Source organism: Streptomyces sp. NPDC050703 (assembly GCF_040654435.1).
Lineage (GTDB): Bacteria > Actinomycetota > Actinomycetes > Streptomycetales > Streptomycetaceae > Streptomyces.
The window spans coordinates 1-56,483 of sequence record NZ_JBFAHX010000007.1 but is presented as its reverse complement, the minus strand read 5'-3'; the positions used below and the strand labels follow the sequence as shown (position 1 = coordinate 56,483).

The 56,483-nt window shown below is 70.6% G+C and carries 50 protein-coding genes, 3 tRNA genes and 2 pseudogenes (1 of these 55 running past the window's edge); 35 read left to right on the top strand and 20 right to left on the bottom strand.

Features of this window, described 5'->3' with window-relative positions; all coding sequences use genetic code 11:
* The 7 genes from recF to AB0I16_RS09040 form a co-directional block, all read left to right on the top strand.
* Positions 1-1,062 carry the 3' portion of a DNA replication/repair protein RecF gene (gene recF, locus AB0I16_RS09070; protein WP_363248648.1) on the top strand. 60 nt of this gene lie to the left of the window's left edge, so the window shows 1,062 of its 1,122 coding nt (coding positions 61-1,122); its start codon lies beyond the left edge, outside the window; its stop codon occupies positions 1,060-1,062.
* Positions 1,059-1,616 carry a DciA family protein gene (locus tag AB0I16_RS09065; protein ID WP_363248647.1) on the top strand — a complete coding sequence of 186 codons (558 nt, stop codon included), beginning with the start codon at positions 1,059-1,061 and terminating at the stop codon, positions 1,614-1,616. The genes recF and AB0I16_RS09065 overlap by 4 nt, the downstream gene beginning before the upstream one ends.
* A gap of 265 nt (positions 1,617-1,881) precedes the next feature.
* Positions 1,882-3,951, top strand: a complete 2,070-nt coding sequence (gyrB, locus tag AB0I16_RS09060; RefSeq protein WP_363248646.1) for a DNA topoisomerase (ATP-hydrolyzing) subunit B — start codon at positions 1,882-1,884, stop codon at positions 3,949-3,951.
* Between the two features lie 43 nt (positions 3,952-3,994).
* Positions 3,995-6,598: a DNA gyrase subunit A gene (gene gyrA / locus AB0I16_RS09055; RefSeq protein WP_363248645.1), complete on the top strand. Its 2,604-nt coding sequence runs from the start codon at positions 3,995-3,997 to the stop codon at positions 6,596-6,598.
* 18 nt (positions 6,599-6,616) lie between these two features.
* The gene (locus AB0I16_RS09050; protein ID WP_363248644.1) at positions 6,617-7,279 is read left to right on the top strand and encodes a DUF3566 domain-containing protein; all 663 of its coding nucleotides are present in this window, start codon (positions 6,617-6,619) and stop codon (positions 7,277-7,279) included.
* A gap of 177 nt (positions 7,280-7,456) precedes the next feature.
* Positions 7,457-7,533 (top strand) — tRNA-Ile (locus tag AB0I16_RS09045).
* Positions 7,534-7,648: 115 nt separating this feature from the next.
* The gene (locus AB0I16_RS09040) at positions 7,649-8,278 is read left to right on the top strand and encodes a hypothetical protein (RefSeq protein ID WP_363248643.1); all 630 of its coding nucleotides are present in this window, start codon (positions 7,649-7,651) and stop codon (positions 8,276-8,278) included.
* A gap of 83 nt (positions 8,279-8,361) precedes the next feature.
* Here AB0I16_RS09040 and AB0I16_RS09035 read toward each other — a convergent pair whose 3' ends face one another.
* Positions 8,362-8,694: a DUF6344 domain-containing protein gene (locus tag AB0I16_RS09035; RefSeq protein WP_363248642.1), complete on the bottom strand. Its 333-nt coding sequence runs from the start codon at positions 8,692-8,694 to the stop codon at positions 8,362-8,364.
* Between the two features lie 314 nt (positions 8,695-9,008).
* Here AB0I16_RS09035 and AB0I16_RS09030 point away from each other — a divergent pair, with 314 nt between their 5' ends.
* Entirely contained in the window at positions 9,009-9,137 is a 129-nt protein-coding gene (locus tag AB0I16_RS09030; RefSeq protein ID WP_003999697.1) for a DLW-39 family protein, read from the top strand.
* A 332-nt stretch (positions 9,138-9,469) separates the two neighbouring features.
* Positions 9,470-10,909, top strand: coding sequence for a hypothetical protein (locus tag AB0I16_RS09025; RefSeq protein ID WP_363248641.1), 1,440 nt, complete (start codon positions 9,470-9,472; stop codon positions 10,907-10,909).
* Here the strand turns inward: AB0I16_RS09025 and AB0I16_RS09020 are convergent.
* Both AB0I16_RS09020 and AB0I16_RS09015 read right to left on the bottom strand, forming a co-directional pair.
* Positions 10,875-12,110 carry a serine/threonine-protein kinase gene (locus AB0I16_RS09020; RefSeq protein ID WP_363248640.1) on the bottom strand — a complete coding sequence of 412 codons (1,236 nt, stop codon included), beginning with the start codon at positions 12,108-12,110 and terminating at the stop codon, positions 10,875-10,877. The two genes, AB0I16_RS09025 and AB0I16_RS09020, sit on opposite strands and share 35 nt — an antisense overlap.
* Positions 12,111-12,159: 49 nt before the next feature.
* Positions 12,160-12,708 carry a DNA-binding protein gene (locus tag AB0I16_RS09015; RefSeq protein WP_363248639.1) on the bottom strand — a complete coding sequence of 183 codons (549 nt, stop codon included), beginning with the start codon at positions 12,706-12,708 and terminating at the stop codon, positions 12,160-12,162.
* Between the two features lie 181 nt (positions 12,709-12,889).
* On the opposite strand from AB0I16_RS09015, the gene AB0I16_RS09010 reads away from it, so the two are divergent.
* A tRNA-Ala gene (locus tag AB0I16_RS09010) sits at positions 12,890-12,962 on the top strand.
* 182 nt (positions 12,963-13,144) lie between these two features.
* On the opposite strand, the gene AB0I16_RS09005 is transcribed toward AB0I16_RS09010, so the two are convergent.
* Complete coding sequence (locus tag AB0I16_RS09005; protein WP_363248814.1) at positions 13,145-13,855, bottom strand: DUF5324 family protein; 711 nt, start codon at positions 13,853-13,855, stop codon at positions 13,145-13,147.
* A 301-nt stretch (positions 13,856-14,156) separates the two neighbouring features.
* Between AB0I16_RS09005 and AB0I16_RS09000 the strand changes: the two genes are divergently transcribed.
* The gene (locus AB0I16_RS09000) at positions 14,157-14,690 is read left to right on the top strand and encodes a peptidylprolyl isomerase (RefSeq protein WP_363248638.1); all 534 of its coding nucleotides are present in this window, start codon (positions 14,157-14,159) and stop codon (positions 14,688-14,690) included.
* A gap of 135 nt (positions 14,691-14,825) precedes the next feature.
* Entirely contained in the window at positions 14,826-15,722 is an 897-nt protein-coding gene (locus AB0I16_RS08995; RefSeq protein WP_363248637.1) for a rhomboid family intramembrane serine protease, read from the top strand.
* 296 nt (positions 15,723-16,018) lie between these two features.
* On the opposite strand, the gene crgA is transcribed toward AB0I16_RS08995, so the two are convergent.
* A complete protein-coding gene (crgA, locus tag AB0I16_RS08990) occupies positions 16,019-16,276 on the bottom strand; it encodes a cell division protein CrgA (RefSeq protein ID WP_363248636.1) in 258 nt (85 codons plus the stop codon).
* A 142-nt stretch (positions 16,277-16,418) separates the two neighbouring features.
* On the opposite strand from crgA, the gene AB0I16_RS08985 reads away from it, so the two are divergent.
* The 5 genes from AB0I16_RS08985 to AB0I16_RS08965 all read left to right on the top strand — a co-directional run bounded on the left by AB0I16_RS08985 (position 16,419) and on the right by AB0I16_RS08965 (position 20,932).
* Entirely contained in the window at positions 16,419-17,189 is a 771-nt protein-coding gene (locus AB0I16_RS08985) for a DUF881 domain-containing protein (RefSeq protein ID WP_363248635.1), read from the top strand.
* 34 nt (positions 17,190-17,223) lie between these two features.
* Positions 17,224-17,922, top strand: a complete 699-nt coding sequence (locus AB0I16_RS08980; protein ID WP_363248813.1) for a class E sortase — start codon at positions 17,224-17,226, stop codon at positions 17,920-17,922.
* Between the two features lie 212 nt (positions 17,923-18,134).
* Complete coding sequence (locus AB0I16_RS08975) at positions 18,135-18,791, top strand: aminodeoxychorismate/anthranilate synthase component II (protein WP_363248634.1); 657 nt, start codon at positions 18,135-18,137, stop codon at positions 18,789-18,791.
* Between the two features lie 149 nt (positions 18,792-18,940).
* Positions 18,941-20,092: a class E sortase gene (locus AB0I16_RS08970; protein WP_363248812.1), complete on the top strand. Its 1,152-nt coding sequence runs from the start codon at positions 18,941-18,943 to the stop codon at positions 20,090-20,092.
* A gap of 24 nt (positions 20,093-20,116) precedes the next feature.
* A complete protein-coding gene (locus AB0I16_RS08965) occupies positions 20,117-20,932 on the top strand; it encodes a class E sortase (RefSeq protein ID WP_363248633.1) in 816 nt (271 codons plus the stop codon).
* Positions 20,933-21,007: 75 nt separating this feature from the next.
* On the opposite strand, the gene pknB is transcribed toward AB0I16_RS08965, so the two are convergent.
* The 6 genes from pknB to AB0I16_RS08935 all read right to left on the bottom strand — a co-directional run bounded on the left by pknB (position 21,008) and on the right by AB0I16_RS08935 (position 29,217).
* A complete protein-coding gene (gene pknB / locus AB0I16_RS08960; protein ID WP_363248632.1) occupies positions 21,008-23,044 on the bottom strand; it encodes a Stk1 family PASTA domain-containing Ser/Thr kinase in 2,037 nt (678 codons plus the stop codon).
* Between the two features lie 168 nt (positions 23,045-23,212).
* On the bottom strand, positions 23,213-24,676 hold the full coding sequence (locus tag AB0I16_RS08955) for a penicillin-binding protein 2 (protein ID WP_363248631.1): 1,464 nt from the start codon (positions 24,674-24,676) through the stop codon (positions 23,213-23,215).
* Positions 24,673-26,091 (bottom strand): FtsW/RodA/SpoVE family cell cycle protein, encoded by a 1,419-nt coding sequence (locus AB0I16_RS08950; protein WP_363248630.1) that lies wholly within the window; start codon positions 26,089-26,091, stop codon positions 24,673-24,675. The genes AB0I16_RS08955 and AB0I16_RS08950 overlap by 4 nt, the downstream gene beginning before the upstream one ends.
* A gap of 26 nt (positions 26,092-26,117) precedes the next feature.
* A complete protein-coding gene (locus tag AB0I16_RS08945; RefSeq protein WP_363248629.1) occupies positions 26,118-27,665 on the bottom strand; it encodes a Stp1/IreP family PP2C-type Ser/Thr phosphatase in 1,548 nt (515 codons plus the stop codon).
* A gap of 123 nt (positions 27,666-27,788) precedes the next feature.
* Positions 27,789-28,307: an FHA domain-containing protein gene (locus AB0I16_RS08940; RefSeq protein ID WP_062774409.1), complete on the bottom strand. Its 519-nt coding sequence runs from the start codon at positions 28,305-28,307 to the stop codon at positions 27,789-27,791.
* A gap of 10 nt (positions 28,308-28,317) precedes the next feature.
* Positions 28,318-29,217, bottom strand: coding sequence for a DUF3662 and FHA domain-containing protein (locus AB0I16_RS08935; protein WP_363248628.1), 900 nt, complete (start codon positions 29,215-29,217; stop codon positions 28,318-28,320).
* Positions 29,218-29,900: 683 nt separating this feature from the next.
* On the opposite strand from AB0I16_RS08935, the gene AB0I16_RS08930 reads away from it, so the two are divergent.
* From AB0I16_RS08930 to AB0I16_RS08915, 4 genes are all read left to right on the top strand, one after another.
* Positions 29,901-29,987 (top strand) — tRNA-Leu (locus AB0I16_RS08930).
* A 341-nt stretch (positions 29,988-30,328) separates the two neighbouring features.
* Positions 30,329-31,828 carry a DUF2252 domain-containing protein gene (locus AB0I16_RS08925; RefSeq protein ID WP_363248627.1) on the top strand — a complete coding sequence of 500 codons (1,500 nt, stop codon included), beginning with the start codon at positions 30,329-30,331 and terminating at the stop codon, positions 31,826-31,828.
* A 41-nt stretch (positions 31,829-31,869) separates the two neighbouring features.
* The gene (locus tag AB0I16_RS08920) at positions 31,870-32,898 is read left to right on the top strand and encodes a hypothetical protein (RefSeq protein WP_363248626.1); all 1,029 of its coding nucleotides are present in this window, start codon (positions 31,870-31,872) and stop codon (positions 32,896-32,898) included.
* A gap of 104 nt (positions 32,899-33,002) precedes the next feature.
* Complete coding sequence (locus AB0I16_RS08915) at positions 33,003-33,350, top strand: rhodanese-like domain-containing protein (RefSeq protein ID WP_363248625.1); 348 nt, start codon at positions 33,003-33,005, stop codon at positions 33,348-33,350.
* A 41-nt stretch (positions 33,351-33,391) separates the two neighbouring features.
* Here the strand turns inward: AB0I16_RS08915 and AB0I16_RS08910 are convergent, their stop codons facing one another.
* The 6 genes from AB0I16_RS08910 to paaA form a co-directional block, all read right to left on the bottom strand.
* Positions 33,392-34,525, bottom strand: a complete 1,134-nt coding sequence (locus AB0I16_RS08910) for an acyl-CoA dehydrogenase family protein (protein ID WP_363248624.1) — start codon at positions 34,523-34,525, stop codon at positions 33,392-33,394.
* A gap of 120 nt (positions 34,526-34,645) precedes the next feature.
* Positions 34,646-35,722 (bottom strand): 2Fe-2S iron-sulfur cluster-binding protein, encoded by a 1,077-nt coding sequence (locus AB0I16_RS08905; RefSeq protein WP_363248623.1) that lies wholly within the window; start codon positions 35,720-35,722, stop codon positions 34,646-34,648.
* On the bottom strand, positions 35,722-36,222 hold the full coding sequence (gene paaD, locus AB0I16_RS08900; RefSeq protein ID WP_363248622.1) for a 1,2-phenylacetyl-CoA epoxidase subunit PaaD: 501 nt from the start codon (positions 36,220-36,222) through the stop codon (positions 35,722-35,724). Before paaD ends, AB0I16_RS08905 begins: the two co-directional genes overlap by 1 nt.
* Positions 36,216-36,950 carry a 1,2-phenylacetyl-CoA epoxidase subunit PaaC gene (paaC, locus tag AB0I16_RS08895; RefSeq protein ID WP_363248621.1) on the bottom strand — a complete coding sequence of 245 codons (735 nt, stop codon included), beginning with the start codon at positions 36,948-36,950 and terminating at the stop codon, positions 36,216-36,218. The genes paaD and paaC overlap by 7 nt, the downstream gene beginning before the upstream one ends.
* On the bottom strand, positions 36,947-37,237 hold the full coding sequence (paaB, locus tag AB0I16_RS08890) for a 1,2-phenylacetyl-CoA epoxidase subunit PaaB (protein WP_223775731.1): 291 nt from the start codon (positions 37,235-37,237) through the stop codon (positions 36,947-36,949). Before paaB ends, paaC begins: the two co-directional genes overlap by 4 nt.
* Positions 37,234-38,271, bottom strand: a complete 1,038-nt coding sequence (gene paaA / locus AB0I16_RS08885) for a 1,2-phenylacetyl-CoA epoxidase subunit PaaA (RefSeq protein WP_363248620.1) — start codon at positions 38,269-38,271, stop codon at positions 37,234-37,236. The genes paaB and paaA overlap by 4 nt, the downstream gene beginning before the upstream one ends.
* A gap of 178 nt (positions 38,272-38,449) precedes the next feature.
* On the opposite strand from paaA, the gene AB0I16_RS08880 reads away from it, so the two are divergent.
* From AB0I16_RS08880 to AB0I16_RS08870, 3 genes are read left to right on the top strand one after another with little or no spacing between them, the layout of a single operon-like run.
* The gene (locus AB0I16_RS08880) at positions 38,450-39,241 is read left to right on the top strand and encodes a DUF5819 family protein (RefSeq protein WP_363248619.1); all 792 of its coding nucleotides are present in this window, start codon (positions 38,450-38,452) and stop codon (positions 39,239-39,241) included.
* Entirely contained in the window at positions 39,238-40,518 is a 1,281-nt protein-coding gene (locus AB0I16_RS08875; RefSeq protein WP_363248618.1) for an HTTM domain-containing protein, read from the top strand. The genes AB0I16_RS08880 and AB0I16_RS08875 overlap by 4 nt, the downstream gene beginning before the upstream one ends.
* 32 nt (positions 40,519-40,550) lie before the next feature.
* Positions 40,551-41,294, top strand: a complete 744-nt coding sequence (locus tag AB0I16_RS08870; RefSeq protein WP_363248811.1) for a TrmH family RNA methyltransferase — start codon at positions 40,551-40,553, stop codon at positions 41,292-41,294.
* A gap of 166 nt (positions 41,295-41,460) precedes the next feature.
* Here the strand turns inward: AB0I16_RS08870 and paaN are convergent, their stop codons facing one another.
* Positions 41,461-43,152 (bottom strand): phenylacetic acid degradation protein PaaN, encoded by a 1,692-nt coding sequence (paaN, locus tag AB0I16_RS08865; RefSeq protein WP_363248617.1) that lies wholly within the window; start codon positions 43,150-43,152, stop codon positions 41,461-41,463.
* Positions 43,153-43,346: 194 nt separating this feature from the next.
* Between paaN and AB0I16_RS08860 the strand changes: the two genes are divergently transcribed.
* Positions 43,347-44,858: a 3-hydroxyacyl-CoA dehydrogenase gene (locus AB0I16_RS08860; protein ID WP_363248616.1), complete on the top strand. Its 1,512-nt coding sequence runs from the start codon at positions 43,347-43,349 to the stop codon at positions 44,856-44,858.
* The gene (locus AB0I16_RS08855; protein WP_363248615.1) at positions 44,855-45,448 is read left to right on the top strand and encodes a TetR/AcrR family transcriptional regulator; all 594 of its coding nucleotides are present in this window, start codon (positions 44,855-44,857) and stop codon (positions 45,446-45,448) included. The genes AB0I16_RS08860 and AB0I16_RS08855 overlap by 4 nt, the downstream gene beginning before the upstream one ends.
* A gap of 22 nt (positions 45,449-45,470) precedes the next feature.
* On the opposite strand, the gene AB0I16_RS08850 is transcribed toward AB0I16_RS08855, so the two are convergent.
* Positions 45,471-45,980: an Lrp/AsnC family transcriptional regulator gene (locus AB0I16_RS08850; protein WP_363248614.1), complete on the bottom strand. Its 510-nt coding sequence runs from the start codon at positions 45,978-45,980 to the stop codon at positions 45,471-45,473.
* A gap of 190 nt (positions 45,981-46,170) precedes the next feature.
* On the opposite strand from AB0I16_RS08850, the gene pdhA reads away from it, so the two are divergent.
* The 9 genes and pseudogenes from pdhA to AB0I16_RS08805 all read left to right on the top strand — a co-directional run bounded on the left by pdhA (position 46,171) and on the right by AB0I16_RS08805 (position 56,301).
* On the top strand, positions 46,171-47,316 hold the full coding sequence (pdhA, locus tag AB0I16_RS08845) for a pyruvate dehydrogenase (acetyl-transferring) E1 component subunit alpha (RefSeq protein WP_363248613.1): 1,146 nt from the start codon (positions 46,171-46,173) through the stop codon (positions 47,314-47,316).
* Entirely contained in the window at positions 47,313-48,329 is a 1,017-nt protein-coding gene (locus AB0I16_RS08840; RefSeq protein ID WP_363248612.1) for an alpha-ketoacid dehydrogenase subunit beta, read from the top strand. The genes pdhA and AB0I16_RS08840 overlap by 4 nt, the downstream gene beginning before the upstream one ends.
* Positions 48,329-49,930, top strand: a complete 1,602-nt coding sequence (locus AB0I16_RS08835; RefSeq protein ID WP_363248611.1) for a dihydrolipoamide acetyltransferase family protein — start codon at positions 48,329-48,331, stop codon at positions 49,928-49,930. Before AB0I16_RS08840 ends, AB0I16_RS08835 begins: the two co-directional genes overlap by 1 nt.
* An 83-nt stretch (positions 49,931-50,013) precedes the next feature.
* Positions 50,014-51,009 (top strand): annotated as a pseudogene (locus tag AB0I16_RS08830) (NTP transferase domain-containing protein); the annotation flags it as partial.
* 410 nt (positions 51,010-51,419) lie between these two features.
* The gene (locus AB0I16_RS08825) at positions 51,420-52,847 is read left to right on the top strand and encodes a molybdopterin molybdotransferase MoeA (protein WP_363248610.1); all 1,428 of its coding nucleotides are present in this window, start codon (positions 51,420-51,422) and stop codon (positions 52,845-52,847) included.
* Positions 52,835-53,941 (top strand): potassium channel family protein, encoded by a 1,107-nt coding sequence (locus tag AB0I16_RS08820; RefSeq protein WP_363248609.1) that lies wholly within the window; start codon positions 52,835-52,837, stop codon positions 53,939-53,941. The genes AB0I16_RS08825 and AB0I16_RS08820 overlap by 13 nt, the downstream gene beginning before the upstream one ends.
* A gap of 126 nt (positions 53,942-54,067) precedes the next feature.
* Entirely contained in the window at positions 54,068-55,045 is a 978-nt protein-coding gene (locus AB0I16_RS08815) for an NAD(P)H-quinone oxidoreductase (protein WP_363248608.1), read from the top strand.
* 177 nt (positions 55,046-55,222) lie between these two features.
* Positions 55,223-55,693, top strand: coding sequence for a hypothetical protein (locus tag AB0I16_RS08810; RefSeq protein ID WP_363248607.1), 471 nt, complete (start codon positions 55,223-55,225; stop codon positions 55,691-55,693).
* A gap of 65 nt (positions 55,694-55,758) precedes the next feature.
* Entirely contained in the window at positions 55,759-56,301 is a 543-nt protein-coding gene (locus AB0I16_RS08805; protein ID WP_363248606.1) for a bacterial proteasome activator family protein, read from the top strand.
* Positions 56,302-56,367: 66 nt separating this feature from the next.
* Here the strand turns inward: AB0I16_RS08805 and AB0I16_RS08800 are convergent.
* Positions 56,368-56,483, bottom strand: a pseudogene (locus AB0I16_RS08800) (IS481 family transposase); the annotation flags it as partial.

Below are 56,483 nucleotides of genomic sequence, written 5' to 3'. Positions count from 1 at the left end.
CTCGACCCGGGCGTCACCGCGTTCGTGGGGCCCAACGGCCAGGGCAAGACCAACCTCGTGGAGGCCGTCGGCTACCTCGCCACGCTCGGCAGCCACCGCGTCTCCTCGGACGCCCCCCTGGTCCGCATGGGCGCGGAGCGGGCCGTCATCAGGGCCAACGTCCGCCAGGGCGAGCGGCAGCAGCTAATCGAGCTCGAACTGAACCCCGGCAAGGCCAACCGCGCCCGCATCAACAGGTCCTCGCAGGTCAGACCGCGTGACGTGCTGGGCATCGTGCGGACGGTCCTGTTCGCGCCCGAGGACCTCGCGCTGATCAAGGGGGACCCCGGTGAGCGGCGGCGCTTCCTGGACGAGCTGATCACCGCCCGCTCCCCGCGCATGGCCGGCGTCCGCTCCGACTACGACCGGGTGCTCAAGCAGCGCAACACCCTCCTGAAGTCGGCCGCCCTCGCGCGGCGCCACGGCGGACGGTCCATGGACCTGTCCACGCTCGACGTGTGGGACCAGCACCTCGCACGCGCGGGTGCCGAGCTGCTCGCCCAGCGGCTCGACCTCATCTCCACGCTCCAGCCCCTCGCCGACAAGGCGTACGAGCAGCTCGCGCCCGGCGGCGGCCCCGTCTCCCTGGAGTACAAGCCGTCCGCGCCCGGCGACGGGGTCACCCGCGAGGCGCTGTACGAGCAGCTCATCGCCGCCTTCGAAGAGGTCCGCAAGCAGGAGATCGAACGCGGCGTGACCCTGGCGGGACCGCACCGCGACGACCTGCTGCTCAGACTGGGCCAGCTCCCCGCCAAGGGGTACGCGAGCCACGGCGAGTCCTGGTCGTACGCCCTGGCACTGCGCCTCGCCTCGTACGACCTGCTCAGGGCCGAGGGCAACGAACCGGTGCTCGTCCTCGACGACGTCTTCGCGGAGCTGGACTCCCGCCGCAGGGAGCGGCTCGCGGAGCTGGTGGCGCCGGGCGAGCAGGTCCTGGTCACCGCCGCGGTGGACGACGACGTCCCCGGCGTCCTCACCGGCACGCGGTACGCGGTGTCGGACGGCGCGGTGGACTGCGTATGAGCACCGCGGAACCGGCCAAGGGCGACCCCGCGAACCCGGGGGCGCCCAAGCCGCCCGAGCCCTCCGGCGTCGACCTCGCCCGGGTCGCCCTGCGCGCGGCGAAGGAACAGGCACGCGCGCGTGGGGACGCCGCCCAGCAGAAGAAGCAGGCGCGCCGCGGCGGTCTGCGCTCCGGGGCGCGCTCCGACGGACGTGACCCCCTGCCGCTCGGCTCCGCCATCAACCGGCTGATCACCGAGCGGGGCTGGGAGACCCCGGCCGCGGTCGGCGGGGTCATGGGCCGCTGGCCGCAGATCGTCGGCGACGACCTGGCCAAGCACTGCGTGCCCCAGAAGTACGACGAGGACGAGCGCGTCCTGACCGTGCAGTGCGACTCGACGGCCTGGGCGACGCAGCTCCGCCTCATGGCCCCGCAGCTCGTCGCGCGCCTGAACGAAGACCTGGGCCACGGCACCGTGCGCCTCATCAAGGTGCTCGGCCCCCAGGGCCCCACCACCCGCTTCGGACCCTTGCGCGCACCGGGAAGCACGGGCCCCGGGGACACCTACGGCTGAGGCCGCCGGGTGCGGTAGCGGGGGGTTGACGGCTCGAAGCGCTGAGTGCCGCTGTGAGCCCTTTGGAGCCCCGTTCCGCATATGGGGAGTCGGCCGAGTCCCGTTCAGGACGGCACATGCGGACTCAGGTACCGGCAAACCCCCATCACTGTCAGCGCTACCGGTAGACTGGGAGCTAATCCCGCCCCACTTGTGGGACGCACCGAGCAACGCTGACTATCGCTGAACGACGCAGCCGCTCCGGCCACCGCCGGGAGCTTGGCTTGTGCTGTGCCAGAAAGGGCGCTTCGTGGCCGATTCCGGCAACCCCAACGAGAACATCCCGTCCACCGCCGCAGGCGAGAACGTCGAGGCCCCACCCTCGTACGACGCCAGCGCGATCACCGTCCTCGAGGGTCTCGACGCGGTCCGCAAGCGACCCGGCATGTACATCGGCTCGACCGGTGAGCGCGGTCTGCACCACCTCGTGCAGGAAGTCGTCGACAACTCCGTGGACGAGGCGCTGGCCGGTCACGCGGACACGATCGACGTGACGATTCTCGCCGACGGCGGCGTCCGTGTGGTCGACAACGGCCGTGGCATCCCGGTGGGCATCCACCCCGTCGAGAAGAAGCCGGCCGTCGAGGTCGTGCTCACCGTGCTGCACGCGGGCGGCAAGTTCGGCGGCGGCGGGTACGCCGTCTCCGGTGGTCTGCACGGCGTCGGTGTCTCCGTCGTGAACGCGCTGTCCACCAAGCTCTCCGTGGACATCAGGACGGACGGCTACCGCTGGACGCAGGACTACAAGAGTGGCGCCCCGACCGCCCCGCTGGAGCGGCACGAGGCCACCGAGGAGACCGGTACCTCGGTCACCTTCTGGGCCGACGGCGACATCTTCGAGACCACGGTGTACTCCTTCGAGACGCTCGCGCGGCGCTTCCAGGAGATGGCCTTCCTCAACAAGGGCCTGACGATCAAGCTCACCGACGAGCGCGAGTCCGCCAAGGCCACGGCGGGCGCCGACTCGGCGGAGGCGACCGACGACGAGGCCGCCGAGGCCCGTACGGTGACGTACCACTACGAAGGCGGCATCGTCGACTTCGTGAAGTACCTCAACTCCCGCAAGGGCGAGGTCGTCCACCCCACCGTCATCGACGTCGAGGCCGAGGACAAGGAGCGCCTGCTCTCGGCCGAGATCGCCATGCAGTGGAACTCCCAGTACACCGAGGGCGTTTACTCCTTCGCGAACACCATCCACACGCATGAGGGCGGCACGCACGAGGAGGGCTTCAGGGCCGCGCTGACGGGCCTGGTCAACCGCTACGCGCGCGAGAAGAAGCTGCTCCGCGAGAAGGACGACAACCTCACGGGCGAGGACATCCGCGAGGGTCTGACGGCGATCATCTCGGTGAAGCTCGGCGAGCCCCAGTTCGAGGGCCAGACGAAGACCAAGCTGGGCAACACCGAGGCGAAGACCTTCGTCCAGAAGGTCGTCCACGAGCACCTCACGGACTGGTTCGACCGCAATCCGAACGAGGCCGCGGACATCATCCGCAAGGGCATCCAGGCCGCCACGGCCCGCGTCGCCGCCCGCAAGGCGCGCGACCTGACCCGCCGCAAGGGGCTCCTGGAGACAGCGTCCCTGCCGGGCAAGCTGAGCGACTGCCAGTCGAGCGACCCGACGAAGTGCGAGATCTTCATCGTCGAGGGTGACTCCGCCGGCGGTTCGGCGAAGTCCGGCCGCGACCCGATGTACCAGGCGATCCTGCCGATCCGAGGCAAGATCCTGAACGTCGAGAAGGCGCGCGTCGACAAGATCCTGCACAACCAGGAGGTCCAGGCGCTGATCTCGGCGTTCGGCACCGGTGTGCACGAGGACTTCGACATCGAGAAGCTCCGCTATCACAAGATCATCCTGATGGCGGACGCCGACGTCGACGGCCAGCACATCAACACGCTGCTCCTGACGTTCCTCTTCCGCTTCATGCGTCCCCTCGTCGAGGCCGGCCACGTCTACCTGTCGCGCCCGCCGCTCTACAAGATCAAGTGGTCGCGGGACGACTTCCAGTACGCGTACTCCGACCGCGAGCGCGACGCCCTGGTCGAGATCGGCCGCCAGGCGGGCAAGCGCATCAAGGACGACTCGGTCCAGCGGTTCAAGGGCCTCGGCGAGATGAACGCCGAGGAGCTCCGGGTCACGACGATGGACCAGGAACACCGCGTGCTCGGCCAGGTCACCCTGGACGACGCGGCACAGGCCGACGACCTCTTCTCGGTGCTGATGGGAGAGGACGTCGAGGCACGGCGCTCGTTCATCCAGCGCAATGCCAAGGACGTCCGCTTCCTCGACATCTGAGTCGGCCCGTACGAGCCGCACCTCGAAAGGACTTTGACCAGCAATGGCCGACGAGAACACCCCTGTGACGCCCGAAGAGGAACCCGCCGTGCCCGGTGTGGGCATGCGCGTCGAGCCCGTCGGGCTCGAAACGGAGATGCAGCGCTCCTACCTCGACTACGCGATGTCCGTCATCGTGTCGCGCGCGCTGCCCGACGTACGGGACGGCCTGAAGCCCGTGCACCGCCGCGTCCTGTACGCGATGTACGACGGCGGCTACCGCCCCGAGAAGGGCTTCTACAAGTGCGCCCGCGTCGTCGGCGACGTCATGGGCACCTACCACCCGCACGGCGACTCCTCCATCTACGACGCCCTGGTGCGCCTCGCCCAGCCGTGGTCGATGCGGATGCCGCTGGTGGACTCCAACGGCAACTTCGGCTCCCCGGGCAACGACCCGGCGGCGGCCATGCGGTACACCGAGTGCAAGATGGCGCCGCTCGCCATGGAGATGGTCCGTGACATCGACGAGGAGACCGTCGACTTCACGGACAACTACGACGGCCGCAACCAGGAGCCGACGGTCCTGCCGGCGCGCTTCCCGAACCTGCTGATCAACGGCTCCGCGGGCATCGCGGTCGGCATGGCGACCAACATCCCGCCGCACAACCTCCGCGAGGTCGCGGCGGGCGCGCAGTGGGCCCTGGAGCACCCCGAGGCCTCGCACGAGGAACTCCTCGACGCCCTGATCGAGCGCATCAAGGGCCCCGACTTCCCGACCGGCGCCCTGGTCGTGGGCCGCAAGGGCATCGAGGAGGCGTACCGCACGGGCCGCGGCTCCATCACGATGCGCGCGGTCGTCGCGGTCGAGGAGATCCAGAACCGCCAGTGCCTGGTCGTCACCGAGCTGCCGTACCAGACCAACCCGGACAACCTCGCGCAGAAGATCGCCGACCTGGTCAAGGACGGCAAGGTCGGCGGCATCGCCGACGTCCGCGACGAGTCGTCCTCGCGCACCGGCCAGCGCCTCGTCATCGTCCTGAAGCGTGACGCGGTCGCCAAGGTCGTCCTGAACAACCTCTACAAGCACACCGACCTCCAGTCGAACTTCAGCGCCAACATGCTGGCCCTGGTCGACGGCGTGCCGCGCACCCTGTCGCTGGACGCGTTCATCCGGCACTGGGTCACGCACCAGGTCGAGGTCATCGTCCGGCGCACGAAGTACCGGCTGCGCAAGGCCGAGGAGCGGGCGCACATCCTGCGCGGCCTCCTGAAGGCCCTGGACGCCATCGACGAGGTCATCGCGCTCATCCGCGGCAGCCAGACCGTCGACATCGCGCGCGAGGGCCTGATGGGCCTGCTCTCGATCGACGAGATCCAGGCCAACGCCATCCTTGAGATGCAGCTGCGCCGGCTCGCCGCCCTGGAGCGCCAGAAGATCGTCGCCGAGCACGACGAGCTCCAGGCGAAGATCAACGAGTACAACGCGATCCTGGCCTCGCCCGAGAAGCAGCGCCAGATCATCAGCGAGGAGCTCGCGGCGATCGTCGACAAGTTCGGCGAGGACCGCCGCTCGGCCCTGGTGCCCTTCGACGGCGACATGTCCATGGAGGACCTGATCGCCGAAGAGGACATCGTCGTCACCATCACGCGCGGCGGCTACATCAAGCGCACCAAGACCGAGGACTACCGCTCGCAGAAGCGCGGCGGCAAGGGCGTGCGCGGCACGAAGCTGAAGCAGGACGACATCGTCGACCACTTCTTCGTGTCGACGACGCACCACTGGCTGCTGTTCTTCACCAACAAGGGCCGCGTCTACCGCGCCAAGGCGTACGAACTGCCCGATGCCGGCCGTGACGCGCGCGGTCAGCACGTGGCCAACCTCCTCGCCTTCCAGCCGGACGAGCAGATCGCCGAGATCCTGGCGATCCGTGACTACGAAGCGGTGCCCTACCTGGTGCTCGCCACCAAGGGCGGCCTCGTGAAGAAGACGCCGCTCAAGGACTACGACTCGCCCCGCTCGGGCGGTGTCATCGCCATCAACCTCCGGGAGACGGCGGACGGTTCGGACGACGAGCTGATCGGCGCCGAGCTGGTCTCCTCCGAGGACGACATCCTGCTCATCAGCAAGAAGGCGCAGTCGATCCGGTTCACCGCGACGGACGAGGCGCTCCGCCCGATGGGCCGCGCGACTTCGGGCGTCAAGGGAATGAGTTTCCGCGACGGCGACGAACTGCTCTCGATGAATGTCGTTCGTCCAGGTACGTTCGTCTTCACCGCCACCGACGGTGGGTACGCGAAGCGGACCAACGTCGACGAGTACCGCGTCCAGGGTCGCGGTGGCCTCGGTATCAAGGCCGCCAAGATCGTGGAGGACCGCGGTGAGCTCGTGGGCGCCCTGGTGGTCGAGGAAACGGACGAGATCCTTGCCATCACGCTGGGCGGCGGTGTGATTCGTACGCGAGTCAACGAGGTCAGGGAGACGGGCCGTGACACCATGGGCGTCCAACTGATCAACCTGGGCAAGCGCGATGCCGTGGTCGGTATCGCTCGTAACGCCGAGGCCGGGCGCGAGGCCGAGGAAGTCGACGGGGACATCGTCGTCGACGACCCGGACGGCGTCGAGCCGGTCGCCGGTACGGACGAGGGCACGGATTCCTCGGCCGAGTAGCGCGAGGAGTGAGTCATCGTGAGTGGAGCCACGGGCGCCGGGGCGAAGAGAACCGGCAAAGCCGGCACAAAGGGTGCCCGTGGCTCCGCCACAGATGCACAAGACTCCCATGAGTCTCATGGATCCCAGGGGGGAACTGTGACGGACACCCGAGGCTCTGCCAAGGGCGTGAAGGGCGGCGGCGGAACGCTGCCCGGAGAACGGCAGCCGCAGCAGGCCTCCCAGCCGTACCACCCGCCGCAGGCGTACCAGCAGGACGCCAAGGCCGGTGCGGTGCGCAAGCCGCGTACGGGGGCGCGCACGGTGCCGCGTACCCGCAAGGCACGGCTGCGGGTGGCCAAGGCCGACCCGTGGTCGGTGATGAAGGTCAGCTTCCTGCTCTCCATCGCACTCGGCATCTGCACGATCGTCGCGGCCGCCGTCCTGTGGATGGTCATGGACGCGATGGGCGTCTTCTCGTCGGTGGGCGGCACGATCTCCGAGGCGACGGGCTCGAACGAGTCCAACGGCTTCGACCTGCAGTCCTTCCTGTCGCTGCCGCGCGTCCTGATGTTCACGTCGGTCATCGCCGTCATCGACGTCATCCTCGCGACGGCCCTGGCGACACTGGGCGCCTTCATCTACAACCTCTCCGCGGGCTTCGTGGGCGGCGTCGAGCTGACGCTGGCCGAGGACGAGTGACGAGGGGCGTCGGCCCCGGACAAGGCCGTGCGCGGCGGTTGTGACCGCTCCGCGCACGGCCTTTCCGTCTGTCCGGGCACCCGGCGGTGCGCCCGCGCGGGTATCGATTTTGGGACTGGCCCGGACGTGCGCTAATCTTCAGAGGTCAGCGCGCGGGACACACACCGCAAGCGCGGCGGGGCTATAGCTCAGTTGGTTAGAGCGCATCCCTGATAAGGATGAGGCCACAGGTTCAAATCCTGTTAGCCCCACCAGCACAAAGGCCCCCAACCAATCTTGGTTGGGGGCCTTTGACGTCTACGGCTGGCACCAGCCGACGAGCGGATCTCTCGGCATCTCGGCAAGCACCCCGTGATCTAGGTTGTGCCGATGCAGCCTTCCCCCTCGTCGTGCATACCGCCGAACGAACTGCGGCCCGGCCGTCACTGGTACGCGACGGCGGTCGCGATCACCGTCGTATCGGTCCTGCTGGGCACAGCCATCGGCATGCACCGGTTCAAGGACGCGATCGACGCGGTGGACGTGCGCAACCAGTTCGCCGACGGCGACACCGTCACTCTGCGGCTCGACCCGGAAGACGAGAAGGCGATCTGGCGGAAGGACGACGAGTTCGGTGCGTCGTCCGACGAGGCGTGCGGCATCACCGGGCCGGGCGACCCCCGTCTCACCGGCCCGGGAATCGACGTGTTCCTCACCCGCGACGAGACCTGGAACCCGATGTACGACATCGAGGTGTCGCGGGCAGGCGACTACAAGGTCACCTGCACCTCCCAGGGGCCGTCCCGGTACGCCATCGGGGACCGCGGAGGCCTCGTCGCGCTGGGAGGCCGGCTGATGGTGGCGATCCTCGTCCCGATGTTCGGGATCGGTATCGGCGTCGTCATCGCCCTGGTCACCGCCCTGCGCCGAAGAGGCCATCGCGGGCGGTCGCTCGCCGGGCGCCGCGGCTCCGATGCGCCGGGGACCGCGGGGGCTAGCCGTCCGGGCGCTCAGGGCTGACGGGGCGCCGCCGGTAACCGACGAAGGCCCCCAGCCAGTGGCTGGGGGCCTTCGCGAGTCTGTGGGGGCTGCTCGGCGCGGGATTACGGCTCCGAGGCCAGTCGTGGCTCGTGCGCGGTGGTGTCAGCCTCGGCTTCCGTGTCCGTCGCGGGCAGGTGCCGGCAGCTGGGGGAGGCTCCGTGGGCCTCGGCGCGGATTCGCTGCTTCATCGTCGGGGGCAGCGACCGTTCGTACGCCGCCTTCCAGATGGCGGCCATCGCCGGAGTGGGCGCACACACCGTGGCGTTGCGCTCGTTCGTGGTCTCCTGTACCGGCGTCGCAGCCGTGGCCGTCGTGCCGAGTCCCAGCGCGGCGAAGAGCGCGAGGAAGGCGGTGACGATCGTGGTCCACAGCTTCATGGCCTTGTTTCCGGTCATGGCCCCTCATTTCGGGTTGGGCGATTTGCGTACTTTCCTCATGATGTGTATGTGGGGTCGATAACGGTGGACCGACGCTCGTGGCGCGTGGATGTTCCGATGAACACCACCCGGATGGCCGCAAGGGGGCAGAAAAGGGGCCAACAGCGGCGAAAGTCATGAGATGTGCGGCCCGTGCGGAGCCCCGAGGTCCACTTGGATCGCTGCCGACGATGCGGAAGTTTGGGGCGGATCCAGGTCACCGATCGATATCGATCGGTGTGTATAGTCGGGCGCCAGAAGTCCCCTACGTCAAGGAAAGACGAGGTCGCGCGGTGAAGAAGCTTCTCCTGGTCGCACTGGCCGCCATCGGCGGGCTCCTCGTGTACCGCCAGATCCAGGCGGATCGCGCCGAGCAGGATCTGTGGACGGAGGCGACTGACTCCGTGCCCACGGGTTCTTGAGTCAGCAACAACCGTTACTTCACGAACCCCGGTCGCCACTGCGGCCGGGGTTTTGTGTTGCCCCGGGCCGTCTTGCGGGCCAGGTGCTTGTGCGGTAACCGGCTTGTTGTGCGGGTATTCGCCGACGCGAACCTTCCGGTTGCGTAAGCGAATATCCGGATGGCGCAGTCGCGGTCCGCGAGCCTGGGGTGGGTGGTGTTCGCGCCCGGCCGGAGGGGCAGGACGGACGGGACGGACGGGACGGCTGTTCTCGCGACGAGGGGTGACGCGTGATGGGGCGGGGCCGAGGGCCGGGCGGGGCACGGGGGGTGGCCGGGCGGCCCTGGAGGCGGGTGGCGTCAGCCATGGCCGCGGCCGCCCTGGTGGGTACGGGGGCGATGTGCCCGGCACAGGCCATGGCCGCGGGGGCCGATCTCCCGTGGCGGGTCGCGAACGCCGGGTGGGCCCCGGGAGCGCCCGGCCCGTACGCCTTCCCGGAGGGCGCGGAGACGGTCGACGGCGCGAGGAGCAACGTCGAGGGGCGCCGGCTGAGCCCGGGCAAGACGTATCGAAGCTCCCTCCCGCGCGCGGGACGGCTCTATTACCGCCTGGACCTCACGGCAGGGGAGAGCGCGTACGTCTCGGCGACCGCGGTGCCACGGCTCGGCACCCGCGTCTCGTACGCCGACGGCCTGGAAGTGTCCGTCCAGGACGCCGACGGCAACAACTGCAGCCCCATGGAGGCACAGGAGGCACGTTTCGGAGCCTCGGAGAGCCCGCGCCCCATCACGGCCACCGCGGCGCGCCGGACGGGACCCGACGAGCCGGGCTGCGCGGGCGCCGGCACGTACTACGTGCTCGTCGAGCGGACCAGCGCCCCGGAGTCGTCCCGGGACGAGTGGGTCCTGGAGCTGCGGGTCGCATCGGAACCCGCGGTACGGGTGGCGGGCGCGACGGAGCCGCCGCGGACCTGGGACTCCGCGACCCCCGTACCACCGACCGGCGAGCGGAAGCGGCGTGCGGGCGGCACGAGTTTCCACACGGCGCGTGCGCTCGGGAACGGCGTGTGGGGGGACAGCGTCACTCCCGGTGAGACCCTCTACTACCGCGTGCCGGTCGACTGGGGCCAGCAGCTCGCCGTCGGCGCGGAGCTCGGCACGTCGAGCGGCGGCCGACGCGGCACGGCGGGTCCCGCGACCACGCGCGGTACGGGCTATGTCTCACCGGGCCTGGTCATGACACTGGCCAACCCGGTGCGCGCCGAGGTAGAGGACGCGGACACGGCGTACGACGGGAAGCAGAAGTCGGCCGCCCTTGAGCCACTGCCGCCGGTGGCCTACGAGAACCGGTTCGCCACGGCGGACGCGGTGTCCGCGATGCGGTTCGCCGGCTGGTACTACGTATCGGTCCACCTCAGCCCGAAGGTGGCGGAGAAGTTCGGCGCGTCCCCGCTGGAGCTCACGCTGCGCGTGGACGTCGACGGTGACCCGCTGCCGGGTCCCTCCTACGCGGGTTCGCCGCGGCCCGCCGAGGAGTTCGGCGTCACGGAACGGGACGCGGAGGCCGCGCGGCGGGGGGAGTCGGCCGCGGAGAGCGAGGGAGATTCGGGTGACGACCCGGTGCTCGCGGCCGTCGCGGCCGGGGGGATCGGGACCGGCGTGGCGCTGCTCGGCATACTCGGCGTGTGGACGCTGACGGCCCGCCGAAGGGCCGCAGGGGCGTCGGCCGCCGCGTCGGCCCCCACCTCCGACGCGCCTGTCAGAGCCGCGTCAAAGCCCAGACACCGACGGTGAGGCACACCAGCGCCGCGAGCAGCATCGACACGGCGACCTTCACAGGCGGCCCCGGCCGGGGCTGGGGCCGGTGCGCGGCGGGCGCGTATGGCACGTACGTGTGTTCGGGCGAGGCCGAGGGTATCGGTGCGGGCGAGGGCACGGGTGCCGGCGCGGCTGCGGGGAGAGGCAAGGGCAGTGGAGAGGGCGGAGTGGCGGGCTGCGGCGGCGGCTGCGGCGACGGTGGCGGAGATTGGGGCGGGGGCAACCGAAAGCTGCCCGTCGTGGAGCCGACCGGGGATGGCATGGGCGGGGGCATGACGCCGGCGCGCGGAGGGGGAGCGAGCGGCCCGTCGGGTCCGAACCCCGTGGGCAGTGGCCCGAGCTGATCGAAGATCTCGACCAGCTCGTCGTCCGGGCCGGGCTCCGGCAGCATCTCGGTGGCCGAGGCGAGCGCCTTGCGGGCCCCGGTGGCGGTGCGGAAACGCGCCTGCGGGTCCGGCTGGAGCAGCGTGGCGAGAACCTGCCAGAGCGGCTCAGGAACGCCCCGTGGGGCACTCGGGGCGCCCTGCTCGGCAAAGCGTTCGATCAGCGCCTTGGCGTCCGGCTTGGCCCCCTCCAGGAGGTACAGGGCGACGAGGCCCACGGCGAAGAGGTCCGCCGTGAAGTCAGGCTCGGCGCCCAGCATCTGCTCGGGGGCGAAGTAACCGGGCGTCCCCACGACATGGTCGGTCTCGGTCAGCCGGGGCTCGCCCTTGCGCATCGATATGCCGAAGTCCGAGAGCCGCAGATGGGGGCGTCCGGTACCGGTGGCTTCGAGCAGGATGTTGGCCGGTTTGATGTCGCGGTGCACGACCCCCTCGGCGTGCACGGCCGCGAGCCCCGACAGGAGCTGGTCGAGCAGTGTGCAGGCGAAGCGGAGCGGCAGCGGGCCGTAGTCACCGATGACGTGTGCCAGCGAACCGCCGGCGACCAGATCCATGGTGAACAGGACCTGGTCGTCGTCGGCCGCCCAACTGGCGGGGGCCAGCACATGCGGATGGTCGATCCGCATGGCCTGCTCCCGGACGAACCGCAACAGGGAGTGCGCGTCGCTCTGCCGGAGCACCTTGGCGGCCACGTAGCGGTGGCGCCGGTGGTCCCAGGCGCGCCAGACCGCTCCGACTCCCCCGTGTCCGATCGGATCGACCAGTTCGTACCGGCCGGCGAAGACCTCACCCATGGTCGCGTTCCGCTCCCCTTCCGGGCCGTGCGGCGGCCCGGCCGACGGATCAGCTCTGGTGCGCCTCGTAGTGGGCCACCGCGTCCGCGGTGCGCCCGGCGCCGTACACCCTGAGGAACTCTGCCAGCTCCGGGTGGGTGGGGGCGAGGGAGTCGGCGGCATCGATGATGTCGCCGGCAGCCGACACCGAGCGCAACAGGGACTGGATCTCGCGCACCACGCGCTTGACCGTGGGCGCGCCCGAACTGGTCGTCGTCTGCGTGGTGTTGGTCAGCACGGAACCGCCCTGTGACTTCTTGATCTCGTCCATGCGGTCGGTGGCCTCGGCGGCGCTCACGCTGCCGTCCGCGACCTGGCCCGCCAGCTCCTGGAGCAGTTGCACGCGCTGGACGACCGCGGGATTGCCGATCTTCGCCCGCTGACCGCTCATCAGCTGGGACAACATGGGTGCGGAGAGGCCGAGCACTCCGGCGAGACGCGCCTGGTTCAGGCCCAGATCATCGATGAGGCGGCGGAAGAGCGCCCCCAGCGGCTCTCCGTACCAGTTCCGCTGGAGCTCCCGTGCTCTCGCGGTGGTGTCCTGCTGTGCGGCGTCCATTGCGTCTCCCCATCGCTTCCCCTAAGACCGTGCTTCGCTGCCGCGAACCACGTCGTGCATCTTACGGAGCGTGGTCGTTGACCGGGAGCCCCAATCCTTTTGCGGGATCAGGGGGGAGACCCGGTACTCTGGACCCCGGTGCTCGCCGGGAAGTGATTCTTCCGGCTGCCGCGCCGTCCGCGGGGCCTTAGCTCAGTTGGTAGAGCGCTGTCTTTGCATGGCAGATGTCAGGGGTTCGACTCCCCTAGGCTCCACAACGAAAAGCCCCTCTGAGCTGCGAAAACGCAGTTCAGAGGGGCTTTTTCCGTTCCATGCTCCGCTGCCTGGCGTACAGGCCGCGCCGCGATGTTTCACGTGAAACGGTGAACCGCGCGTCGGACCCTGCGTCGGACCCTGCGTCGGAACCCGTGTCGGTCTCGCGTCGAACCCCGCGCGGTCAGCCCCGCTTGTCGGGGTCCGCCGCCTCGGCCTCGGCTTCCGCCTGCTTCGCCTGGACCTCGGGGTCGAGGGAGCCCTGGGCGCTGCCGTCGACGGCGGTCAGCGGCGTGGTGGTGGCGGGGACCTCGGTGGCCTCCGGCGGCTCGACGAGCCAGTCGGGGTTCGCCTGCTTGTCCCACCACTTCCAGGCCGCGATGGCGCCGCCCGCGAGCAGGCCGAGCAGGACGACCTTCTTGGCGACGCGTCCGGTCCTGGCCCGGCGCTCGTGCTTGCGGATCAGGCGCTGGACCTCCTTGGGCGAGACCTGTCCGCGCAGCGCGGCAAGCGCCGCCGTGCTGCGGGCTGCGGCCTCTTCCCGTACGGGCTGCGCGACGGCCACCGCGTGCTCGATGCGGGGCTTGGAGTAGTCCGCGGCCTGGCGTGCGGCCCTGCGGGTGCGGGCGGCGGCCTCGTGGGCGGCTTGGTCGACCTTCGGCGGCACGTGCGTGCGCGCCTGCTCGACGCGGGGGGCGACGTGGGCGCCGTACTGGACACGGGCCTGCTCGGCCGCTTGTGACACCTTGGGTGCGAGCCGTACGCGTGCCTCATGGGCGTACTGCGTGGCTCGTTCCTTGGCCGTGTCGGCGTATGGCGCCACCGCGTCCGCGGCGTGCCGCACGCTGTCCTTGGCCGAGCCGGTCGCGGCGCGCACGCTCTCGATGCGGGTCACGTGATCCTCCTCCTCGGTGGCGTATACGTATGTCACCTTTCCACCCTTTCAAGGATCATGCCTTCTGGATTGCCATCGGGCATGAAGAGGGCGGGCATCCGGGTCATCACTGGACTCCGGCCAAACGGTGTTCCGGTGCAGTGGTGATCAATTCGCTCGATTGTTGCGTGATTCGGTGCAAGAAGAGCTCTTCGCCGACAATGCCACGGATCGCTTCGACGCGCGCCCACTCGGCGGCTACTCGTCCCAATCCGGTCCGTGGCAGGATCGGGGTGTCACAGAAGACAACGGAAGGCAGATCGTGGCTGAGCAGCTTTACGCCACCCTGAAGACCAACAACGGCGACATCGAGGTGCGGCTGCTGCCGAATCACGCGCCGAAGACGGTCAAGAACTTTGTGGAGCTCGCCCAGGGCGAGCGCGAGTGGACCCACCCGCAGACCGGTCAGAAGACCAAGGACCGTCTGTACGACGGCACCGTCTTCCACCGCGTCATCAGCGGCTTCATGATCCAGGGCGGTGACCCGCTGGGCAACGGCACGGGCGGCCCGGGCTACGAGTTCGAGGACGAGTTCCACCCGGACCTCGCCTTCGACAAGCCCTACCTCCTCGCCATGGCCAACGCCGGCCCGGGCACCAACGGCTCGCAGTTCTTCGTGACTGTGGCGCCGACCGCGTGGCTGACCCGCAAGCACACGATCTTCGGCGAGGTCACCAACGAGGCCAGCAAGAAGGTCGTGGACGCCATCGCGGCCGCCCAGACCAACCCGCGCACCGACCGTCCGGTCAACGACGTGGTCATCGAGTCCGTGGTCATCGAGACCCGCGACGCCTGACCGACGCGTTCACGCGCGTTCCGCGCGCAGGTCCGCGAGGGAACCAATCCGCCCCGCCCGTCCGTAAGGAAGGGCGGGGCGGTGCGTTGCCACGTGTGCCGTCACAGTGCCTTCGTACGGAGAATGAGGGAACCCATGGACCAGGCGCCAGGCAGCCCGCAGGAGCCGCAGGGGGCGTCGGGCCTGCCCGGCTGCTACCGGCATCCCGACCGCGAGACCGGCATAACCTGCACGCGCTGCGAGCGTCCCATCTGCCCCGAGTGCATGATCAGCGCCTCGGTCGGCTTCCAGTGCCCGGACTGCGTCCGCGGCGGCTCGGGCACGGGGCACGCGCCGCAGGCCAACCAGCCGCGTACGGTCGCGGGCGGCACGGTCGCCGCCGACCCGCGTCTGATCACCAAGATCCTGCTCGGCCTCAATGTCGCGCTCTTCCTGGCGCAATCGGCGGTCGGGGACCGCTTCACCGACCGGTACGACCTGATCGGGCTGGCCTACGTACCGGAGCTGGGCTCGATCGAAGGCGTGGCCGAGGGGCAGTGGTACCGCCTGGTCACCTCGATGTTCCTGCACAGCAGCGTCATGCACATCGTCTTCAACATGCTGAGCCTGTGGTGGATCGGCGGCCCGCTCGAAGCGGCGCTCGGCCGGGTGCGTTACGTCGCGCTGTACCTGGCGTCGGGTCTGGCGGGCAGCGCGCTGACCTATCTGCTCGCCGCGCAGAACCAGCCCTCGCTCGGGGCGTCCGGCGCCATCTTCGGTCTGTTCGGTGCCACCGCCATCCTGATGCGGCGGCTGAACTACGACATGCGGCCGGTGCTCGCCCTGCTGGCGATCAACCTGCTCATCACGGCGTTCTGGCCGAGCATCGCCTGGCAGGCACACGTGGGTGGACTCGTCGGCGGCCTGATCGTCGGCTACGCCATGGTGCACGCGCCGCGCGAGCGCCGGAACCTCGTCCAGTACGGCAGCTGTGCGCTGGTGCTGGTCGTGGCTGTGGTCATGGTCCTCGTCAGGACCGGGCAGCTCACCTGAAGTGACCCCGTTGTCCACAGCGGGTGGTGGATCTTGTGCATGCTGTGGGGAACAACAGTGCCCCTTGTCGCTGACCTGGGTTTCCCCAGCAAGGACAAGGGGCGTGCGACGGGAAGGCGATCCGGTGGGCCAGTCACACCGGCGTCAACCGGCCGAGAGTTATCCACAGATCTTCAGACCTTTTCCCCATGTGGATAGCACTGTGGATAACTAAGGCCATGCCTTGTGTGTGAGGCCCCTGACGTGCCTCACACGGCCCCGCCTACTTCCACTGCGTGGATCTCACGCGGTCCTGCCTACTTCCACTGCGTGGAGACGCCGAACCCCGCGGCGATGAAGCCGAAGCCGACCACGATGTTCCAGTTGCCGAGCGGGTCGATCGGCAGCTTGCCGTCCGTGACGTAGAAAACGACGATCCAGGCGAGGCCGATGAGGAACAGCGCCAGCATGACCGGGGCCACCCAGCTGCGGCTCGTCAGCTTGATGCTCGTCGCCTGCTTCGCCGGCGGCGGCGTGTAGTCGTCTGCCTTCTTGCGGATACGTGACTTCGGCACGAGGGTCTCTCCTGTCGATGCGCTGCGTGGCCGCGCAGGTAACTGTCATAGGGCGCCGGGCGGGGACTCCACGGGGAACTGAGGCTCCCCCAGGCGTCCGTTAGCGTAGTGCTTCCGCGGCGCTGAAGGAGATAAGGGTACGTTGAGCAATTCTGCCGACCCCCGTGACGGTGCCGGTCGTCGCCCTCGGTGGCGCCCGGTTCGGGTGCTTACGGGTGCTGTGTTCGCCCTCGCCGGGCTGATCTTCTTCACCAGTTTCAACACGGCGAAGGGCACCAATATCCGTACCGACGCCTCCCTGCTGAAACTCTCCGACCTCATTCAGGAGCGCAGCCACAAGAACGGCGCCCTCGACGAGTCCAACGCCTCCCTGCGCGACGACGTCGAGGCCCTGGCCCAGCGCGACAACGGCGGTACCAAGGCCGACGACGCCCGGCTCAAGGCCTTGGAGGAGAACGCGGGGACCAAGAAGCTCAGCGGCCGGGCCGTCACCGTCACCCTCGCCGACGCCCCGCCCGACGCTGGCCCCAAGCTGCCCGGCTACCCCGAGCCGCAGCCGAACGACCTGGTCATCCACCAGCAGGATCTGCAGGCCGTGGTCAACGCGCTCTGGCAGGGCGGTGCCAAGGGCATCAAGGTCATGGACCAGCGGCTGATCTCCACGAGCGCGGTGCGTTGCGTGGGCAACACGCTGATCCTCCAGGGCCGCGTCTACTCACCGCCGTACAAGGTGACCGCGGTCGGTGACCCCGACAAGCTCAAGAGGGCCCTCACCGCCTCCCCGGAGATCCAGAACTACATGCTGTACGTCAACGCCTACGGACTCGGCTGGAAAGTCGACGAAGCCGCGGCGGTGACTCTTCCCGGGTACTCGGGCACAGTGGATCTCCACTACGCGAAGCCCGTCGAGTAGCCGCGAGTAGCCGCCCCTGGGGGAGCCCGTGTCCGTGCGCGTGCTGGTCAGGACGTTCAGCGAACTGTGCATCACCGTCGGCGCCCTCATCGTGCTCTTCGTGGTGTACGTCCTGTTCTGGACCGGCGTGCAGGCCAACAGCGCCATGGACGACGAGATCGACGCGTTGCAGGACCGCTGGGCCCAGGACGCGGCCCCCGGGGACGACGACGGGGACGGTGCCGCGACGGCCGGGGGCCCGCCCGATGGGCCCCTCCCCTACAAGGACGGCAAGGCGTTCGCCGTCATGTACATCCCGCGGTTCGGTTTCACGTGGAACAAGCCCGTGCTCCAGGGCACCGGCATCGACGTGCTGAAGAAGGGCCTCGGCCACTACGCGTCCACCGCCCGGCTCGGACAGAAGGGCAACTTCGCCGTGGCCGGCCACCGCCGCACCTACGGCGACCCCTTCAAGGACGTCCCCGAACTGCGGCCGAACGACCCCGTCATCCTGACGGACGGCACGACGTGGTTCACCTACCGCGTCCACAGAGAGCCCTACCGGACGCTCCCCGGCGACGTCGGTGTCATCGATCCCGTGCCGCGCGGGTCCGGCTTCGACGGCCCCGGCCGCTACCTCACCCTCACGACCTGCGAACCGGAGTGGGGCCACAGCCACCGGCTGATCGTCTGGGCACATCTGGACGCCACCCAGCCCGTGGAGGCCGGGAAACCGGAGGCACTGCGCCGTTAGTCTGGTGCCGTACGGCAAGGGAGGACGGGTGCCGTACGCGACGGAAGGGACGGCATGTACGGCTGGATCTGGCGGCATCTGCCGGGAAACGCATGGGTGAGGGCAGTGATTTCGCTGGTGCTCGTCTTGGCCGTGGTCTATGTGCTGTTCCAGTACGTCTTCCCCTGGGCCGAGCCGCTGCTGCCCTTCAACGACGTCACCGTGGACGGCCAGTGAGCGCCCCGGGCGGCACCCGCAGCCGCGTCCTGGTCGTCGACAACTACGACAGCTTCGTCTTCAACCTCGTCCAGTACCTCTACCAGCTCGGCGCCGAGTGCGAGGTCCTGCGCAACGACGAGGTCGCCCTGGCGCACGCGCAGGACGGCTTCGACGGCGTCCTCCTCTCGCCCGGCCCCGGCACGCCGGAGCAGGCGGGCGTCTGCGTGGAGATGGTGCGGCACTGCGCCGCCACCGGGGTCCCCGTCTTCGGCGTCTGCCTCGGCATGCAGTCGATGGCCGTGGCGTACGGCGGCGTCGTCGACCGCGCCCCCGAGCTGCTGCACGGCAAGACCTCGCTCGTGCGCCACGAGGGCAAGGGCGTCTTCGCGGGCCTGCCGACGCCCTTCACCGCGACCCGCTACCACTCGCTCGCCGCGGAGCCCGCCACCGTCCCGGCCGAACTTGAGGTCACGGCCCGCACCGAGGACGGCATCATCATGGGCCTGCGCCACCGGGAACTCCCCGTCGAAGGCGTGCAGTTCCACCCGGAGTCGGTGCTGACCGAGCACGGCCACCTCATGCTCGCCAACTGGCTCGCGGAGTGCGGCGACACCGGTGCCGTCGGACGATCGAGCGGGCTCGCCCCGGTGGTGGGCAGGGCCACGGCGTGACCGCCCTGCGCCCCGGGCGCGACTCCTCCGGAGCCCCGTACGACGCGAACGACGCGTACGGGGACGCCGGGGGTGCGCGCGGGGGCGCCGCGGCCGACGCGCCGGGCGACGCGGACCTCGAAGCCGCCGGCGACGACCTCACCGACCCGGTGCCGGACCCGCTGCCGGGCCGGCACCCCTCACCGTGGTTCCGCAGCGGCCCGGCGGAGCCGCGGCAGAAGCCCCGGGAGCAGCGCCCTCGGACACCGCGGGAACCCCGCGAGCCGCAGGCCGCGCCCGAACCCACGTATGAGCAGCTCTACGGTGCCTACGCCCCGCAGCGGCCCCCCGCTGCCGCCGCCGCCCCACCCACGCAGCGGGCCGCGCGGAAGCCCCCGTACGAGCCGATACCCGCCGACGACGAGACGGTCGGCCTGCGTACTGCCGACACGCGCCGGGCGATGGCCGGACCGGAGAACCACGGCCACGCGGGGACTGCCCGCCCCGCGGAGACCGCCCGCCCCGCCGAAGGCCGGGCGGCGCGGCGCAAGGCGGCCAAGAAGGGCGGTAGGCGCCCCGTACAGGCGAGTCCGGCCTCGGGAGCCCCCCTTTCCCGTGTGGAGGCCCGCCGCGCCGAGCGGGCCCGCAGGCCGTCGGCGGGGACGGTGATCAGCAGAGGGCTCGGCGAGGTCTTCATCACCCTGGGCGTGCTGATGCTGCTCTTCGTCACGTACCAGCTCTGGTGGACGAACATCAGGGCCCAGCAGCAGGCCGACGGCGCGGCCCACGACCTGCAGAACGAGTGGGCCAAAGGGAAGGGCAAGCCCGGCACCTTCGAACCGGGCCAGGGCTTCGCCCTGCTGCACATCCCGAAGCTGGACGTCGTCGTGCCGGTCGCCGAGGGCATCGACAAGCACAAGGTCCTCGACCGCGGCATGGTCGGCCACTACAACGAGGGCGCCACGAAGACGGCGATGCCGGACGCAGACCCGGGCAACTTCGCGGTGGCCGGCCACCGCAACACCCACGGTGAACCGTTCCGCTACATCAACCGCCTCGAACCGGGCGACCCCATCGTCGTCGAGACGCAGGACACGTACTTCGTCTACAAGATGGCGAGCATCCTGCCGCAGACACACCCCAGCAACACGAGTGTGATCGGTCCGGTACCGCCCGGTTCGGGCTTCACGAAACCCGGCCGCTACATCACACTGACCACTTGCACCCCGGAGTTCACGAGTAAGTACCGGATGATCGTCTGGGGCAAGATGGCCGAGGAACGGCCGCGCAGCAAGGGCAAGCCGAGCGCGCTCGTCAACTAGAAGTGTGAGAACGGGGCAGAACCAGTGGCAGCCACGACCGACGACGACGAGAAGCAGGCCGAGGCGCCCGCACCGGACTCGACATCCTCATCGGATGCCTCGACGGGTTCCGCATCGGATTCCTCGACGGAGGCCGCCCCGGATTCCGCTCCGGCCCCCGCCCCGCGACGCCGGGGCCGCGGTCCCGTCGCCACGGCGGTCAGCGTCTTCGGCGAGCTCCTCATCACCGCGGGCCTCGTCCTCGGCCTCTTCGTCGTCTACTCCCTCTGGTGGACCAACGTCATCGCCGACCGCGAGGCGCACAAGCAGGGCGACCGCGTCCGCGACCGCTGGGCGGGCGGGCCGGGGAACATCGACACCAAGGACGGCATCGGCTTCCTCCACGTACCCGCGATGGGCGGCGGAGAGGTGCTGGTCAAGGAGGGCACCAGCCACAAGGTGCTCAACGACGGCGTCGCGGGCTACTACAAGGACCCGATCAAGTCGGCCCTCCCCGAGGACAAGGAGGGCAACTTCACGCTGGCCGCGCACCGCGACGGGCACGGCGCGAAGTTCCACAAGATCGACAAGATCAAGAAGGGCGACGCGATCATCTACGAATCGCGTGACAAGTGGTACGTGTACAAGGTGTACGCGACGCTGCCCGAGACCTCGAAGTACAACGTGAAGGTCCTCAAGCCCGTCCCGAAGGAGTCGGGCGCGAAGAAGCCCGGCCGCTACATCACGCTGACGACGTGCACGCCGGTCTACACCTCCAACTACCGCTACGTCGTCTGGGGCGAGCTGGAGCGGATCGAGAAGGTCGACAACAAGCGGACGCCGCCGGCGGAGCTGCGGTAACCGCTGCCGCGCACGAGAGAGCCCCGGTGACCGCTCAGCGGTCACCGGGGCTCCGTCGTGTTCACGGGGGACCGGTCAGTCGTCGCCCCAGCCGTGCCCGTCGCGGTCACGGTGCGACATGCCGCCGATGAAGCCGCCGCCTCCGTCGTCCCCGCCTCCGTCGTCGCCGCCGTTCCCGTTGCCGTTGCCGCCCGCGGTGGTCAGGTTGACCGCGGTGCCCGGCTCGACCTTCTCGCCGGCGTTGGGCTGCGGCAGGACCACGATGGCGTCGTCATCCTGCGGGCCGGTGATGTTGCCGACGGTCAGACCGGCTTCCTCGATGGCCTTCCGGGCGTCCTTGAGCTTCTGCCCGGCGAGGGACGGGACCGTGGTCTCCTCCGGCTCCTTCGCCACCTGGACGTTCACGGTGGAGTCGGGGTCGACGGACGTGCCGGCCGCGGGCGTGGTCTGGATGACCTTGCCCTCCTCGACGTCGCCGCTGGCCACGTCCTGGCGGCTGGCCACCAGTCCGTTGGCCTCGATCTGCTGCTTGGCCTCTTCCCAGGTCTTGCCGGTGACGTTGGGAACGACGGACTGCTGCTTCTTCTTGGCGATCTCCAGGGTGACCGTGCTGCCCTTCTGCACCTCGGAGCCGGACGTCGGGTCCTGGTCCAGGACCTGGTTCGGCGTGACGGTGGACTCCACGGGCTTGGGCTTGACGACGAGCTTGTACTTGTCCCCCTCAAGCTTCTTCGTCGCCTCCTCGATGTCGAGGCCGATCACGTTCGGCACCGCCACCTTGGGAGCACCGGTCGACACCGTCAGCGTGATGGTGTCGCCCTTCTCGACCTTCGTGTCCGCGCCCGGGTCCTGCTCGCAGACCTCGCCCTTCGGGTACTTCTCGCAGGGCTCGCGCTTGCCGACCTCGATCTTGAGGCCGACGTTGTTCGCCGACTCCCTGGCTTCCTTCACCGTCTCACCGACGAAGTTGGGGGCCTCGATCGTCCCGTCGCCCCCGCCGTTCCCCGTGAACGCCCACTTGCCGATCAGGATCGCGCCCACCAGGACGAGGATGCCCGCGATGATCAGCAGCCACGTCGACACGTTGGACTTCTTCTGACGGCGGCCATGGCCGTTCTCGTCGTACCCGCCGTCGTCCGCGTTGACCGGCGGCAGCATGGTCGTCGGGGCGCCGCCGCCCTGCGGGCGCAGCATCGCCGTCTGCTGGTCGGCCCCGTAGCCGTCGGCCCCGCCGTACCCGACCGCGCCCATCGCGGCGGTGGCCGCGACCGGCTGGCCGTCGAGGCAGGCCTCGATGTCGGCGCGCATCTCGTCGGCCGACTGGTAGCGGTAGTCGGGGTCCTTGGTGAGGGCCTTCAGGACGATGGCGTCCATCTCCGAAGTGATCTCTCCGTCGAAGACGCTGGGGGCCTGCGGCTCCTCACGCACATGCTGGTAGGCGACCGCGACCGGGGAGTCCCCGACGAACGGCGGCCGGACGGTGAGCAGCTCGTAGAGCAGGCAGCCCGTGGAGTACAGGTCGGAGCGTGCGTCGACCTGCTCGCCCTTGGCCTGCTCGGGCGAGAGGTACTGCGCCGTGCCGATGACCGCCGCCGTCTGCGTCATGGTCATGCCGGACTCGCCCATGGCGCGGGCGATGCCGAAGTCCATGACCTTGACCTGGCCGTTGCGCGTCAGCATGACGTTCGCCGGCTTGATGTCACGGTGGACGATGCCGCTGCGGTGGGAGTACTCCAGGGCCTGGAGGATGCCGATCGTCATCTCCATGGCCCGCTCGGGCAGCAGCTTGCGCCCGGAGTGCAGCAGCTCACGCAGGGTCGAGCCGTCGACGTACTCCATCACGATGTACGGGATGGAGACCCCGTCCACGTAGTCCTCGCCGGTGTCGTAGACCGCGACGATGGCCGGGTGGTTGAGTGAGGCGGCAGACTGGGCCTCACGGCGGAACCGGGCCTGGAACGACGGGTCGCGGGCGAGGTCCACTCGCAGCGTCTTCACCGCCACGGTGCGACCGAGGCGGGTGTCGTGCGCGAGGTAGACCTCCGCCATCCCACCACGGCCGAGCACCTGGCCCAGCTCGTACCGGCCGCCGAGGCGACGCGGCTCTTCCATAGCTAATCCAGCCCTCTCCGTCGGTCCCGACCGCACCGTTGTGTGGTCCGGCGGTGTGCTGTCCGGGCATACGGTACCCGGCTCCACTTACGTGACCCGGACACCACCGTCAGCCGATACCGGACCGGTACCGCAACGTGCACCGATGGGGAGTCGCCGTGACCGGGGTCACTTCTTGCTGTCGATGACTGCCTTCATCACGTCCCTGGCGATGGGCGCGGCGAGGCCACCACCGGAGATGTCGTCACGGCTGGCCTTGCTGTCCTCGACCACCACGGCGACGGCGACCGGCGAACCGGAATCCGTCTTGGCGTACGAGATGAACCAGGCGTACGGGTTCTTGCTGTTGGCGACGCCGTGCTGCGCCGTACCGGTCTTGCCGCCGACAGTGACGCCGGGGATCTTGGCGTTGGTTCCCGTGCCCTCTTCGACGACCGTCTCCATCATTTCCTGGACCTTCTGGGCGTTCTCCTTCGACAGCGGCTCGCTCATCTCCTTGGGCGAGTGCTTCTCGATGGTGTCCAGGTTCCTCGCCTGCAGCTCGTCAACCATGTACGGCTCCATGAGCGTGCCGTCGTTGGCGATCGCGGAGGCGACCATGGCCATCTGCAACGGCGTCGCGGCCGTCTCGAACTGGCCGATGGAGGACAGCGCGGTCTGCGGCTTGTCCATGTCCTCGGGGAAGTTCGACGCGTTGGAGCGGACCGGCACGAACTGCTCGGAGTTGAAGCCGAACTTCTTCGCCGTCTCCAGCATCTTGTCCTTGCCGAGATCGGAACCGATCTTGCCGAAGACGGTGTTGCAGGACACCCGCAGCGCCTCACGCAGCGTGGCGTTCTTGCAGGGGATGTTGCCCTCGTTCTTCAGCGGGGTCGTGGTGTTCGGCATCGTCCAGGGCAGCGGCGAGTCCGTCTTGCCGTCGATGTCGTCGTACAGGCCGTGCTCCAGGGCGGCCGCCGCCGTGACCACCTTGAAGGTGGAGCCGGGCGGGTAGGTCTCGCGCAGCGCGCGGTTGACCAGCGGCTTGTCCTTGTCCTTGTCGAGGTCCAGGAACTTCTGCGCTTCGTCGTTGGTGTTGCCGGCGAAGTCACCCGGGTCGTACGAGGGCGTGGAGGCCAGCGCCAGGATCGCGCCCGTGGACGGGTCGATCGCGGCGACGGCACCCTTGCCGCGGCCCTTCAGACCGTCGTATGCGGCCTTCTGCGCGGCGCCGTTGAGGGTGGTGACGACATTGCCGCCCTCCTTCTTCTCGCCGGTCAGCATGTCGAGCGTGCGGCGGAAGAAGAGCCGGTCGTCGTTGCCGGTGAGGATGCCGTCGTCGATGTACTCCAGCTGGTTGGCGCCGATGCGCTGCGAGGAGTACCCGGTGACGGGGGCCCACATGGGCCCGTTCTTCCAGGTGCGCTTGTACTTCAGGTCGCTGCCCGGGGTGGCCTTGGAGCCGGTGATGGGCTTGCCGTCGACGATGATGTCGCCGCGCGGCTGGGAGTAGCGCTCGATGGTGACGCGGCGGTTCTTCTCGTGCTTGGCCAGGGTGTCGGCCTGGACGTACTGGAGCCAGTTGTCCCGGGCGAGCAGGGCGAAGACGAGCAGCCCGCAGAAGATCGCGATCCGGCGCAGGGGCTTGTTCACGGTCGGACCACCTGGGTCATCTCAGCATCGGGGTTCGGGGCGGGGGACGGGGCGGGGCGGCGCGCGGTGTCGCTGATCCGGATCAGGATGCCGATCAGTGCCCAGTTGGCGATCACGGAGGAACCGCCGTACGCCAGGAAGGGCATGGTCATACCGGTCAGCGGGATCAGGCCCATGACGCCGCCGGAGACGACGAAGACCTGGATGGCGAAGGCCCCGGAGAGGCCGATCGCGAGGAGCTTGCCGAACGGGTCGCGGGCGGCGAGCGCCGTGCGGACACCGCGCTCGACGATCAGCCCGTAGATCAGCAGGATCGCCATGACGCCGGCCAGACCCATCTCCTCGCCGAAGGTGGCGAGGATGAAGTCGGAGTTGGCCGCGAAGCCGATGAGGTCGGAGTTGCCCTGCCCGAGTCCCGTACCGAGGACACCGCCGGAGCCGAAGGCCATGAGGGACTGGGCGATCTGGTCCGTCTGCTGAAGGGTCGCGTCCGAGAACGGATTGAGCCAGGCGTCCACACGCTGCTGCACGTGCGGCTCGAACGAGGCCACACCGACGGCGCCGACAGCGGACATCAGCAGACCGAAGACGATCCAGCTGGTGCGCTCCGTGGCGACGTACAGCATCACGACGAACATGCCGAAGAACAGCAGCGACGTACCGAGGTCGGTCTCGAACACCAGGATGAGGATCGAGATCGCCCAGACGACGATGATCGGGCCGAGGTCACGGCCACGCGGCAGGTACAGGCCCATGAAACGACGGCTGGCCAGGGCGAGCGCGTCGCGTTTCACCATCAGATAGCCGGCGAAGAAGATCGCGATGACGATCTTCGCGAACTCACCCGGCTGGATGGAGAAACCACCGACCCGGATCCAGATCTTCGCGCCGAACACGTCCATACCGAGGCCCGGCACGAGCGGCAGGAGCAGCAGGATCAGGGCACCGACCATGGAGATGTACGTGTAGCGCTGCAGGACGCGGTGGTCCTTGAGCAGCAGCAGCACGGCCACGAAGAGCGCGATGCCGATCGCCGAGTACATCAGCTGGTTCGGCGCGGACGGGCTGAAGGCGCCGAACTGTGCCTTCGCGCGGGCCTGCAGTTTGTCCGACTGGTCGAGCCGCCAGATCACGACGAGACCGAGGCCGTTGAGCACGGTGGCCAGCGGCACGAGCAGCGGGTCCGCGTACGCGGCGAATTTTCGTACGACGATGTGGCCGACGCCTGCGAGCAGGCCGAGCCCCATCCCGTAACCGAGCATGCCGGACGGCAGCTCACCATCAAGCGCGAGGCCTACGTTGATGTAGGCGAACAGCGGGATGACGACCGCGAACGCGAGCAGCGCGAGCTCGGTGTTGCGCCGGCTCGGCGCCCCGATCGCGCCGATCGTCGACGTGTGTGTAGTACTGCTCATGGCGTGCAGAGGCCCCCAACGGCTGCTTACTGCTTACCGCACAGCGGGACCAGCTTCTGCTCATCCTCGGAGAGGCTGGGGCCGGGTGTGGGAGTCGGTGCGGTCTTGGACTTGTTCTTGTCGGTCGTGCTGTTCTTGCCGTCCTCGGTGGTGCCGGACGGGTCGGTCGGGTCCGGGGTCGGCGCCGTGCGCAGCCCGGTCGAGCCGCCCGCCTCTCCCTCGCCGGTCTTGGCGTTGTTCTCGCGCTCGACCTTGCGGCGCTCGGCGTCCTTCTTGCACGCGGACGCCTGCAGGCCAAGCTCGTCGATCTTGCCCTGCGCCTCACCCAGGTCGCCCCCGGGAATGGTCGCCTCCACCTGCTTGCGCTGGTAGGGCGGCAGGTACTTGAGTTCGATCTCGGGGTGGTCCTTCTCGACCTTCGAGAGACTGACCCAGGCCAGGTCCTGGTCGATGCCCCGGTAGAGGGCGATGTGCTCGCCCTTCGTCCCCACGTAGTACTGCGTCTGCGTCCAGCGGTAGCCACCGTAGAGACCACCGCCGACGACGGCGAGGGCGAGCACCACGTAGAAGGATCTCTTGAGCCACTTGCGGCCGCCGCGGGGCTTCACGAAATCGTCGTCGTCGTACGCCCCGAAGCTGCCTTCGGGGGCATAGCCCACGGAGTCGCCGCTTCCGGGCGGTCCGAAGCCGCCCCCGCCGGACGGCTGCGGCGGCACCGGGCGGCCGAGCCCGGAAGCGCGGCCCGCGGGCGTCTGCATGGCGCCGTCGTCCTGCGACTGCAGCTGGTTCTCCGCGACCGCGCCGACGACCACGGGGGTGTCGGAGAGCTGGCCGGCCAGGGTGTCGCCGCTGTCGATGTCCAGGACGTCGGCGACGATCACGGTGATGTTGTCCGGGCCGCCACCGCGCAGCGCGAGCTGGATCAGCTCCTGCACGGTCTCCTGCGGGCCCTGGTAGGACGCGAGGGTTTCCTCCATGGTCTGGTGCGAGACGACCCCGGAGAGGCCGTCCGAACAGATCAAGTAACGGTCACCGGCGCGGACTTCACGGATCGACAGGTCGGGCTCGACATGGTCACCGCTGCCCAGCGCGCGCATCAGCAGGGAGCGCTGCGGATGCGTCGTGGCCTCTTCCTCGGTGATGCGGCCCTCGTCGACGAGCCGCTGCACCCAGGTGTGGTCCTGGGTGATCTGCGTGAGCACCCCGTCCCGCAGCAGATAGGCCCGCGAGTCACCGACGTGTACGAGGCCCAGCCGCTGTCCGGTCCACAGCAAGGCGGTCAGGGTCGTCCCCATGCCCTCTAGCTGGGGGTCCTCCTCGACCATCATCCGCAGCTGGTCGTTGGCCCGCTGCACGGCCGTACCGAGGGACGTCAGGATGTCCGAGCCGGGGACGTCGTCGTCGAGCGTGACGAGCGTCGAGATCACCTCGGAGCTCGCCACCTCACCCGCGGCCTGGCCCCCCATGCCGTCGGCGATGGCGAGGAGACGCGGGCCGGCGTAACCGGAGTCCTCGTTCCCCTCCCGGATCATGCCTTTGTGCGATCCGGCGGCGAAGCGCAAAGACAGACTCATGCGCACCTCGCCCGTCGGCTCCGGGTACATCCGCACGGTGCCCACCCTCCGGTCGGGAGCGCGCCGGCGTCCAGTGCCTGGACAGCCGCTTCGGCTCGCTCGCTCCGCTCGCTCATTGTCGTACTACTTCCGCAGCTCGATGACGGTCTTGCCGATGCGGATCGGCGCGCCCAGCGGAACGGGCGTCGGGGTGGTGAGTCGGGTCCGGTCCAGATACGTGCCGTTGGTGGACCCGAGATCCTCGACGATCCACTGGCCGTCACGGTCCGGGTAGATCCTGGCATGCCTGCTGGAGGCGTAGTCGTCGTCCAGCACGATCGTGGAATCGTGGGCACGGCCCAGCGTGATGGTCTGGCCCTGCAGCGCGACCGTCGTCCCGGCGAGGATGCCCTCGGACACGACGAGCTTGCTGGGGGCGCCGCGGCGCTGGCGTCCGCCACCGCCCTGCTGCTGGCGCTGTGGCGGTGGTGCCGCCTGCTGTTGTTGGCGGGCGGCCTGCTGTGGCCGCTCGCGGCGTGAACCGCGCTGCGTGACGCGCGTTCCGAACAGGTCGCTGCGGATGACCTGGACGGCCACGATCACGAACAGCCACAGAACGGCCAGGAAACCTAGCCGCATGACCGTCAGGGTCAGCTCTGACATTGCCCCCGCTTCACCCTTCGGCTTGCCGGTAAACGATGGTGGTTTGGCCCACGACGATCCGCGAGCCGTCGCGGAGCGTAGCGCGGGTGGTGTGCTGCCCGTCTACCACGATGCCGTTGGTAGACCCGAGATCCTGGATCGTCGAGGGCGTTCCGGTCCGGATCTCACAGTGCCGGCGCGATACGCCGGGGTCGTCGATCCGCACATCGGCGTCGGTGCTGCGTCCCAGCACCAGCGTCGGGCGGGAGATCTGATGGCGATTGCCGTTGATCTCGATCCAGCGCCGCACCTGGGCGCCCGGGAGAGGACCGGCTCCGGGGCCCGCGGGCCTGCTCGGAACCGGGGGCTGGCCGCCGGGGCGGCTCCCGCCGGGCGGCGGTGCCGCCGGCATCGGAGGAGCACCGGCGCCGGGAGCGCCGGGAGCACCAGGACCGGAGGCCGGCGGCGGATAGCCATAGCCGCCACCGGGACCACGGCCGGGGGCCGAGGGGCCGCCGGACGCGGGGCCCGCGGGGCTCTCGGGGCCCTGGGACGTGCTGGAGGCGAGCGTCCGGCTCCGCACGCGGTACAGACCCGTGTCGAGGTCGTCGGCCTTCTCCAGGTGGACCTTGATGGGGCCCATGAAGCTGTAGCGCTGCTGCTTGGCGTAGTCGCGCACCATGCCGGAGAGCTCGTCGCCGAGCTGCCCGGAGTAGGGGCTGAGACGCTCGAAGTCGGGCGCGCTGAGCTCCACGATGAAATCGTTGGGGACGACGGTCCGCTCGCGGTTCCAGATCGTGGCGTTGTTGTCGCACTCCCGCTGGAGGGCGCCGGCGATCTCGACAGGCTGGACCTCGGATTTGAACACCTTGGCGAAGGTGCCGTTGACCAGACCTTCAAGTCGCTGTTCGAACTTCTTCAGGACTCCCATGGGGCACCTCCTCCGTCGTAGTCATCCTGGTACTGCTTACTGATCGTATCCACGCGCCGGGAAATCGGCTGGTTCCCCCTGTCCGCACGGTCGGTGAGTGTCGCCTCTCACAAGAACTCCCCGCACCTGCCCCGAAGATCCTCCCAGGACCCTGAGGAAACCCTGATCTTCGGCCCCGGAACCCTTCCGGGCAGCTGCTCGGTATGCCTGCTTGAGCCTTCTCTTACCCGGGATCGTAGAGGGGGCTCAGAGTCAGTGTCCCGCACCCGGCCGGGGAGCCGGTCCCGCGCCCTTCCACAGGGCTCCGCTTGCGGCTTTGGGGAGGGGGTGCGGGGGCGGCGTGGGGCGGGAGTGGCGGGGGGCGGCGGGGGTGGAGCGAATGTGGGCGAGGGGAGGGGAGAAGGGGGTGTGGTGGCAGTGGCAGTGGCAGTGGCAGTGGCCTGTGGTCGGGCGGGTGGCTCTCCCGCGATCTTTCGGTGAGCGGGGCGTGCGGGGCGAGAGCGGTGTGCGTGGCGAGCGCCGTCGGGCGTGGTGCGCGTCGGATCTCCGCTGCGTCCCGGCCGGATCCTTGCCGCAGGTGCCCGCCCGGAACGGATGTGAATCCACCCGGATCAGCGTGCTAATCTTCTGGATGTCGGAAGGCGCTCGCAGCAAACGGCGAGAGACCCAAAGACAGCACCCATGCGCGGGTGGCGGAATAGGCAGACGCGCTGGATTCAGGTTCCAGTGCCCGAAAGGGCGTGGGGGTTCAACTCCCCCCTCGCGCACCATGAGGAAGCGGTCCTCCGCCGGATGAAGATCCGGAGGAGGACCGCTTCTTTTTGTGCCCGCGCGGCGGCAGTCGGTGGGCGCGATCGGGCTGGGGGTTCGGGGCCAGGGCCTGGCCTAGGGGCTGGGACGCGGGGCCAGGGCCTGGCCTTTGGGGTAGGAACGCGGGGCGAGGGTTCGGACGCGGGCGAGGGTTCGGGTGCGGGGCGCTCCGGCTGCTTTTCCCTTCGCGAGACGCCGCCGTGATGTATGTCACCCGAGTTATCCACAGGCTCTGACGGTCGCCGGAGCCCGGCGGTACCTTCGAAGCCAGGTCGACGGACGATCGACGGGGGCGGGTGGCATGGCGAAGCAGGGCGGGTCCGAAACCAGGACCGGGACGAGCAGGACCGAGGCGGGCGAGGCGATCCCCGGTCCGCGGGGCCAGCGAGCCGGACGGCTGCCGAGCGTGCCGGGGTTCGCGGAGTGGCCCGTGCGGTCGGCGCCCGGGGCCAGGTCGCCCAAGAGCGAGGGCAAGGCGGTACGAGCGCGGGTGCCCCGCGGCGCGCACGCGGAGTTCACCGTGCGCGACGGACGACCCGACCCGGTGGCCGCTGTGCGGAAGGCCAACCACGGCAGGCTCCCGGAGCTCACACCGATCAGGACCGGCAGGATGGCGGCCTCTCCCTTCGCCTTCCTGCGCGGCTCCGCCGGACTCATGGCGTACGACCTGGCGCCCACGCCGGTCACCGGCATAGGCGCTCAGATATGCGGAGACGCGCACGCCGGGAACTTCGGGCTCTACGGAGACGCGCGCGGCGGCCTCATCATCGACCTGAACGACTTCGACGAGACGGTGCACGGCCCTTGGGAATGGGACCTCAAGCGCCTCGCCGTCTCCCTGGTGCTGGCCGGCCGGGAGGCAGGGGCGAGCGATGACGTGTGCGCGGCAGCCGCGCGGGACGCGGTCGGCGCCTACCGCCGCACCATGCGCCTGCTCGCGAAGCTGCCGGCCCTGGACGCGTGGAACGCCATCGCCGATGAGGAGTTGGTCTCGCACACCGACGCCCGTGACCTCCTCGGCACCCTGGAGAAGGTCGCCGAGAAGGCCCGGCAGAACACGAGCGCGCGCTTCGCCGCCAAAGCCACCGAGCAGGTCGAAGGCGCCGACGGCTCCGAGGGGCGGCGTTTCGTCGACGCCCCGCCCGTGCTGCGGCGCATACCGGACGCGGAGGCCGCCGCCGTGGCGGGCTCACTCGGGGAGTATCTGCGCACGCTGACGGAGGACCGGCTTCCGCTGCTCGCGCGGTACGCGATACAGGACGTGGCGTTCCGTGTCGTGGGCACGGGCAGCGTCGGCCTGCGCTCCTATGTGGTGCTGCTGCTCGATCACCGGGGGGAACCGCTGGTGCTCCAGGTCAAGGAGGCGCGGTCCTCCGCGCTGGCGCCGCATCTGCCGGAGGCCGGCTTCAAGGTGCCGGACGTGGCTCACGAGGGGCACCGCGTGGTGCTCGGCCAGAAGCGGATGCAGGTCGTCAGCGACTTCTTGCTCGGCTGGACGACGGTGGACGGACTGCCGTACCAGGTGCGGCAGTTCAGGAACCGCAAGGGCAGCGTGGACCCGGTGGCCCTGTCCGCCGACCAGCTGGACGACTACGGCCGCATGACGGGAGCCCTGTTGGCCCGCGCGCACGCGCACAGCGCGGACCCACGGCTCATAGCCGGCTACTGCGGGAAGAATGACGAACTGGACGAGGCGATGACCCGCTTCGCGACGGCCTACGCGGACCGCACGGAGCAGGACCACGCACTGCTCGTGCGGGCGATCAAGGAGGGGCGGGTGGCGGCTGAGGAGGGGGTCTGAGGATGTGAGGAGGCGGGTGTCTCGTGGCCTAGGCTGGACGGGTGACGACGCCGGAAGCCGAGCCCACGCAGCCCGAGACGCCCGAGCCCCCGACCGAGGGAGCGCGGCAGCTGGGTGCCGATGGGCGGCTCAAGGACCAGCTCAAGGAACGGCTCAGGGCGCGCTCCCAGGAGCGCGGGGAGCAGATAACGGATTCTGGGGAGCAGTCCGCCGGTCCAGGTGAGCAGTCCGCCGGTCCAGGGGCGCGGGCCGCGGATTCAGGGGCGCAGGCCGCTGATCCTGCCGAGGAGCGCGTCGAGCGGCCCGAGGCGCGGCTTGAGCGGGCCGTGCGCGCCGCCGAGCAGGCGTTGATCGAGTACGAGATCGCGCTGGAGACCTTCCGGGTGGAGGTCGAGAACTTCTCCCGGTTGCACCACCAGAAGCTCGGCCCGATGTACACCCGTCTCGACGAGCTGGACGCACGGATCGCCGAGGCGACCGCCGAGCGCACCGGTGACCCCGAGGACGTGCGCAAGGCGGAGGAGGCCCGGGCGCGGGTCATGCCCATGCCGGGCGTCGAGGAGCTGTTCCACGGCTGGATGGACGGTGAGGGGCTCTACCCCGAGGCCGCCGCGATGCTCACCGACCAGTCGGTCCGGCCGCCGCAGCGGGTGCGGCCCGGCGAGGAGGCCCGCAAGCTCTACCGCGAGCTGGCCCGCAAGGCCCACCCCGACCTGGCGCAGGAGGAGAACGAGCGGCAGCGGCGCGAGGAGTTCATCACCCGGGTCAACGCCGCGTATGCCCGAGGTGACGAGGCGCTGCTGCGGGAGCTGTCCGAGGAGTGGGCCGCGGGGCCCGTTCCGGAGGAGCTGCGGCTCACGCGCAGCGAGGAGCTGTACGCGCGCCTCGAATGGCTCGCCCAGCGCAAGGAACTGCTCACGGTGCTCGCCAGGGAGCTGGAGGAGAGCGCGATCGGCGGGATGCTTCGGCTGGCCCCGGATGACCCGGACGCGCTGCTCGACGAGATCGCCGAGCAGCTTCTCGCCCAGGTCGCCGAGCGCGAGGCCGAGCTGGAGCGGCTGACCGCGTAGCGCACGGCGCCCGTGTGTGCCTCCGTGTGCCTGCGTGTGCCCTCGCATGCGCATTCGTGCGCAGCGCTGCCCGATGCCCGGTGTCGGTCGGGTAGCGTCGGGGCATGGCTTTCGGATCTCAAGTGCCCACGGTCGGTGTCGACGACCTCGCGAACGGCGATTTTCTGCTGGACGTCCGTGAGGACGACGAATGGCGGGCGGGGCACGCCGAGGGCGCGCTGCACATCCCGATGAGCGAGTTCGTCTCCCGTTACGGCGAGTTGACGGAGGCCGCGCCACAGGATGGCCGGGTCCACGTGATCTGCCGGTCCGGCGGACGTTCCGCCCAGGTCACGATGTACCTCGCGCAGCAGGGCATCGACGCCGCGAACGTCGCGGGCGGCATGGAGGCCTGGGCCGCCGCGGGCCGTCCGGTCGTCGACGCCAAGGGTGAGCCGGGCGCGGTCATCTGATTCGGCCGCCCTGGGCACGATCTACCTGGCTCGGTCGTCCTTCAGCTGAGCGCGTGGGCGGCGAGCAGGTCGCCCAGGGCCTCCTCGTGGGCGGCCGCGGGGCCGAGGGACAGCTCCAGCTGTTTGGCCCGGGCGTGGTAGCGGTGCAGGGGATAGTCGGTGTCGGCGCCGAAGCCTCCGTGCAGGTGCTGCGCCGTCTGTACGACCCTTCGTACGCCCTCCGAGGCCCAGATCTTGGCGACGGCCACGTCTCCGGCGGTGGGCAGGGCGCCATCCGCCGCGGTGCTGATGCGCCAGGCGGCCTGCCAGAGGGTGGCTTCCATGGCGCGTAGGTCGATGTAGCGGTCGGCGGCCTGTACCGCTACCGCCTGGAACGTGGCGATGGGGTGGCCGAACTGTTCGCGCTTGCTGGTGTAGGCGCTGGTCATGCCGAGCACGCCTTCGGCGAGGCCGAGGGCGAGCGCGCAGGTACCCGTGGCGAGGAGTTCGCGGAGCCGGTCCCAGGCGCCTTCTGCCTCGATGACATGGGACGGGTCGAGGTGTACGGCCTCCAGGCGCAGCTCGGCGAGGCGCTCGCCGCTGGTGGAGAACTGTTCACCGAGGGTGAGTCCACCGCTGTCGCGGGGGACGAGGGCGATGACGGTGTGGCCGTCGGGGGTGTGGGCGGGCACGAGGACGAGGTCGGCGTTGTGCGCCCAGGGCACGCCAGTCTGCACTCCGTCCAGGGTCCAGGTGGCGCCGTCGCGGTGAGCGGTGACGGCGAGTTCGGCCGGGTCGTGGCCGGTCCTGCCGTTGGCCGCGACGGTCAGGACGACTTCCCCGCGGGCCGCCCCCGGCAGGATGCGCTGTCGCAGTTCGGTGCCGCCGTGTGTCTGTACGGTCGCCGCGGCGGCGCTGCTCTCCAGGAGCGGAAGCCGTGCCAGTACCTTCGCCGACTCGCGCAGCAGCAGGCACAGGGCGATGGCGTCGAGGCCCGCGCCGCCGTGCTCCGGGCCGATGAGCAGGCCGAGGAGGTCGGCGTCGGCGAGTGTGGACCACAGGGCGCGGTCGAAGTCCTCGGCGATGGCGCCGGGGGTGAGTGCCGGGCTGGGCACTCCGTCCGGCGTGACGTCGGCGAAGATCGCCTTGGCCGCTTCGACCACGGCCTGCTGTTCCTCGGTGAAGGTGAAGTCCACAGCCTGTCCTCCGGTGCGCCGACCATTGCCCGACGGGTCGTCCGACGAGTCATCTGACGGGCCGTCAAGATAGAACAGGTTCTAGGAGAAGGGAACAGAAGGGCCCTCCGGGCCGTGCGTTCAGCGGTCAAAGTCCAGCTCCACGGTGTCCGTCGTCGGGCGGGACTGGCAGGCCAGTACATATCCGGCCTCCGTCTCCTCCGGTTCCAGGGCGTAGTTGTGGTCCATGCGGACCTCGCCCGACACCCGGAAGGCGCGACAGGTGCCGCAGACTCCTCCCTTGCAGGCGTAGGGCGCGTCGGCGCGGTTGCGCAGCACCGTTTCGAGCAGGGTCTCACCGCTCTGGACGGGCCAGGTGCCCGAGCGGCCGTCAAGGGTCACGGTCACGGTGCTGTGAGCGGGCGCGGGGGCCTGCGACGCGCCGACGGGCGTGGTGGCCACGGCCCCGTCCACGTGGAATATCTCCTCGTGGATGTGCCGTCGGGCCACGCCGAGGTCGCGCAGGGTGCGCTCCGCGCCCTGCACCAGGCCGAACGGGCCGCACAGGAACCAGCCTTCGACCTCCGCCACGGGCAGCAGCGCCGGGAGGAGCCGTGCAAGGCGCTGCTCGTCGAGCCGACCGGAGTCCAGGCCCGCCTGCTGCTCCTCCCGGGAGAGCACGGTCACCAGTTGGAACCGCCCCGGCCAGCGGTCCTTGAGGTCGGCCACCTCTTCCAGGAACATCGTCGACGCGGTGGTGCGGTCGCTGCGTATGAGACAGAACTGGGCCCGCGGCTCACGCTCCAGGAGCGTCGTGACGATGGAGAGGACCGGTGTGATGCCGCTGCCGCCCACTATCGCCGCGTACCGGCCGGGTGCCGGGTCGAGCGTGAAGCGGCCCGCGGGAGTCATCACCTCCAGCTCGTCGCCGACGCCTAGCTCCTTGAAGGCGTACGTGGAGAAGGCGCCGTCCTCGACGAGCCGGACCCCGACCTTGAGCGTCTCGGGGCCGGGAGCGTCGGGGTGGGGGGCGGGGGAGCAGATCGAATACGTACGCCGGATCTCGGTGCCTTCGGCGAAGCGGCGCAGGGCGAGGTGCTGGCCGGGGGTGAAGCGGAACTCCTCGCGCAGCGGCGGCGGTACGTCGAAGGTCAGCGTGACGGAGTCGTCGGTGAGCCGGTCGACGGCCGCTACCCGCAGCGGGTGGAAGCGGGCCATCACAGCTCCTTGAAGTGATCGAAGGGTTCGCGGCAGGACGCGCAGCGGCGCAGCGCCTTGCAGGCGGTGGAGGAGAAGCGGCTGAGCAGCTCGGTGTCGGTCGAGCCGCAGTGCGGGCAGCGGATCGACAGGCTGAGCGGCACGGGGCCGTCCGCCGCGTGAGCGCGAGGGGGCGCTATGCCGAACTCGGCGAGTTTGCGGCGGCCTTCGGCGCTGATGTCGTCCGTCGACCAGGCGGGGGAGAGGACGGTGCGCACCGAGACCTCGGCCACGCCGTGCTCGTGCAGCACCTGCTCGATGTCGGAGGTCATGGCCTCGATGGCCGGGCAGCCGGTGTACGTGGGGGTCAGCTCGACGTCGACCTTGCCGGGCGCCAGGACCCGTACCCCGCGGACCACGCCGAGGTCGGCGAGGGACAGCACGGGCAGTTCGGGGTCGGGCACCGATCCCGCGAGGGCCAGGAGCTCCGCCTCCAGTGCGGTGGGCGTGGTCGTCACCATGATGCCCCCGGGTGGCTGCGGTGCAGATGCTGCATCTCGGCGAGCATCCGCCCGAACGGTTCGGTGTGCAGGCCCTGGCGTCCGGCGCCGGCCGTCCATGCTCCGGTCTGCGGTCCGGAGGGCACGGTGAGCGTGGCGCGCTCGATGACCGCGGTCACCGAGGCCGTCCAGCTCTTCCGGAGCGCTGTGGAGTCGATGTCCAGGCCGGCCACGGGCTGGAACATCTCGCCCGTGAAGCGCCAGAGGGCGTCGAGACCGCGCTGCATCCGTGTGTGGCTCTCGGCGGTGCCGTCACCGAGGCGCAGGGTCCACTGCTCGGCGTGGTCCTGGTGGTAGGCGACCTCTTTGACGGCCTTCGCGGCCAGGGGCGCCAGCGGGCCGTCCGTGGACGCCAACCGGCCGTACAGCAGGGTCTGGTAGGTGGAGAAGTAGAGCTGGCGGGCGATGGTGTGGGCGAAGTCGCCGTTCGGCTGCTCGACGAGCTGGAGGTTGCGGAAGGCGCGCTCCTCGCGGAGGTAGGCCAACTCGTCCTCGTCGCCGACCGAGGAGAGCAGGATGCGGGCCTGTCCCAGGAGGTCCAGGGCGATGTTCGCCAGGGCGACCTCTTCTTCGAGGACGGGGGCGTGCCCCGCCCACTCCCCCAGGCGGTGGGAGAGCACCAGGGCATCGTCGCCGAGCGCGAGCGCGGCCTCGGTCCGGCTGTCCGTCGGAGTCGGTGTGGTGGTCACAGGTGCTTCACTCCCTCCGGGATCTCGTAGAACGTCGGGTGGCGGTAGGGCTTGTCGCCCGCGGGCTCGAAGAAGGAGTCCTTCTCGTCGGGCGAGGAGGCGGTGATCGCGGCGGACGGCACGACCCACAGGGAGACGCCTTCGCTCCTGCGCGTGTACAGATCGCGGGCGTTGCGGAGGGCCATCTCGGCGTCCGGTGCGTGCAGGCTGCCCGCGTGGGTGTGGGACAGCCCGCGGCGGGAGCGGACGAAGACCTCCCACAGCGGCCAGTCGGTCGAGCTGCTCATGCTGTCGCCTCTCCGTGGGTGGTGACCATGGCGTCCGCCCGCGCGGCGCCCGCTTGCTTCGTGGCGTACGCGGCCGCGGCCTCCCTGACCCAGGCGCCCTCTTCGTGGGCCCGCCTGCGCTGGGTGATGCGCTGGTCGTTGCAGGGGCCGTTGCCCTTGAGGACGTCCCAGAACTCGGTCCAGTCGATGGGGCCGAAGTCGTGGTGGCCCCGTGCTTCGTTCCACTTGAGGTCCGGGTCGGGCAGGGTCAGGCCGAGCGACTCGGCCTGGGGGACGCAGATGTCCACGAAGCGCTGGCGCAGCTCGTCGTTCGAGTGGCGCTTGATCTTCCACGTCATAGACTGCTCGGAGTGCGACGACTCGTCGTCGGGCGGGCCGAACATCATGAGCGAGGGCCACCACCAGCGGTTCACCGCGTCCTGCGCCATGTCGTGCTGGGCCTGGGTGCCCCGGCTGAGGGCGAGGAGCGATTCATATCCCTGGCGCTGGTGGAAGGACTCCTCCTTGCAGACGCGGATCATCGCGCGTGCGTAAGGACCGTACGAGCAGCGGCACAGGGGGACCTGGTTGGTGATCGCGGCGCCGTCCACGAGCCAGCCGATGGCGCCTACGTCCGCCCAGGTCAACGTCGGGTAGTTGAAGATCGAGGAGTACTTCTGGCGGCCCGAGTGCAGCTTGTCGAGCAGCTCGTCGCGGCCGGCGCCGAGGGTCTCGGCCGCGCTGTAGAGATACAGGCCGTGTCCGGCCTCGTCCTGCACCTTGGCCATGAGGATCGCCTTGCGCCGCAGGGAGGGGGCGCGCGTGATCCAGTTCGCCTCGGGCTGCATGCCGATGATCTCTGAGTGCGCGTGCTGCGCGATCTGCCTGATCAGGGACGCGCGGTAGGCGTCCGGCATCCAGTCGCGCGGCTCGATGCGCTCGTCGGCGGCGACCGCCTCGTCGAAGGCGGCCTGCTGCTCCGCCGTGCGCGCGGCCGTCGCCCCGGCCTCGGCCGGCTCCGTCTCCGCCGCCTTCTGTGCGGCTGCTGTGCCCATCTCGGTCCCCCTCGACCTGAGCGCCCGACCGATCGTTCGGTCCGCTGGATTCAATGGTGCGGCGCGTCGCCATAAGGTGTCAACCCTGTGGATAACTTCACGGACGCTGTGCGCGATGGGCGGGCCTGAGTACCGTTCCGGCGGCAGGGTGTGGAGCGGATTCGGGGAACGGGGCGGGATGAGCGGGTACGACGAGGATTCCGGCGGTGGGTCCGCCGGACCTGACGGGCCCGGACCGGCCGAGGAGCCGGGAGGTGACCCGCCCCGCCTCGGCATCGCCGGCCTCAGGCTCGGTCACCAGATCGCCGCGGCCTGCGCCCTCGCGGTGATCGCCGTGGCCGCGTGCGTCCACGTGGCGATGCTCTTCTTCCACGTGGCCCCCTCGAACACCGCGACCAAGCAGCACGGCGACGTGATCGACGAGTGGATCTATCCGGAGTTCGAGCAGAACTGGAAGCTGTTCGCCCCCAACCCGCTCCAGCAGAACATCGCCGTGCAGGCCAGGGCGGAGCTGGACACGGCGCGGGGGACGGTGCGGACCACCGACTGGTACGACCTCTCCGCGCAGGACGGCGCCCGCATCGACGGCAATCCGCTGCCGAGCCACACGCAGCAGAACGAGCTGCGCCGCGCCTGGGACTTCTACGTCGGCTCGCACGACAACCAGAACCGCCCCGTCGGCCTGCGCGGGCAGCTCTCGGAGACCTACGTCCGCCGTATCGCCTACATGCGGCTCGACCGGGAGAGCCCGGGCGGCGAGGGCGACGAGATCGTGCGCGTACAGGTGCGCTCCAAGACGACGAACGTGCGGCCGCCGAAGTGGAGCGAGGAGAAGGTCTCCACCAAGCCGGTCTACCGGCAGCTCCCGTGGTGGACGGTGACGCCGGACGACCTGCCGCTCACCGGAGGGGCCGACGGCAAGGACACCGCCGACGAAGGGCGCGCGGACGCGAAGGGAGCGGGCCGGTGACCCGCATCGAACGCCCTCTCACGCACGGACTGACCAAGGTCACCGGGTACGCCCTCGGCCCCTACCAGACGGCGATCGTCCGCATCGGCTTCGCCGCCACCTGGCTCCTCTTCCTGCTGCGCGAACTCCCCCACCGCCATGAGATGTACGGGCCCGACAGCCCCTGGAACTGGGACATGGCGCAGCAGCTCATCGCGGGCAACGGCGCCTTCACCGCGCTGATGTGGGCGGACGGGCGCGTCTGGTTCGAGATCGTCTACGCGCTCGCGGTGCTGAGCAGCGCACTGCTGATGCTCGGCTGGCACACGCGCGCCATGTCGGTGCTCTTCATGATCGGCGTGCTGTCGCTGCAGAACCGCAGCATCTTCATCGGCGACGGCGGCGACAACGTCATCCACCTCATGTCGACCTACCTGGTGCTGACCAGGTGCGGTCAGGTCTGGTCACTGGACGCTCGACGTCATGCACGCGCGCGTGGACGTGCCCAGGACGAGACGGGCGAGGAAGCCGGGGCGGCTCAGCCGGGTGCCGGAGCCGGAGTGCCGGTCGACCGGGTGGGGCCCGTCCTGTGGTGGGTGCTCGGCCTCGCACTGTCGGCGGTGACGTTCATGGGGGAGCTGGGCGGCGGGTGGCTGGCGATCTTCTGGGGGCTCCTCGCGGTGCACGGCCTCTGGTGGACCGTGGGGCGGCGCGCCCCGCACGGTGAGCTGCGCAAGCTCCTCGACGTCGTCGCCAACCTCGTCCACAACGCGGGGCTGCTCATCATCATGGTCGAGGCCTGCCTCATCTACGCGACGGCCGGCTGGTACAAGGTCCAGGGCAGCCGCTGGCAGGACGGCACGGCCGTCTACTACCCGCTGAACCTCGACTACTTCTCCCCCTGGCCCGCCCTCTCCGGGCTGCTGGCCTCCCACGGCCTGATACTGCTCGCCGTGACGTACGGGACGGTCGTCATGCAGGTGGCCTTCCCCTTCACCCTCTTCAACCGCCGGGTCAAGAACGTCCTGCTCACGGCGATGATGTTCGAGCACGCCGTGATCGCCGTCGTTCTCGGACTGCCGTTCTTCTCGCTGGCGATGATCACCGCCGACGCGGTGTTCCTGCCGACGTCGTTCCTGCGGCGGCTGGGCGGCTGGGCGGCACGCGCGCGTGAGGGGGTTCGGGCCCGTGTCCTCTCCCGTCTTCCCCGCCGTGCCGCCCTGCCCGATGAGCGGGTCGGGGGCCGGTCGCAGGACACGGAGAGCGCTCAGCACGCGCGCGTAGGCTTCACTCCATGAACAGCGCTTCCGGGGCGGACCCCGACGACGCCATGCGTGTCTGGCGTGGGCTCGCGGACACCCATGTGCTGCTCGACGGCTTCCACGCGATCAAGCACGCGCTGCGCTTCGGCGCGCGTATTCCGGCCGCGCTGACCAGTGACAGGGCCGGTGTGCTGGCCCTCGCCGACGAGCTGGCGCCGGATGTGCGGCAGGCGCTGGAGGCCCTTCTGGTGCCGGTCGACGACGAGCGGCTGCGGGCGCTGGTGCCCCGCCTGCACCCCACGGCGGTCGCCGCCCTCGCCGAGCGCCCGCCGCGGGCCGGCAACCTGGAGGCACTTGAGCGCCTGCCGAGGGCCGCGCCGGTCATCGTGCTCGACGACCCCCGCAACCTCGGCAACGCGGGCGCAGTGATCCGGCTCGCCGCCGGGTTCGGGGCGACCGGTGTCGTCACCACCGGCACGCTGGACCCCTGGCACCCGACCGTCGTACGCGGTGGCGCGGGCCTGCACTTCGCGACGGCAGTGGAGCGTATGGAGGTCACCGAGCTGCCGCCGGGGCCGGTGTTCGCGCTGGACGCCGAGGGCGAGGACATCCGGAAGCTGAAGCTCCCCGACGACGCCGTGCTCGCCTTCGGCTCCGAACGCAGTGGCCTGTCGACGGCACTGCGCGAGCGCGCGGACCACCTGGTGTCGCTGCCGATGCGTCCGCAGGTCTCCAGCTACAACCTGGCGACGAGCGTGGGCATGACGCTGTTCCACTGGTCGGCGGGCAAGCCTCCCGGCACGCACGCTTGAATCGGCCCCTGTAGAGCCCTTCTGGGCGCCGCAGAGCCCTACCGACCGCTAGTAGATCCCTACCGACCGCTGTAGAGCCATACCGGCCGCTCTGGAGCCCTTGCGGAGACCGAGCAGTTCGCACGGGGTCCGGGCCACTCTCAGGGAGGCCCGGACCCCGCTCGCGTCACGCGTCCTTGCGGATCTCCACCACGCGGAAGCGGTTGGCCACGAACGCGCCGTCGCACAGCGCGGCGTTCGCCGCCGGGTTGCCGCCCGAGCCGTGGAAGTCCGAGAACGCCGCCGTCTGGTTCACATAGACGCCGCCCGTGAGGTTCAGCGACAGTTGCGCGCACTCCTCCAGGCAGGTCTCCTCGATGGACGAGGCGACCTCCTCCGACGTGGTGTACGCGCCCACGGTCATCGCTCCCTTGGTGCGCACCGTCCGGCCGAGCAGCCGCACCGCGTCCGCCGCCGAGTCGACGGCGACCGCGAAGGAGACCGGGCCGAAGCACTCGCTGAGGTAGGCCGCCTCGGCGTCGGGCTTCGCGCCGTCCAGCTTGACGATCACCGGGGTGCGGACCACGGCGTCCGGGAAGTCGGGGTGGGTGACCTCCTTGGAGGAGAGGGCCACCTCGCCGAGCCCGGAGGCCGCTTCGAGGCGGGCCTTCACATCGGGGTTGACCAGGGCGCCGAGGATGCCGTTCGCCCGGGCGTCGTCGCCCAGCAGACCGCTGACCGAGGCCGCCAGGTCGGACACCACGTCGTCGTAGGACTTGGTCCCCGCGTCGGTCTGGATGCCTTCGCGCGGGATCAGGAGGTTCTGCGGGGTGGTGCACATCTGGCCGCTGTAGAGCGACAGGGAGAAGGCGAGGTTCGCCAGCATTCCCTTGTAGTCGTCGGTCGACTCGACGACGACCGTGTTGACCCCGGCCTTCTCCGTGTAGACCTGCGCCTGGCGGGCGTTGGCCTCAAGCCAGTCGCCGAACTCCGACGATCCGGTGTAGTCGATGATCTTGATCTCGGGGCGGGTGGCGAGCGTCTTGGCGATGCCCTCGTCCCGCCGCTCGGCGGCCAGGCACACGAGGTTCGCGTCGAAACCGGCCTCGGTGAGGACGTCGCGGGCGATCCGCACCGTGAGGGCGAGCGGCAGCACCGCCCGCGGGTGGGGCTTGACCAGGACGGGGTTGCCGGTCGCGAGCGAGGCGAAGAGGCCCGGATAGCCGTTCCACGTCGGGAAGGTGTTGCAGCCGATCAGGAGCGAGATGCCGCGCCCCACCGGCGTGAACCGCTTGGTCATGGCGAGGGGGTCGCGCTTGCCCTGCGGCTTGTTCCAGTCGGCCGTGCCGGGGGTGCGGGCCTGCTCCTCATACGCGTACGCGACCGCTTCGAGGCCTCGGTCCTGGGCGTGCGGGCCGCCCGCCTGGAAGGCCATCATGAAAGCCTGGCCGCTGGTGTGCATGACCGCGTGCGCGAACTCGTGGGTGCGGGCGCTGATCCGGGCCAGGATCTCCAGGCAGACCACCGCGCGCGTCTCCGCGCCCGCGTCCCGCCAGGCGCGCATTCCGGCGCGCATCGCCGGCAGCAGGGTGTCGATGTCCGGGTGGGGATACGTGATGCCCAGCTCCGGCCCGAACGGCGAGACCTCGCCGCCCACCCAGTCGTCGGTGCCGGGCTGGTCGAGCTCGAAGCGGGTCCCCTGGAGGGCGTCGAAGGCGGCCTTGCCCTCGGGCAGGCTCAGGCTGCCGTCCTCGCCGTAGGCCTTGGGGTGCTCGGGGTGCGGGGACCAGTACGCGCGCGTGCGGATGGTCTCCAGCGCCTGATCGAGCGTGGGCCGGTGCTTCGCGATCAGCTGTTGCGCGGTGACTTCGGCGGCCATGGCAGGACCAACTCCTCGTCGGTCAGCTCTCCATCGAGCTGGCGAGCTGGGCAGGAACAGTGGGCAGGGCTGTCTGACACAGCTAGAGTAACCGAACGATCGGTCGGGACAAGAGGGTCCGTCGAACCTGTGGACAACTTCTTCACGCCACCCCAGGACCGCCGGCCGGCGGACCGTGCGGGAGGATCGCGAGCATGACAGCACTCGAGCTCAGCAGCACCGTTGCCGTGGTCGGCACCGGGACCATGGGGCAGGGCATCGCACAGGTCGCCCTGGTGGCGGGCCACCCCGTGCGGCTGTACGACGCCGCGCCGGGCCGCGCCCGAGCCGCGGCCGACGCGATCGGCGCCCGTCTCGACCGGCTCGTGGAGAAGGGCAGGCTGACCGCCGCGGACCGCACCGCCGCGGGGGCCCGGCTCGCCCCCGCCGACGACCTCTCGGAGCTCGCGGACTGCGGCCTGGTCATCGAGGCGGTACTGGAGCGGCTGGACGTCAAACAGCAGCTCTTCCGGCAGCTCGAAGACATCGTCGCCGACGACTGCCTGCTGGCCACCAACACCTCGTCCCTCTCCGTGACCGCCGTCGCGGGCGCCCTGCGGGAGCCGGGCCGCTTCGTGGGACTGCACTTCTTCAACCCGGCGCCCCTGCTCCCTCTCGTCGAGGTCGTCAGCGGCTTCGCGACCGAGGAGAAGGCGGCCACGCGCGCGTACGCGACGGCGAGGGCCTGGGGCAAGACGCCGGTGCGCTGCGCGGACACCCCCGGCTTCATCGTGAACCGTGTCGCAAGGCCCTTCTACGCCGAGGCGCTGCGCCTGTACGAGGAGCGGGTCGCGGACCCCGCCACGATCGACGCGGTCCTGCGCGAGTGCGGCGGCTTCAAGATGGGCCCCTTCGAGCTCACCGACCTCATCGGCCAGGACGTCAACGAAGCCGTCACGCGTTCGGTGTGGGAGTCCTTCTTCCAGGACCCCAAGTTCACCCCCTCCCTCGCCCAGCGGCGCCTGGTGGAGTCACGGCGCCTCGGACGCAAGTCGGGCCGGGGCTGGTACGCGTACGGGGACGACGCCCCGCGCGCGGAACCGCACACCGCCGAGCCCGCCGACGCCCCCCGGTCCGTCACCCTGCACGGCGACCTCTTCCCCGCCGACGCGCTGGTCGGCCTCATTCAGAAGGCGGGTGTCCAGGTCCGGCACGGCGAGGGCACGCCGAGCCACCCCGGCTGCATCGAACTGCCCGGCGGCGCGCGGCTGGCCCTGGCCGACGGTTCGGGCACGGAGGCGGCGGCGGAGCCGACCATCCACTTCGACCTCGCGCTCGACTACGGAGCGGCGACCCGCGTCGCGCTCTCCCCGTCGAGCAGGGTGGGCGAACAGGACCTGAGGGAGGCGATCGGCCTCTTCCAGGCGCTCGGCAAGAAGGTCAGCGTCATCGGGCACGCCCCGGGGATGATCGTGGCCCGCACCGTATGGATGCTCGTGGACTTCGCCCTGGACGCCGTCGGGCGCGGGGTGGCGGACGCCGAGGACGTCGACACCGCCATGCGCCTCGGCGTGAACTACCCGCTCGGCCCGGTCGCATGGGGCCGCAGGCTGACCGCGTACCGGGTGGCCGAGGCGCTGGAGCGACTGCACGAGGAGTACCCCACGGGGCGCTACGCCCCGTCCCAGGCCCTGCGGCGCCAAGCCGTGCGAGAGGAACGCTCATGACCACCGCCCGGCGGGACACCTACACCCCGGAGACGCTGCTGAGCGTCGCCGTCCGGGTCTTCAACGAGCGTGGCTACGACGGCACGTCCATGGAGCACCTCTCCAAGGCGGCCGGTATCTCCAAGTCCTCCATCTACCACCACGTGCCGGGCAAGGAGGAGCTGCTGCGCCGCGCGGTGAGCCGGGCGATCGACGGCCTCTTCGGCATCCTCACCGAGGAGCACGCACGCGTGGGCAGCGCGGTCGAGCGCCTGGAGTACGTCACGCGCCGCACCGTGGAGGTCCTCGTCGCCGAACTGCCGTACGTGACGCTGCTGCTGCGGGTGCGCGGCAACACGGACACCGAGCGGTGGGCGCTGGAGCGGCGCCGGGAGTTCGACCAGCAGGTGGCGGAACTCCTGAAGGAGGCCGTCGCGGACGGGGATCTGCGCTCCGACGTCGAGCTGCGCCTCGCCACCAGGCTGCTCTTCGGAATGATCAACTCCATCGTGGAGTGGTACCGGCCGGAGAGCCGGGGCGCGGCGAACGGCGAACAGATCGCCGACGCCGTGGTGCAGCTGGCCTTCGCGGGCCTGCGCACCACCCGCTGACCGGACGGGGCACTCGCCGGCGTCAGCGCTCCGGGTCCAGGTCGTCCTCCTCGAAGACCAGCAACGTACGCGTGCTGAGGACTTCGGGGATGGACTGGAGCCGGGTGAGGACCAGCTCCCGCAGCGCGCGGTTGTCCGGCGTGTGCACCAGGAGCAGTACGTCGAAATCGCCGCTCACCAGTGCGATGTGTGACGCCCCCGGGAGGGCGCGCAACTGTTCGCGCACCGTGCGCCAGGTGTTCTGGACGATCTTGAGCGTGATGTAGGCGGACGCGCCCTGCCCGGCGCGTTCGTGGTTGATGCGTGCCCCGAAGCCCCGTATGACGCCGTCGTCGATGAGGCGGTTGATGCGCGCGTAGGCATTGGCGCGGGAGACGTGTACGCGCTCGGCCACGGAGCGTATCGACGCGCGACCGTCCGTGTGCAGGATCTGGAGGATGTCCCGGTCGATGGCGTCCAGCGGGCGGGGCTCGGGCGGCTGGGGCTCTTTGGATTCACTCTCGGGCCGGTCGGCCATTCGTTCAGATGCCATGTCCCCCCGCCTCCCTACCATGGACGTACTGCATCCATCCCAGGCTGTGGAGAACCGTTTGTCCACAGCCTGGAGGTGCCTGTAGCCAAAATGTGCTGACGACCGAACAATCGGTAGGTGAGGCGCGTCACAGCTCTGCGCCTCGTTGCCGCTCCCACGAGGAGACCGCTTCCCCCCAGGAGGTGCCGTCATGACGGTCATGGAGCAGCGGGGCGCCTACCGGCCGACCCCGCCCCCAGCTTGGCAGCCCAGGACCGACCCCGCGCCGCTGCTGCCGGACCCGGAGCCGTACCGCGTCCTGGGCACCGAGGCCGCCGCGAAGGCCGACCCCGAGCTTCTGCGCAGGCTGTACGCGGAGCTGGTGCGCGGCCGTCGGTACAACACGCAGGCCACGGCCCTGACGAAGCAGGGCAGGCTCGCGGTCTACCCCTCAAGCACCGGCCAGGAGGCCTGCGAGGTGGCCGCCGCGCTGGCCCTGGAGGAGCGGGACTGGCTCTTTCCCAGCTACCGGGACACGCTCGCCGTGGTCGCCCGCGGCCTGGACCCGGCGCACGCCCTGACGCTGCTCCGCGGCGACTGGCACACCGGGTACGACCCGCGTGAACACCGCATAGCACCGCTGAGCACGCCTCTCGCCACCCAGCTCCCGCACGCCGTGGGCCTCGCGCACGCCGCGCGCCTCAAGGGCGACGGCGTGGTGGCGCTGGCCATGGTCGGCGACGGCGGCACCAGCGAGGGCGACTTCCACGAGGCGCTGAACTTCGCCGCCGTGTGGCAGGCGCCCGTGGTCTTCCTCGTGCAGAACAACGGCTTCGCGATCTCCGTGCCGCTCGCCAAGCAGACCGCGGCCCCGTCCCTGGCCCACAAGGCCGTCGGGTACGGCATGCCGGGCCGCCTCGTGGACGGGAACGACGCGGCGGCGATGCACGAGGTGCTGAGCGAAGCGGTGTCCCGCGCGCGGCGTGGCGGCGGCCCGACCCTCGTCGAGGCCGTCACGTACCGCATGGAGGCGCACACGAACGCCGACGACGCCACGCGTTACCGCCACGACGCGGAGGTCGACGCCTGGCGCGACCACGACCCGATCCTCCTCCTGGAGCGGGAGATGACCGGGCGGGGGCTCCTGGACGACGACGACAAGCGGCGGGTCGGCGATGACGCCGAGGCCATGGCGGCCGACCTGCGCGCACGCATGAACCAGGACCCGGTGCTCGACCCCATGGCCCTCTTCTCGCACGTGTACGCCGAGCAGACCTCGCAACTGCGCGAGCAGGCGGAGCAGTTGCGGGCCGAGCTGGACGCGGCCTCCGAAGAGGCCGGGGAGGACGCACGATGACCACGGTCGCGGCGAAGCCGGCCACCAAACCGGCCACCATGGCCCAGGCCCTCGGACGCGCCCTGCGCGACTCGATGGCCGATGACCCTTCCGTCCACGTCCTGGGGGAGGACGTCGGCGCGCTCGGCGGCGTCTTCCGGGTCACCGACGGACTCACGGCGGAGTTCGGCGAGGACCGCTGCACGGACACGCCGCTGGCCGAGGCCGGCATCCTCGGGACCGCCGTGGGCATGGCGATGTACGGCCTGCGTCCCGTCGTCGAGATGCAGTTCGACGCGTTCGCCTACCCGGCCTTCGAGCAACTGCTCTCGCACGTGGCGAAGATGCGCAACCGCACCCGTGGAGCGATGCCGTTGCCCATCACCGTCCGTGTGCCCTACGGCGGCGGGATCGGCGGCGTCGAGCACCACAGCGACTCCTCCGAGGCGTACTACATGGCGACGCCCGGGCTGCACGTCGTCACACCGGCCACGGTCGACGACGCCTACGGCCTGCTGCGCGCGTCCATCGCCTCCGACGACCCGGTCGTCTTCCTCGAACCGAAGCGGCTGTACTGGTCCAAGGCCGACTGGAACCCCGAGGCGCCCTCGGCCGTTGAACCGATTGGACGCGCCGTGGTGCGGCGCCCGGGTCGCAGCGCCACGCTCATCACGTACGGACCCTCCGTGCCCGTCTGCCTCGAAGCCGCCGAGGCGGCGCGTGCCGAGGGGTGGGACCTCGAAGTGGTCGACCTGCGCTCCCTGGTGCCCTTCGACGACGAGACGGTCGCCGCGTCCGTCCGCCGCACGGGCCGGGCGGTGGTCGTACACGAGTCGAGCGGCTTCGGTGGTCCCGGGGGCGAGATCGCCGCGCGGGTCACCGAGCGGTGCTTCCACCACCTGGAGGCGCCGGTGCTGCGGGTCGCGGGCTTCGACATCCCGTATCCGCCGCCGATGCTGGAGAAGCACCACCTGCCGGGCGTCGACCGGATCCTCGACGCGGTGGCGCGGTTGCAGTGGGAGGCGGAGAGCTGATGGCGCAGGTCCTTGAGTTCAAGCTGCCCGACCTCGGTGAGGGGCTGACCGAGGCCGAGATCGTCCGCTGGCTCGTCCGGGTCGGGGACGTCGTGGCGGTGGACCAGCCGGTCGTCGAGGTCGAGACGGCCAAGGCGATGGTCGAGGTGCCCTGCCCGTACGGGGGTGTCGTGACGGCCCGGTTCGGCGAGGAGGGCAGCGAGATGCCCGTCGGGGCACCGCTGCTGACCGTCGCCGTGGGCGCTGCCGCGACCGTGGGCGTCCCCGCCGAGGCGCCCGCACCGGAGGAGCCGGCCGAGCGCGCGCTGCAGACGGCGGCGGCGGAATCCTCCGGCAACGTCCTGGTCGGATACGGCACGGGGGCCGCTCCGGCCCGCCGCAGGAGGCTGCGGCCCACCCGGGCCACCGTCCAGCGGCAGCAGCGGCCCGCGGTGGCGTCCGCCTCAGCCTCCGCGCCCGCCGCCGGCACGGCACGGGCGACCGGACACGTCGGCGGGGCCGCCGGTCCGGTGCGCGCGGACGGACCGGTTCCGGTGATCTCCCCGCTGGTACGCAAGCTGGCGCGCGAGCACGGCGTGGAGCTGAGGGAACTCCTGGGCTCGGGACCGGACGGACTGATCACGCGGGCCGACGTGGAGTCCGCCATCGCGGCGGGGCGGGCGTCCGGGGCGGGCAGCGCATCGGTCGTGCACGAGACCGGCACCGCGCCGCGTCGGACGAGCGCGGCGACGGCCGGGACGCGGGGGGCCGATACGGGCGGGGCCGATACACGCGGAGCTGATTCCCGCGGGGCCGCGGCGCTCGGCGCGGCGGTCCGCGAGGACGACGAGCTGATCCGCCGGGGCGCGGCAGAGGCACGCCGTCAGGTGGCGGCCGGGGAGGAGCCGACGCGTGCGGGTGCCGAGTCCCGGTATGCGCTGACCGGCATCCGGGGCCTGGTCGCGGACAAGATGTCCCGCAGCCGGCGCGAGATACCGGAGGCCACCTGCTGGGTCGACGCCGACGCCACCGAACTGCTCGCGGCGCGCACCGCCATGAACACGGCGACGACGGAGCGCGACGGCCAGAAGGTGTCGCTGCTCGCGCTGTTCGCCCGGATCACCGTGGCGGCCCTCGCGCGGTTCCCTGAGCTGAACACCAGCGTGGACATGGAGAAGCGGGAGGTGCGGCGCTTCGCCGACATCCACATCGGGTTCGCCGCGCAGACCGAGCGGGGGCTCGTCGTCCCCGTGGTGCGACACGCGCAGGCGCGGACGACCGGTTCGATCAACGCCGAGCTGATACGGCTCACGGAGCAGGCGCGCGCCGGGACGCTCACGCCGGGTGAGCTGACCGGGGGGACCTTCACGCTGAACAACTACGGGGTGTTCGGGGTCGACGGTTCCACGCCGATCATCAACCACCCCGAGGCCGCGATGCTCGGCGTCGGACGGATCGTGCCCAAGCCGTGGGTGCACCAGGGCGAGTTGGCGGTGCGGCACGTGGTCCAGCTGTCCCTCACCTTCGACCACCGGGTCTGCGACGGCGGCACGGCGGGCGGATTCCTGCGCTACGTGGCGGACTGCGTCGAACAGCCGGCGGTGCTCCTGCGGTCGGTGTGAACGGTCGAGCGGTGACGTAAGTCCCGTGTCCGAGGGACCCTCCGCGGGGTGGAAATGATCCCGAGTACGCCCATACTCGGGGGGTGACCGCGAACGAGGGTGCCGCGTACGACGCCGTCGTGCTCGCCGGGGGTGGTGCCGCGCGACTCGGCGGCGCCGACAAACCCGGCGTGCGCGTGGGCGGGCGTGCGCTGCTCGACCGGGTCCTGGCCGCCTGTTCCGGCGCCGGGACCACGGTCGTGGTGGCCGAGCCGAGACCGACCGCGCGGCCGGTGGCGTGGGCCCGCGAGGAGCCGCCGGGGGGTGGGCCGCTGGCCGCGCTGGACGCGGGGCTGCGGTGCACGGCGGCGGAGGACGTGGTGGTGCTCTCCGCCGACCTGCCGTTCCTCGGCGAGCGGACGGTACGTCAACTGCTGGCCGCTCTGCGGCAGAGCGATGCGGACGGGGCCGTACTCGTCGACGCCGGGGGGCGTGATCAGCCGCTGGTGGCGGCGTATCGAAGCGGGGCGCTGCGCCGGGAGATCGCGACGCTCGCGGACGAAGGTGCCGTGGGCGGCCGGGCCGGGCGTGGGGCCGACGGGGCGGATCGTGGGGCCGAGGGGGCTGGCCGTGGTGCCGGCCGTGGGCCCGGCGGGGCGGATCGCGCGACCCGTGGTGCCGTTGGGGCAGGTGGGGCCGGGGGCCGGGGGCTCTCCGGACTGCCGCTTCGGCTGCTCACCGCGCGGCTGGACCTGGCCAGGGTCACGGACCCCGTCGCGGGCTTCGACTGCGACACCTGGGACGACATCGCCGCCGCTCGGGCGCGCATCAGGGAGCATGGGCACGTGTTGGACGAATGGATTTCCGCAGTCAAGGACGAACTGGGCATCGATCTCGACGTCGATACCGGCACCCTCCTCGACCTCGCCCGCGACGCCGCGCACGGCGTGGCCAGGCCCGCGGCACCGCTGACCACCTTCCTCGTCGGCTACGCGGCGGCGCAGGCGGCCACGCGGGGCGGGCCCGCGGCCGGTCCCGAAGCCGTGGCCGAGGCGGCGCGCAAGGCCGCGGCGCTCGCGGCCCGCTGGGCGGACGAGGACCAGCAGGACGCGAAGCCGGGCCCCGCCCCCGCGCAGGCTCCCCGAGACCCTCAGGCGCCTCACCCTCAGACGCCTCAGGCGCAGGCCCCCCAGGCTGAGGCATCGCAGCCCCAGGCCCTTCAGGCACAGCGGGACCCTGAGGCGCCACGAGGCCCCCAGGCACCCCAGGGCCCCCAGGCGCAGCGGGACCCTGAAGCACCCCGGGGCCCCCAGGCGCCCCAGGCACCGGACGGCTCTCAAGCGAGCCAGGCGCAGCGGGACCCTCAAGCGCCTCAGGCCCCCCGGAACGCGCAGGCCCGCCAGGCCCCCCGCGACCCTCAGGCCCCCCGCGACCCTCAGGCCCCCCGGAACCCCCAGACCTCCGAGACCCCCCAGGCCCCCCAGGCCCCCGGAACCCCGTCGGACCCCGCATGAGTGGGCAATCGGCGTCGGATGCCGAGGTTGATGAGGCGCTCGCCCTGGTGAACGAGGGGCGGAAGGGGCACGGAAGCATTCCGCACGCCGTGGCCGCGGCCGGATCGGCGGCGGGGTGGACGGCCGGGGCGGCGGCGGGGGCCGCCGCCGGGTTCGCGCCGGCGTCGCAGGGAGCCACGCCCAACGCCCCCGGCGAGACCAAGCACCACGACAGCACCCCTTGGGACGTGGCCCGCGCCCGGGCCGCGCGAGCCGCTCGGACGCCCGAGGGGGCGACCGCTTCCGTGCCCCTCGCCCAGGCGCTCGGGAAGGTCCTGGCCACCCCGCTCACCGCCCTCACGGACCTGCCCTCCTTCGACACCTCGGCCATGGACGGCTGGGCCGTCGCGGGGCCGGGCCCCTGGGACGTACGCGCCGACGGGGTGCTCGCCGGGGACGGCGAGCCCGAGCCGCTCGGTGACGGCGAGGCGGTACGCATCGCGACGGGTGCCGGTATCCCGCGGGACGCCACCGCGGTCCTGCGCAGCGAGCACGGCCGCACCGACGCCAAGGGCAGGCTGTACGCGCTCCGCGACCTGGTGCAGGGCCAGGACGTCCGCCCGCGCGGTCAGGAGTGCCGTTCCGGTGACCATCTGCTGCCGGCCGGTTCCCTGGTCACGCCCGCCGTGCTCGGCCTGGCGGCGGCCGCCGGGTACGACACGCTCGCCACCGTCCGCAGGCCCCGCGCCGAAGTCCTCGTACTCGGGGACGAGTTGCTGACCGAGGGGCTGCCGCGCGACGGCCTCATCCGCGACGCGCTCGGCCCGATGCTGCCGTCGTGGCTGCGTGCGCTCGGCGCCGAGGTCACGAAGGTCCGGCGGCTCGGCGATGACGCCAGGGCGCTGCGTGAGGCGGTCAGGAAGTCCACGGCCGACGTCATCGTCACCACGGGCGGCACCGCGTCGGGCCCCGTCGACCACGTTCACCCGACGCTGGGCCGCATCGGTGCCGAACTACTCGTGGACGGTGTCGCGGTGCGCCCCGGGCACCCCATGCTGCTCGCCCGCATCAGGGCGGACCAGTACCTGGTCGGGCTGCCGGGCAACCCGCTCGCCGCGGTCTCCGGTCTGCTCACCCTGGCCGAACCCCTGCTGCGTACGCTCTCCGGGCGCGCGCCAGGGCATGGCGGGGCCCCGATGTACACCGCGCCGGTGCGTGAAGCCGTGCAGGGGCACCCGTACGACACCAGGCTCGTGCCGGTCACGTTGCGGGGCGAGGTCGCCGTACCACTGCGCTTCAACGGCCCCGCCATGCTGCGGGGCGTCGCGGCGGCCGACGGGCTCGCGGTCGTGCCGCCCGGTGGCGCCCGGCAGGGGCAGGAGCTGGAGGTCCTGGATCTGCCGTGGGCGGTCTCCGGGGACCTCGGCGGGGAGTGTTTCACGTGAAACTTCCCGGACACGACGCCATCGCCCGCGACCCGGCGGAGCACCACACGACGCATCGGATCAAGTTGCCGCAGCGTGTGGTCGAGCGGCCGTTGCGGCAGGTCACGCGGCGTCTGGCGATGGCGCTGCTGGTGCTCGCCCTGACGACGTTCATCGTGTGGATCGACCGCACCGGGTACCACGACAACTCGGACCAGCGCGTCGATTTCCTGGACGCGACGTACTACGCGACGGTCACGCTCTCCACCACGGGCTACGGCGACATCGTCCCGTACAGCGACAGTGCGCGGCTCACCAACATTCTGCTGATCACGCCATTGCGCGTGCTCTTCCTGATCATCTTGGTCGGCACCACCCTAGAAGTGCTGACGGAACGGACGCGCGAGGAATGGCGTCTGTCCCGCTGGAGGTCCAACTTGCGTGAACACACTGTCGTCGTCGGCTTCGGCACGAAGGGCCGGTCGGCGATCCAGACGGTCTGCGCGACCGGCCTGAAGCCGGAGCAGATCGTGGTGGTCGACCCCAGTGCGAAGGTGATCGACGCGGCTACGGCGGAAGGGTTCGCCGGCGTCGTCGGCGACGCGACGCGCAGCGATGTGCTGCTGCGGGCCGAGGTGCAGCGGGCCCGGCAGATCATCATCGCGACGCAGCGCGATGACACGGCGGTCCTCGTCGCGCTGACCGCGCGGCAGCTGAACCGCGGGGCGAAGATCGTGGCGGCGGTGCGGGAGGAGGAGAACGCACCGCTTCTCCGGCAGAGCGGGGCCGACGCCGTCATCACCAGTGCGAGCGCGGCGGGGCGGCTGCTCGGGCTCTCCGTACTCAGTCCGAGCGCGGGCATGGTCATGGAGGACCTCATCCAGCAGGGCACGGGGCTCGATCTCGTCGAGCGGCCGGTCATAAAGGCCGAGGTGGGGCGGGGTGTCCGGGAGACGGATGATCTCGTCGTGAGTGTGGTGCGGGGGCATCGGGTGCTGGGGTACGACGATCCCGCCGTCGGCAAGCTGCAGTTGACCGACCGGCTGATCACGATCGTCCGGGCGACGCCCACGGCCGTCGTCGCGCCTGACGTGAAGCCGTTGCGGAGGGACTGACAGGGCGGCTTCGGGTTCCGCCCCTCAGCCGCTCCAGGGCCTGCCCGAAGCCGTGGCTCCGTGCGCGGCTCCCCGCACCCCTGTCGCACGGCTCGGGCCGCGGGCTGCGGGAGTAGCCTCGAAGTCATGTATGCGATCACGATTCCGGAACCCGGTGGGCCCGAAGCGCTGGTGTGGGCGGAGGTGCCCGATCCCGTACCCGGCGAGGGCGAGGTGCTGGTCGAGGTGGTGGCCGGTGCCGTGAACCGCGCCGACCTGCTGCAGAGGCAGGGCTTCTACAACCCGCCGCCCGGTGCGTCCCCCTACCCCGGCCTCGAATGCTCGGGCCGGATCACCGCGCTCGGTCCCGGTGTCTCCGGCTGGGCGGTGGGCGACGAGGTGTGCGCGCTGCTCTCCGGCGGCGGCTACGCCGAGCAGGTCGCCGTGCCCGCGGGCCAGCTCCTGCCTGTGCCCGAGGGCGTCGATCTCGTGACGGCGGCCGCGCTGCCCGAGGTCACGTCGACCGTCTGGTCCAACGTCTTCATGATTTCTCACCTGCGGCCCGGCGAGACCCTGCTCGCGCACGGCGGTTCCAGCGGCATCGGCACCATGGCGATCCAGCTCGCCAAGGCCGTCGGAGCGAAGGTCGCCGTCACGGCGGGCAGCAAGGAGAAGCTGGACTTCTGCCGCGAGCTGGGCGCCGACGTCCTCATCAACTACCGCGAGCAGGACTTCGTCGAGGAGATCGAGCGGGCCACGGACGGGGCGGGCGCGGACGTCATCCTCGACAACATGGGCGCCAAGTACCTGGACCGCAACGTTCAGGCCCTCGCCGTCAACGGCCGCCTCGCCATCATCGGCATGCAGGGCGGAGCCAAGGGCGAGCTGAACATCGGCGCGCTGCTCGGCAAGCGCGCCGCCGTCACCGCCACCTCCCTGCGCGCCCGTCCCGCGGCCGAGAAGGCGTCGATCATCGCGGCGGTGCGGGAACACGTCTGGCCGCTGATCGCCGAAGGACACGTGCGGCCGATCGTCGACCGTGCGGTGCCGATGCGGGACGCGGCGGCGGCGCACCGAATCCTGGAGGAGAGCAGCCACATCGGGAAGGTGCTGCTCCAGCACTAGCACCCGCCCTACGCTCACCCCCTCCCTCACCCGCTCACCCCCTCCCTCACCCGCCGCGTGGCCCGTGTGGACGCACCGAGATGCCGGTTTCTTCCCGTCGTGTGACGCTTGGTCGAGATACAGGTGTCCGGTGCGGTTGTCGGCCATGCGATCTGCCGGCGGGAGGGGGTCGGCGCGATGCGGACCTCGAAGGCTTCGAGCGCGATGTCCGCCGTGCTGCTCGCCGTCCTCGTGTCCACCGCACCGCCTCACATCGCGCACGCGGCCGTGCCCCTGCGCGCGTCCACGCCTCCGCGCGCGTCCACGCCTCCGCTCCCGCGGGCGGTCGCGCCCACGCCGATCGGCCCGCTCACCTTCGCCGACGAGACGGCCCGCGCGGGCAGCCGCGCCGGCGAGGGCCGCGAACGGCCGGGGCGCGTGAACCCGCGGCTCCCCGATCCACCGCCACCACCCCCCGAGCCGTCCCCGTACGTGCCCCCGCACGAGATGCCGCCGGCCGCCGCGGCGCACCGGGACGCCGCCCCCGGCGCGGAACGGGCGCCCGCGGGGCCCGTCCTGCCCGGCCTCCGCGTCCTGCCGCTCGGCGGCGGCCTGCTGCTCATCGGCCTCGGCCTCGGCTTCCTCGGACTGCGGCTGCGGCGCGGCTGAGGGTGGATCACCTCGGGTTGGGGGCACCACCGGTAAGTGAGGGACGGGTACGAGAGAATGGCGGCATGGAGATGCCGAGGAGCGAACGGTCGTCGGAGAGCCCCCAGGTCCTGGTCGTGGGCCAGGACGGAATGGCGCTCGGTGGCGGCGGAGACGACGAATCCCGCGAGGTTCCGGTGACAGAGATGGTCGAACAGCCGGCCAAGGTCATGCGTATCGGAAGCATGATCAAGCAGCTTCTCGAGGAGGTGCGGGCGGCTCCTCTCGACGAGGCGAGCAGGGTCCGCCTCAAGGAGATCCACGCCAGTTCGGTCAAGGAGCTGGAGGACGGCCTCGCCCCCGAGCTGGTCGAGGAGCTGGAGCGGCTCTCGCTGCCCTTCACCGACGACTCGACGCCGAGCGACGCGGAGCTGCGCATCGCGCAGGCCCAGCTGGTCGGCTGGTTGGAGGGCCTCTTCCACGGAATCCAGACGACGCTGTTCGCCCAGCAGATGGCCGCGCGGGCCCAGCTGGAGTCGATGCGGCGGGCGCTGCCGCCGGGCATGGGCGGCGGCGAGGACGACGACGAGGGCGGCCTCGCGGGCCGTACGGGCGGGCCCTACCTGTAGGCCGTGCGTTACGTGGAGGGGCCCGGCACGCGCGATGCGTGCCGGGCCCCTCTGGCGTGGGACGGCCTAGGTGTATTGACCCGCAGGGTTGTTGACCCGGCTGATCGGGGGCTGGCCGCCGAGTGCGGTGTGGCAGCGGTGGTGGTTGTAGGTGTGGAGGAAGTCTGCCAGGGCTGCGGTCC

Excerpts from the sequence above, each read along its gene's own strand:
- AB0I16_RS09015 (WP_363248639.1), bottom strand. The coding sequence starts at position 12,708 with ATGGACGCCGCACAGCAGGACACCACCGCGAGAGCACGGGAGCTCCAG.
- AB0I16_RS08815 (WP_363248608.1), top strand. The coding sequence starts at position 54,068 with ATGTATGCGATCACGATTCCGGAACCCGGTGGGCCCGAAGCGCTGGTG.
- AB0I16_RS08855 (WP_363248615.1), top strand. The coding sequence starts at position 44,855 with ATGACCACCGCCCGGCGGGACACCTACACCCCGGAGACGCTGCTGAGC.
- AB0I16_RS08860 (WP_363248616.1), top strand. The coding sequence starts at position 43,347 with ATGACAGCACTCGAGCTCAGCAGCACCGTTGCCGTGGTCGGCACCGGG.
- AB0I16_RS08810 (WP_363248607.1), top strand. The coding sequence starts at position 55,223 with ATGCGGACCTCGAAGGCTTCGAGCGCGATGTCCGCCGTGCTGCTCGCC.
- paaD (WP_363248622.1), bottom strand. The coding sequence starts at position 36,222 with ATGGTGACGACCACGCCCACCGCACTGGAGGCGGAGCTCCTGGCCCTC.
- AB0I16_RS09035 (WP_363248642.1), bottom strand. The coding sequence starts at position 8,694 with ATGACCGGAAACAAGGCCATGAAGCTGTGGACCACGATCGTCACCGCC.
- AB0I16_RS09020 (WP_363248640.1), bottom strand. The coding sequence starts at position 12,110 with ATGGGTGAGGTCTTCGCCGGCCGGTACGAACTGGTCGATCCGATCGGA.
- pdhA (WP_363248613.1), top strand. The coding sequence starts at position 46,171 with ATGACGGTCATGGAGCAGCGGGGCGCCTACCGGCCGACCCCGCCCCCA.
- AB0I16_RS08825 (WP_363248610.1), top strand. The coding sequence starts at position 51,420 with ATGAGTGGGCAATCGGCGTCGGATGCCGAGGTTGATGAGGCGCTCGCC.
- AB0I16_RS09040 (WP_363248643.1), top strand. The coding sequence starts at position 7,649 with ATGCAGCCTTCCCCCTCGTCGTGCATACCGCCGAACGAACTGCGGCCC.
- AB0I16_RS08995 (WP_363248637.1), top strand. The coding sequence starts at position 14,826 with ATGGACCAGGCGCCAGGCAGCCCGCAGGAGCCGCAGGGGGCGTCGGGC.
- AB0I16_RS09065 (WP_363248647.1), top strand. The coding sequence starts at position 1,059 with ATGAGCACCGCGGAACCGGCCAAGGGCGACCCCGCGAACCCGGGGGCG.
- AB0I16_RS08915 (WP_363248625.1), top strand. The coding sequence starts at position 33,003 with ATGGCTTTCGGATCTCAAGTGCCCACGGTCGGTGTCGACGACCTCGCG.
- AB0I16_RS08935 (WP_363248628.1), bottom strand. The coding sequence starts at position 29,217 with ATGGGAGTCCTGAAGAAGTTCGAACAGCGACTTGAAGGTCTGGTCAAC.
- paaN (WP_363248617.1), bottom strand. The coding sequence starts at position 43,152 with ATGGCCGCCGAAGTCACCGCGCAACAGCTGATCGCGAAGCACCGGCCC.
- AB0I16_RS08905 (WP_363248623.1), bottom strand. The coding sequence starts at position 35,722 with ATGGCCCGCTTCCACCCGCTGCGGGTAGCGGCCGTCGACCGGCTCACC.
- AB0I16_RS08805 (WP_363248606.1), top strand. The coding sequence starts at position 55,759 with ATGGAGATGCCGAGGAGCGAACGGTCGTCGGAGAGCCCCCAGGTCCTG.
- AB0I16_RS08880 (WP_363248619.1), top strand. The coding sequence starts at position 38,450 with ATGAGCGGGTACGACGAGGATTCCGGCGGTGGGTCCGCCGGACCTGAC.
- AB0I16_RS08925 (WP_363248627.1), top strand. The coding sequence starts at position 30,329 with ATGGCGAAGCAGGGCGGGTCCGAAACCAGGACCGGGACGAGCAGGACC.
- AB0I16_RS08835 (WP_363248611.1), top strand. The coding sequence starts at position 48,329 with ATGGCGCAGGTCCTTGAGTTCAAGCTGCCCGACCTCGGTGAGGGGCTG.
- AB0I16_RS08840 (WP_363248612.1), top strand. The coding sequence starts at position 47,313 with ATGACCACGGTCGCGGCGAAGCCGGCCACCAAACCGGCCACCATGGCC.
- AB0I16_RS08950 (WP_363248630.1), bottom strand. The coding sequence starts at position 26,091 with ATGAGCAGTACTACACACACGTCGACGATCGGCGCGATCGGGGCGCCG.
- AB0I16_RS08945 (WP_363248629.1), bottom strand. The coding sequence starts at position 27,665 with ATGAGTCTGTCTTTGCGCTTCGCCGCCGGATCGCACAAAGGCATGATC.
- AB0I16_RS08870 (WP_363248811.1), top strand. The coding sequence starts at position 40,551 with ATGCGTGTCTGGCGTGGGCTCGCGGACACCCATGTGCTGCTCGACGGC.
- AB0I16_RS08940 (WP_062774409.1), bottom strand. The coding sequence starts at position 28,307 with ATGTCAGAGCTGACCCTGACGGTCATGCGGCTAGGTTTCCTGGCCGTT.
- paaA (WP_363248620.1), bottom strand. The coding sequence starts at position 38,271 with ATGGGCACAGCAGCCGCACAGAAGGCGGCGGAGACGGAGCCGGCCGAG.
- paaB (WP_223775731.1), bottom strand. The coding sequence starts at position 37,237 with ATGAGCAGCTCGACCGACTGGCCGCTGTGGGAGGTCTTCGTCCGCTCC.
- AB0I16_RS08850 (WP_363248614.1), bottom strand. The coding sequence starts at position 45,980 with ATGGCATCTGAACGAATGGCCGACCGGCCCGAGAGTGAATCCAAAGAG.
- pknB (WP_363248632.1), bottom strand. The coding sequence starts at position 23,044 with ATGGAAGAGCCGCGTCGCCTCGGCGGCCGGTACGAGCTGGGCCAGGTG.
- gyrA (WP_363248645.1), top strand. The coding sequence starts at position 3,995 with ATGGCCGACGAGAACACCCCTGTGACGCCCGAAGAGGAACCCGCCGTG.